The 55,587-nt window shown below is 70.1% G+C and carries 54 protein-coding genes and 2 pseudogenes (1 of these 56 only partly in view); 25 read left to right on the forward strand and 31 right to left on the reverse strand.

The features are described from left to right. The first annotated feature begins 40 nt into the window (after positions 1–40). Positions 41–1,078, forward strand: a complete 1,038-nt coding sequence (locus ITI46_RS00005) for an ABC transporter substrate-binding protein (RefSeq protein WP_209236997.1) — start codon at positions 41–43, stop codon at positions 1,076–1,078. A gap of 172 nt (positions 1,079–1,250) precedes the next feature. On the opposite strand, the gene ITI46_RS00010 is transcribed toward ITI46_RS00005, so the two are convergent. Together ITI46_RS00010 and ITI46_RS00015 are read right to left on the reverse strand one after the other, a co-directional pair. Next, entirely contained in the window at positions 1,251–1,922 is a 672-nt protein-coding gene (locus ITI46_RS00010) for a chitinase (RefSeq protein WP_247745228.1), read from the reverse strand. 313 nt (positions 1,923–2,235) lie between these two features. After that, positions 2,236–2,736 carry an HIT family protein gene (locus ITI46_RS00015; protein ID WP_247745229.1) on the reverse strand — a complete coding sequence of 167 codons (501 nt, stop codon included), beginning with the start codon at positions 2,734–2,736 and terminating at the stop codon, positions 2,236–2,238. A gap of 290 nt (positions 2,737–3,026) precedes the next feature. On the opposite strand from ITI46_RS00015, the gene rox reads away from it, so the two are divergent. From rox to ITI46_RS00035, 4 genes are all read left to right on the forward strand, one after another. Continuing rightward, positions 3,027–4,490, forward strand: coding sequence for a rifampin monooxygenase (gene rox, locus ITI46_RS00020; RefSeq protein ID WP_209237085.1), 1,464 nt, complete (start codon positions 3,027–3,029; stop codon positions 4,488–4,490). Between the two features lie 66 nt (positions 4,491–4,556). Then, complete coding sequence (locus ITI46_RS00025; RefSeq protein WP_209236998.1) at positions 4,557–4,997, forward strand: helix-turn-helix transcriptional regulator; 441 nt, start codon at positions 4,557–4,559, stop codon at positions 4,995–4,997. Positions 4,998–5,007: 10 nt separating this feature from the next. Further along, positions 5,008–5,418: a VOC family protein gene (locus ITI46_RS00030; protein WP_209236999.1), complete on the forward strand. Its 411-nt coding sequence runs from the start codon at positions 5,008–5,010 to the stop codon at positions 5,416–5,418. Between the two features lie 229 nt (positions 5,419–5,647). Then, positions 5,648–8,041 carry an ATP-binding cassette domain-containing protein gene (locus ITI46_RS00035; protein WP_209237000.1) on the forward strand — a complete coding sequence of 798 codons (2,394 nt, stop codon included), beginning with the start codon at positions 5,648–5,650 and terminating at the stop codon, positions 8,039–8,041. Between the two features lie 71 nt (positions 8,042–8,112). Here the strand turns inward: ITI46_RS00035 and ITI46_RS00040 are convergent, their stop codons facing one another. The 3 genes from ITI46_RS00040 to ITI46_RS00050 all read right to left on the reverse strand — a co-directional run bounded on the left by ITI46_RS00040 (position 8,113) and on the right by ITI46_RS00050 (position 11,175). After that, positions 8,113–8,547, reverse strand: coding sequence for a hypothetical protein (locus tag ITI46_RS00040; RefSeq protein WP_209237001.1), 435 nt, complete (start codon positions 8,545–8,547; stop codon positions 8,113–8,115). Between the two features lie 93 nt (positions 8,548–8,640). Then, positions 8,641–9,894, reverse strand: a complete 1,254-nt coding sequence (locus ITI46_RS00045; protein ID WP_247745230.1) for an SLC13 family permease — start codon at positions 9,892–9,894, stop codon at positions 8,641–8,643. A 54-nt stretch (positions 9,895–9,948) separates the two neighbouring features. Then, the gene (locus ITI46_RS00050) at positions 9,949–11,175 is read right to left on the reverse strand and encodes a PrpF domain-containing protein (RefSeq protein WP_209237002.1); all 1,227 of its coding nucleotides are present in this window, start codon (positions 11,173–11,175) and stop codon (positions 9,949–9,951) included. Positions 11,176–11,344: 169 nt separating this feature from the next. Between ITI46_RS00050 and ITI46_RS00055 the strand changes: the two genes are divergently transcribed. After that, complete coding sequence (locus ITI46_RS00055) at positions 11,345–12,313, forward strand: LysR family transcriptional regulator (RefSeq protein ID WP_209237003.1); 969 nt, start codon at positions 11,345–11,347, stop codon at positions 12,311–12,313. Between the two features lie 65 nt (positions 12,314–12,378). On the opposite strand, the gene ITI46_RS00060 is transcribed toward ITI46_RS00055, so the two are convergent. After that, positions 12,379–12,840 carry a MarR family winged helix-turn-helix transcriptional regulator gene (locus ITI46_RS00060; RefSeq protein WP_209237004.1) on the reverse strand — a complete coding sequence of 154 codons (462 nt, stop codon included), beginning with the start codon at positions 12,838–12,840 and terminating at the stop codon, positions 12,379–12,381. Positions 12,841–12,942: 102 nt separating this feature from the next. Here ITI46_RS00060 and ITI46_RS00065 point away from each other — a divergent pair, with 102 nt between their 5' ends. Further along, a complete protein-coding gene (locus ITI46_RS00065; protein ID WP_209237005.1) occupies positions 12,943–13,449 on the forward strand; it encodes a MarR family winged helix-turn-helix transcriptional regulator in 507 nt (168 codons plus the stop codon). 89 nt (positions 13,450–13,538) lie between these two features. Here the strand turns inward: ITI46_RS00065 and ITI46_RS00070 are convergent, their stop codons facing one another. The 6 genes from ITI46_RS00070 to ITI46_RS00095 all read right to left on the reverse strand — a co-directional run bounded on the left by ITI46_RS00070 (position 13,539) and on the right by ITI46_RS00095 (position 17,100). Continuing rightward, entirely contained in the window at positions 13,539–14,003 is a 465-nt protein-coding gene (locus tag ITI46_RS00070; protein WP_209237006.1) for a nucleotidyltransferase domain-containing protein, read from the reverse strand. Further along, the gene (locus ITI46_RS00075; protein WP_209237007.1) at positions 14,003–14,608 is read right to left on the reverse strand and encodes a class I SAM-dependent methyltransferase; all 606 of its coding nucleotides are present in this window, start codon (positions 14,606–14,608) and stop codon (positions 14,003–14,005) included. The genes ITI46_RS00070 and ITI46_RS00075 overlap by 1 nt, the downstream gene beginning before the upstream one ends. Before the next feature lie 342 nt (positions 14,609–14,950). Continuing rightward, positions 14,951–15,808, reverse strand: coding sequence for a class I SAM-dependent methyltransferase (locus tag ITI46_RS00080; RefSeq protein WP_209237008.1), 858 nt, complete (start codon positions 15,806–15,808; stop codon positions 14,951–14,953). Positions 15,809–15,831: 23 nt separating this feature from the next. Further along, entirely contained in the window at positions 15,832–16,176 is a 345-nt protein-coding gene (locus ITI46_RS00085) for a VOC family protein (RefSeq protein WP_209237009.1), read from the reverse strand. 1 nt (position 16,177) lies between these two features. After that, the gene (locus tag ITI46_RS00090) at positions 16,178–16,357 is read right to left on the reverse strand and encodes a ribbon-helix-helix domain-containing protein (protein WP_209237010.1); all 180 of its coding nucleotides are present in this window, start codon (positions 16,355–16,357) and stop codon (positions 16,178–16,180) included. A gap of 26 nt (positions 16,358–16,383) precedes the next feature. Continuing rightward, on the reverse strand, positions 16,384–17,100 hold the full coding sequence (locus tag ITI46_RS00095) for a haloacid dehalogenase type II (protein WP_209237011.1): 717 nt from the start codon (positions 17,098–17,100) through the stop codon (positions 16,384–16,386). Between the two features lie 93 nt (positions 17,101–17,193). On the opposite strand from ITI46_RS00095, the gene ITI46_RS35660 reads away from it, so the two are divergent. Both ITI46_RS35660 and ITI46_RS00105 read left to right on the forward strand, forming a co-directional pair. Further along, a complete protein-coding gene (locus tag ITI46_RS35660; RefSeq protein ID WP_209237012.1) occupies positions 17,194–17,739 on the forward strand; it encodes a CGNR zinc finger domain-containing protein in 546 nt (181 codons plus the stop codon). Between the two features lie 67 nt (positions 17,740–17,806). Further along, positions 17,807–19,093 (forward strand): MFS transporter, encoded by a 1,287-nt coding sequence (locus ITI46_RS00105; protein WP_247745241.1) that lies wholly within the window; start codon positions 17,807–17,809, stop codon positions 19,091–19,093. Positions 19,094–19,221: 128 nt separating this feature from the next. Here ITI46_RS00105 and ITI46_RS00110 read toward each other — a convergent pair. From ITI46_RS00110 to ITI46_RS00125, 4 genes and pseudogenes are all read right to left on the reverse strand, one after another. Further along, a pseudogene (locus tag ITI46_RS00110) lies at positions 19,222–19,968 on the reverse strand (hypothetical protein); the annotation flags it as partial. 177 nt (positions 19,969–20,145) lie between these two features. After that, positions 20,146–20,922 (reverse strand): sulfite exporter TauE/SafE family protein, encoded by a 777-nt coding sequence (locus ITI46_RS00115; protein ID WP_307807994.1) that lies wholly within the window; start codon positions 20,920–20,922, stop codon positions 20,146–20,148. Positions 20,923–21,090: 168 nt separating this feature from the next. Continuing rightward, a complete protein-coding gene (locus ITI46_RS00120; protein WP_209237014.1) occupies positions 21,091–21,315 on the reverse strand; it encodes a hypothetical protein in 225 nt (74 codons plus the stop codon). A 104-nt stretch (positions 21,316–21,419) separates the two neighbouring features. Then, positions 21,420–23,123 (reverse strand): SpoIIE family protein phosphatase, encoded by a 1,704-nt coding sequence (locus ITI46_RS00125; protein ID WP_209237015.1) that lies wholly within the window; start codon positions 23,121–23,123, stop codon positions 21,420–21,422. A gap of 308 nt (positions 23,124–23,431) precedes the next feature. Between ITI46_RS00125 and ITI46_RS00130 the strand changes: the two genes are divergently transcribed. The 5 genes from ITI46_RS00130 to ITI46_RS00150 all read left to right on the forward strand — a co-directional run bounded on the left by ITI46_RS00130 (position 23,432) and on the right by ITI46_RS00150 (position 30,673). Next, complete coding sequence (locus ITI46_RS00130) at positions 23,432–24,619, forward strand: NAD(P)/FAD-dependent oxidoreductase (protein ID WP_209237016.1); 1,188 nt, start codon at positions 23,432–23,434, stop codon at positions 24,617–24,619. A 261-nt stretch (positions 24,620–24,880) separates the two neighbouring features. Continuing rightward, positions 24,881–25,777, forward strand: coding sequence for an alpha/beta hydrolase (locus ITI46_RS00135; RefSeq protein WP_209237088.1), 897 nt, complete (start codon positions 24,881–24,883; stop codon positions 25,775–25,777). Positions 25,778–26,044: 267 nt separating this feature from the next. Beyond that, positions 26,045–27,163, forward strand: a complete 1,119-nt coding sequence (locus ITI46_RS00140) for a serine hydrolase domain-containing protein (RefSeq protein WP_247745243.1) — start codon at positions 26,045–26,047, stop codon at positions 27,161–27,163. 52 nt (positions 27,164–27,215) lie between these two features. Continuing rightward, positions 27,216–27,671: a VOC family protein gene (locus ITI46_RS00145; protein WP_209237018.1), complete on the forward strand. Its 456-nt coding sequence runs from the start codon at positions 27,216–27,218 to the stop codon at positions 27,669–27,671. Positions 27,672–27,868: 197 nt separating this feature from the next. Then, positions 27,869–30,673, forward strand: a complete 2,805-nt coding sequence (locus tag ITI46_RS00150; protein ID WP_209237019.1) for a SpoIIE family protein phosphatase — start codon at positions 27,869–27,871, stop codon at positions 30,671–30,673. Positions 30,674–30,703: 30 nt separating this feature from the next. Here ITI46_RS00150 and ITI46_RS00155 read toward each other — a convergent pair whose 3' ends face one another. Both ITI46_RS00155 and ITI46_RS00160 read right to left on the reverse strand, forming a co-directional pair. Continuing rightward, positions 30,704–31,351 (reverse strand): DUF7691 family protein, encoded by a 648-nt coding sequence (locus ITI46_RS00155; protein WP_209237020.1) that lies wholly within the window; start codon positions 31,349–31,351, stop codon positions 30,704–30,706. 124 nt (positions 31,352–31,475) lie between these two features. After that, positions 31,476–32,603: an ABC transporter substrate-binding protein gene (locus ITI46_RS00160; protein ID WP_209237021.1), complete on the reverse strand. Its 1,128-nt coding sequence runs from the start codon at positions 32,601–32,603 to the stop codon at positions 31,476–31,478. A gap of 303 nt (positions 32,604–32,906) precedes the next feature. Here ITI46_RS00160 and ITI46_RS00165 point away from each other — a divergent pair, with 303 nt between their 5' ends. Then, a complete protein-coding gene (locus ITI46_RS00165) occupies positions 32,907–34,367 on the forward strand; it encodes a hypothetical protein (protein ID WP_209237022.1) in 1,461 nt (486 codons plus the stop codon). Further along, positions 34,364–35,521: an ARPP-2 domain-containing protein gene (locus ITI46_RS00170; RefSeq protein ID WP_209237023.1), complete on the forward strand. Its 1,158-nt coding sequence runs from the start codon at positions 34,364–34,366 to the stop codon at positions 35,519–35,521. The genes ITI46_RS00165 and ITI46_RS00170 overlap by 4 nt, the downstream gene beginning before the upstream one ends. Here the strand turns inward: ITI46_RS00170 and ITI46_RS00175 are convergent. Together ITI46_RS00175 and ITI46_RS00180 are read right to left on the reverse strand one after the other, a co-directional pair. Beyond that, positions 35,508–37,208: an immunity 49 family protein gene (locus ITI46_RS00175; protein WP_307807995.1), complete on the reverse strand. Its 1,701-nt coding sequence runs from the start codon at positions 37,206–37,208 to the stop codon at positions 35,508–35,510. The genes ITI46_RS00170 and ITI46_RS00175 overlap by 14 nt on opposite strands. Before the next feature lie 203 nt (positions 37,209–37,411). After that, positions 37,412–37,701, reverse strand: a pseudogene (locus tag ITI46_RS00180) (xanthine dehydrogenase subunit D); the annotation flags it as partial. Positions 37,702–37,923: 222 nt separating this feature from the next. On the opposite strand from ITI46_RS00180, the gene ITI46_RS00185 reads away from it, so the two are divergent. After that, positions 37,924–38,625: a ribonuclease H family protein gene (locus tag ITI46_RS00185; RefSeq protein ID WP_247745231.1), complete on the forward strand. Its 702-nt coding sequence runs from the start codon at positions 37,924–37,926 to the stop codon at positions 38,623–38,625. Here the strand turns inward: ITI46_RS00185 and ITI46_RS00190 are convergent. Then, positions 38,567–39,055 carry a zinc-binding dehydrogenase gene (locus tag ITI46_RS00190; protein ID WP_307807999.1) on the reverse strand — a complete coding sequence of 163 codons (489 nt, stop codon included), beginning with the start codon at positions 39,053–39,055 and terminating at the stop codon, positions 38,567–38,569. The genes ITI46_RS00185 and ITI46_RS00190 overlap by 59 nt on opposite strands. 127 nt (positions 39,056–39,182) lie before the next feature. Between ITI46_RS00190 and ITI46_RS00195 the strand changes: the two genes are divergently transcribed. Beyond that, positions 39,183–39,848 carry a nitroreductase gene (locus ITI46_RS00195; protein ID WP_209237024.1) on the forward strand — a complete coding sequence of 222 codons (666 nt, stop codon included), beginning with the start codon at positions 39,183–39,185 and terminating at the stop codon, positions 39,846–39,848. Positions 39,849–39,911: 63 nt separating this feature from the next. Here ITI46_RS00195 and ITI46_RS00200 read toward each other — a convergent pair whose 3' ends face one another. The 4 genes from ITI46_RS00200 to dhaM form a co-directional block, all read right to left on the reverse strand. Beyond that, the gene (locus ITI46_RS00200) at positions 39,912–40,298 is read right to left on the reverse strand and encodes a VOC family protein (protein WP_209237025.1); all 387 of its coding nucleotides are present in this window, start codon (positions 40,296–40,298) and stop codon (positions 39,912–39,914) included. Between the two features lie 10 nt (positions 40,299–40,308). Continuing rightward, entirely contained in the window at positions 40,309–41,235 is a 927-nt protein-coding gene (locus ITI46_RS35665) for a helix-turn-helix domain-containing protein (protein WP_307807996.1), read from the reverse strand. A gap of 401 nt (positions 41,236–41,636) precedes the next feature. After that, positions 41,637–41,924, reverse strand: a complete 288-nt coding sequence (locus tag ITI46_RS00210; RefSeq protein ID WP_209237027.1) for an HPr family phosphocarrier protein — start codon at positions 41,922–41,924, stop codon at positions 41,637–41,639. After that, positions 41,908–42,300, reverse strand: coding sequence for a dihydroxyacetone kinase phosphoryl donor subunit DhaM (gene dhaM, locus ITI46_RS00215; protein ID WP_209237028.1), 393 nt, complete (start codon positions 42,298–42,300; stop codon positions 41,908–41,910). The genes ITI46_RS00210 and dhaM overlap by 17 nt, the downstream gene beginning before the upstream one ends. Before the next feature lie 68 nt (positions 42,301–42,368). On the opposite strand from dhaM, the gene ITI46_RS00220 reads away from it, so the two are divergent. The 5 genes from ITI46_RS00220 to ITI46_RS00240 all read left to right on the forward strand — a co-directional run bounded on the left by ITI46_RS00220 (position 42,369) and on the right by ITI46_RS00240 (position 47,832). After that, complete coding sequence (locus tag ITI46_RS00220; protein WP_307807997.1) at positions 42,369–43,133, forward strand: IclR family transcriptional regulator; 765 nt, start codon at positions 42,369–42,371, stop codon at positions 43,131–43,133. 275 nt (positions 43,134–43,408) lie between these two features. Beyond that, positions 43,409–44,167 (forward strand): MIP/aquaporin family protein, encoded by a 759-nt coding sequence (locus tag ITI46_RS00225; protein ID WP_209237030.1) that lies wholly within the window; start codon positions 43,409–43,411, stop codon positions 44,165–44,167. Further along, positions 44,164–45,162 carry a dihydroxyacetone kinase subunit DhaK gene (dhaK, locus tag ITI46_RS00230; RefSeq protein ID WP_209237031.1) on the forward strand — a complete coding sequence of 333 codons (999 nt, stop codon included), beginning with the start codon at positions 44,164–44,166 and terminating at the stop codon, positions 45,160–45,162. Before ITI46_RS00225 ends, dhaK begins: the two co-directional genes overlap by 4 nt. Before the next feature lie 144 nt (positions 45,163–45,306). Next, complete coding sequence (dhaL, locus tag ITI46_RS00235; RefSeq protein WP_209237032.1) at positions 45,307–45,933, forward strand: dihydroxyacetone kinase subunit DhaL; 627 nt, start codon at positions 45,307–45,309, stop codon at positions 45,931–45,933. A 183-nt stretch (positions 45,934–46,116) separates the two neighbouring features. Further along, entirely contained in the window at positions 46,117–47,832 is a 1,716-nt protein-coding gene (locus ITI46_RS00240) for a dihydroxyacetone kinase family protein (RefSeq protein ID WP_209237033.1), read from the forward strand. On the opposite strand, the gene ITI46_RS00245 is transcribed toward ITI46_RS00240, so the two are convergent. Continuing rightward, entirely contained in the window at positions 47,767–48,666 is a 900-nt protein-coding gene (locus ITI46_RS00245; protein WP_209237034.1) for an MBL fold metallo-hydrolase, read from the reverse strand. The genes ITI46_RS00240 and ITI46_RS00245 overlap by 66 nt on opposite strands. A 59-nt stretch (positions 48,667–48,725) precedes the next feature. Here ITI46_RS00245 and ITI46_RS34450 point away from each other — a divergent pair, with 59 nt between their 5' ends. Next, positions 48,726–49,130 carry a winged helix-turn-helix transcriptional regulator gene (locus tag ITI46_RS34450; RefSeq protein ID WP_209237035.1) on the forward strand — a complete coding sequence of 135 codons (405 nt, stop codon included), beginning with the start codon at positions 48,726–48,728 and terminating at the stop codon, positions 49,128–49,130. Between the two features lie 56 nt (positions 49,131–49,186). Here ITI46_RS34450 and ITI46_RS00255 read toward each other — a convergent pair whose 3' ends face one another. The 5 genes from ITI46_RS00255 to ITI46_RS00275 all read right to left on the reverse strand — a co-directional run bounded on the left by ITI46_RS00255 (position 49,187) and on the right by ITI46_RS00275 (position 54,693). Beyond that, entirely contained in the window at positions 49,187–49,801 is a 615-nt protein-coding gene (locus tag ITI46_RS00255) for a dihydrofolate reductase family protein (protein WP_209237036.1), read from the reverse strand. A gap of 133 nt (positions 49,802–49,934) precedes the next feature. After that, positions 49,935–51,827 carry an SMI1/KNR4 family protein gene (locus tag ITI46_RS00260; RefSeq protein ID WP_209237037.1) on the reverse strand — a complete coding sequence of 631 codons (1,893 nt, stop codon included), beginning with the start codon at positions 51,825–51,827 and terminating at the stop codon, positions 49,935–49,937. 233 nt (positions 51,828–52,060) lie between these two features. Beyond that, on the reverse strand, positions 52,061–52,645 hold the full coding sequence (locus ITI46_RS00265; protein ID WP_209237038.1) for a P-loop nucleotide/nucleoside kinase family protein: 585 nt from the start codon (positions 52,643–52,645) through the stop codon (positions 52,061–52,063). After that, positions 52,642–53,952 carry an MFS transporter gene (locus ITI46_RS00270; protein ID WP_209237039.1) on the reverse strand — a complete coding sequence of 437 codons (1,311 nt, stop codon included), beginning with the start codon at positions 53,950–53,952 and terminating at the stop codon, positions 52,642–52,644. Before ITI46_RS00270 ends, ITI46_RS00265 begins: the two co-directional genes overlap by 4 nt. A gap of 93 nt (positions 53,953–54,045) precedes the next feature. Next, positions 54,046–54,693 (reverse strand): bifunctional 4-hydroxy-2-oxoglutarate aldolase/2-dehydro-3-deoxy-phosphogluconate aldolase, encoded by a 648-nt coding sequence (locus ITI46_RS00275; RefSeq protein WP_209237040.1) that lies wholly within the window; start codon positions 54,691–54,693, stop codon positions 54,046–54,048. A gap of 103 nt (positions 54,694–54,796) precedes the next feature. On the opposite strand from ITI46_RS00275, the gene ITI46_RS00280 reads away from it, so the two are divergent. After that, positions 54,797–55,587 carry the 5' portion of a DeoR/GlpR family DNA-binding transcription regulator gene (locus tag ITI46_RS00280; protein WP_209237041.1) on the forward strand. It continues 16 nt past the right edge of the window, so 791 of the gene's 807 nt are visible here — the first part of the coding sequence; it begins with the start codon at positions 54,797–54,799; its stop codon lies beyond the right edge, outside the window.

The raw sequence follows: 55,587 nt of genomic DNA on the forward strand, positions 1-55,587 counted from the left end.
CCCCCCGTCCCTGGTAACCCCCTCCCCTCAAGGACTCGTCATGCGTAAAAGTGCCAAGATCACCGTGGTGTCGGTCGCCGCGACGCTCGCCCTCACCTCCCTGACCGCCTGCGGCAGCAACTCCTCCGCTGCCGACGACGCGAAGAGCGGCGGCAAGGTCAAGATCATGGTCGGCGGTCTCGACAAGGTGATCTACCTGCCCGCGATGCTCACCCAGCGGCTCGGCTACTTCAAGGAAGAGGGCGTCGACGTCCAGCTGCTCACCGAGCCGGCCGGCGTACAGGCCACCACCTCGCTCGTCTCCGGCGATGTGCAGGGCGTCGTCGGCTTCTACGACCACACCCTCGACCTGCAGGCCAAGGGCAAGCAGGCGGAGTCCGTCGTGCAGCTCTCGCACGCACCGGGCGAGGTCGAGGTCGTCTCGAAGCAGGCCGAGGGCGACATCGCCTCGCCCAAGGACTTCAAGGGCAAGAAGCTCGGCGTCACCGGCCTGGGTTCCTCCACCGACTTCCTCACCAAGTACCTCGCGGTCCACAACGGCGTACAGACCAAGGAGTTCACGCCGGTGGCCGTCGGGGCCGGGCAGACCTTCATCTCCGCGCTGAAGAAGGGCTCCATCCAAGGCGGAATGACGACCGAACCGACCGTCAGCCAGGTCCTCGACAAGAAGCTCGGCAAGGTGCTGGTCGACATGCGCACCCCCGAGGGGTCGAGAAAGGCGCTCGGCGGCACCTATCCCTCCTCCAGCCTCTACATGCAGACCGAGTGGGCGAACAGCCACAAGGAGACGGTGCAGAAGCTGGCCAACGCCTTCGTCAAGACTCTCAAGTGGATGTCGGAGCACACCCCCGAGGAGATCGCCGCGAAGATGCCCGCCGACTACGCACAGGGCGGAAAGAAGCTCTACGCCCAGTCGATCAAGAACACCCTGCCGATGTTCACCACGGACGGTGTCATGCCGGCCGACGGCCCCAAGACCGTCGAGCGCGTACTGAAGTCGTTCAACCCGAACCTCAAGAACCGGACCATCGACCTGAAGAAGACCTACACCACCGAGTTCGTGAAGAACGCCAAGTGACACGGTGACGGTGACGGTCACCGGACGGGTGGGCCCGGAACACTCCGGGCCCACCCGCACCTCATGTCACGAGCCGGCGACCTGTCCGTCGGACTACGGACTACGTCGGACTACCTCGGACTACCTCGGACGATGTCGGACGCTTCGGCCCGGCCCAGGCACAACAGCCCGCTCAGCAGCTCAGGTTGTCGCCCGGAGGCACGCCCAGTATCTGGGTGAACTCCTTGTACTTGTCGATCCGGCTCTGGACCTGGCCCGGGTTGCCGCCGTTGCACTCCAGGCTTCCGTTGATCGCGCGGATCGTCTCGCCGAAACCGGCGCCGTTGACCATGGCGTCGTGCGGGGTCATCGTGCCGGGTCCGGTCTGGGTGTTCCAGTACCACAGGCCGGTCTTCCAGGAGACCGCGGCATCCCGCTCGACCTTGTAGGGGTCGTTGAGCAGATCGATGCCCAGCGCGTCGCCCGCGGCCTTGTAGTTGTAGTTCCAGCTGAGCTGGATGGGGCCGCGCCCGTAGTAGGCGGCCTGTCCGGCCGGGCAGCCGTACGGCTGGTTGGCGTCGCAGTAGTGGGGATAGTTGCTCTGGTCCTGCTCCACGACGTGGACCAGGCCGCCGGTTTCGTGGCTGACGTTGGCCAGGAACGCGGCGGCCTCCTGGCGCTTGACGGTGTCGCTGCCCGTGTTGGCGAACGCGGGGTAGGCGTCCAGGGCAGCAGTGAGGCCGCTGTAGGTGTAGAAGGAGTTCCGGTTCGGGAACATCTGGTTGAACTGGGCCTCGCTCACGACGAATTCCGCCGCCGAGCCCTTCGACGACCGCGCCGTGGTCGCCTGTGAGGTCGTGGGCATGACAAACCATAGGACGCATCCGACCGCCAGGGCGGTCAGCAGCGCCATGATGCGTCTCTTCGACACTGGCGCACTCCTCAGTTGTAGGGGGCGGAGGCACTCAATCGCAATGGTCTGTACCAAGTCAAGGTGTGAGCCCCCCGGAACTCCGCCCGACTCCGGGTCAGTTGGGCGCACCGCATCTGACCGCATCTGACCGCATCTGACGCATCTCACCGCATCGCACCGCACCAGCCCGGCAGCGAGCACCGTACGCAGCACCGACTGGCACGGCCGACGCCTTCCGCCGACCGGCCACAGATGGTGCATGCCTTCAGCGGCGAGCCAGGGCCTCCCGGATACGGGCGGCCAGGGTGGTGGCCTCCTCGGGCTCCACCGCCAGCACGCCGTTCTCCGTCATCAGCGCGTGGAACTGCTGCTGTTCGTACGGGACTCCGGGCGGCAGTGCCGCGATGTGCCAGTGCAGGTGCGCGTTGCCCTGCCGGCTGCCGAGCGAGTACAGATACGTCCGCTCGGCCCCACACACCTCCTCAACGGCGAGCGCCACCTCACGCACAACCCGCATCAGCCGCACGTAGGCCACTTCATCGAGTTCGCGTACGACATGCTCGATGTGCGCCTTCGGTGCGACCAGGACCTTGCCGTGCACGGTGGGCCATCGGTCGAGGAAGGCCACATGGCCGTCGTCCTCGTACACCGTCTCGTGCGCGTAGTCCGGGTCCCCGGACAGAAACGCACAGACAAAACACGGCCCGCGCCGGGCGCGGGCCGTGTACGCGTCGAGGTCCATGGGCTTGCGCCGGTCGACGGACATCTGCGCTCCTCCCGTTCCAGGCCCGTGGAGCAACGAGGCAGGCCGCCCGCAGGGGCAACAAAAAGAAAGGCAAGGAGATTGCGAACTCCTTGCCACTATCAACGTATAGCGCACCGGGGGGCTTGCGGCAAGGCCCTGGTCGTGCCGCAGAATCTCCGGCCGGGGCCAGGACCTGCGGAAATCAGTGGTTCGGGAATGTGCGGGGCTTTTCGAAGCGTGCGTCTCGTGTGCGCACGACCGACTGCGCGGCGTGACTGGCCGGAATGCGGCTTCGGATGAACGGGGATTTGATGATCGACGTGATCGTTGTCGGCGGCGGACCGACCGGAATGATGCTGGCCGCCGAACTACGCCTGCACGGGGTGCAGGTGGTCGTGGTGGAGAAGGAGCCGGAGCCGCCCGCTTTCATCCGCGCGCTCGGTCTGCACGTGCGCAGCATCGAGGTGCTGGACCAGCGCGGTCTGCTGGAGCGGTTTCTCGCGCACGGCAAGAAGTATCCAGTTGGCGGATTCTTCGCGGGCATCACCAAGCCTTCGCCTGCCGGGCTGGACACCGCACATGGTTACGTCCTCGGCATCCCGCAGCCCCTCACCGACCGCCTGCTGGCCGAGCGTGCCACCGAGCTCGGCGCCGAGATCCGGCGCGGCTGCGCACTGGTCGGGCTCACCCAGGACGAACACGGGGTGACCGCCGAGCTGGCCGAAGCGGGCACCACCGCCGACGGAGGCGCAGCCGGCGGAGCGAGCACGCTGCGCTCCCGCTATCTCGTCGGCTGTGACGGCGGCCGCAGCACGGTGCGCAAACTGGTCGGCGTCGGCTTCCCAGGTGAGCCCACCAGGGTGGAGACGCTGCTGGGGGAGATGAAGATGGCCGTTGCGCAGGAGACGGTGGCCGGTGTGATGGCCGAGGTCCGCAAGACCCAGCTGCGGTTCGGAGCGGGGCCGGTCGGTGACGGGGTGTACCGCGTCGTGGTGCCCGCGGAGAAGGTGGCCCAGGACCGTACGGTCCCGCCGACCCTCGAGGAGTTCAAGCAGCAGCTGCGGCTGTGCGCCGGCACCGACTTCGGAGCGCACTCACCGCGCTGGCTCTCCCGCTTCGGCGACGCGACCCGGCTGGCCGAGCGCTACCGGACCGGCCGCGTACTGCTGGCCGGCGACGCGGCGCACATCCACCCGCCGGTGGGCGGGCAGGGCCTCAACCTCGGCCTCCAGGACGCGTTCAACCTCGGCTGGAAACTGGCCGCCGAGGTGGGCGGCTGGGCACCGGACGGGCTGCTGGACAGCTACCACGCCGAACGGCACCCGGTGGCCGCCGACGTGCTGGACAACACCCGCGCACAGATGGAGCTGATCTCCACCGAGCCGGGCCCCCGCGCAGTGCGCCGGCTGGTGTCGGAACTGGCGGACTTCGAGGAGGTGAACCGGCACCTGATCGAAAAGATCACCGCGATCAAGGTCCGCTACGACTTCGGCGAGGGTCACGAACTGCTCGGCCGGCGGCTGCGGGACGTGAAGCTGAAGCAGGGCCGCCTCTACGAACTGATGCACGGCGGCCGCGGACTCCTGCTCGACCGGACCGGCCGGCTCTCGGTGAAGGGCTGGGAGGGCCGGGTCGACCACATCGCCGATGCCGGTGGGGAGCCGGACGTCCCCGCGGCGCTGCTGCGGCCGGACGGCCACGTGGCGTGGGTCGGTGAAGATCAGCAGGACCTGCTCGGCGAGCTGCCCAAGTGGTTCGGCGCGCCCGTCGGCTGATGGCTCCTTCACTCTCATTTATGCAGGTCAGCGGGGATTTCAGCGGACGAGTGATAGCGTTGGCCCATGAGCCCGGAAGAGCTTGCGAATCTTGCGCATCTGCGCCGAGCGCGGGATCTGATCGACCGGCAGTACGCACAGCCGCTCGACGTGCCGGCGATGGCCCGCCACGCGCTGATGTCGCCGGCGCACTTCTCCCGCAGGTTCCGGGCCGCCTACGGCGAGACGCCGTACAGCTATCTCATGACCCGCAGGATCGAGCGTGCGATGGCGCTGCTGCGCGGCGGCATGAGCGTGACCGACGCGTGCATGGCGGTCGGCTGTACCTCGCTCGGGTCGTTCAGCTCGCGGTTCACCGAGCTGGTGGGGGAGACACCGAGCGCGTACCGCAGCCGGGAGCACCACGCCGTCGCGGCGATGCCCGCGTGCGTGGCGAAGGTGCACACCCGCCCGACGCGGAACACACCGAGCAGGATCGAAGAAGCGGGCGCCGCCGCCGCGGCCTAACGTCGGTGCCATGACCATCGCACTCAAGTACTGCCACATCACCGTGAACGACGTGGACGAAGCGCTCGCCTTCTACCGTGACGCGCTCGGCCTGGAGGTCCGCAACGACGTCGCTTCGGGGGGATTCCGCTGGGTCACCCTCGGTAGCACGACGCAGCCGCTCCTCGAAATCGTGCTCTCGGAACCGCACGCCGGCCGCCCCCAGGCCGACGGGGACGCCCTGCAGGAGCTGCTCACCAAGGGCGTCCTGCCGATGACCGTCTTCAGCACCGACGACATCGACGCGACCTTCGAGCAGGTGCGTGCCTCCGGCGCCGAGGTGCTGCAGGAGCCCATCGACCAGCCCTGGGGACCGCGCGACTGTGCGTTCCGTGACCCCTCGGGCAATATGGTGCGGATCCAGCAGGAGTCCAAGGCGTAACAGAGACCGCACACCCCCGGTCCGGTCCGACCGACCGACGGACCGAACGCGGCCGAGGCCTCTGAGGCGGTGGTGGGGCACAAGAGTTCGGCCCCTGGTTCCCGTCCGGACCGGGGGCCGAGCGGGCTTTGAGACCGACGCCAGGTCCGGCGACTCCGCCGGACGAGGGCGAGGAGAACTGTGTGTACCGGAGACCGCGAGGGCGGTCCTCCTGACTGATGGAGACATGATGAACATGGCCACGAGCACGGACACGCAGTCGCCTGCGCCGCACGCTGCCGACAGCCACGACATGATCCGCGTGCACGGCGCACGCGGGAACAACCTCAAGGACGTCAGCATCGAGATCCCGAAGCGCAGGCTGACGGTGTTCACCGGCGTCTCCGGCTCGGGCAAGAGCTCACTGGTGTTCGACACGATCGCCGCGGAGTCGCAGCGGCTGATCAACGAGACCTACAGCGCCTTCGTGCAGGGCTTCATGCCCACGCTGGCGAGACCCGAGGTCGACGTGCTCGACGGGCTGACGACGGCGATCACCGTCGACCAGCAGCGGATGGGTGCCGACCCGCGCTCCACCGTCGGCACCGCGACGGACGCCAACGCGATGCTGCGCATCCTCTTCAGCCGCCTCGGGCAGCCGCACATCGGCCCGCCCGGAGCCTTCTCCTTCAACGTCGCCTCGGTCTCGGCCAGCGGCGGGCTCACGGTCGACCGCGGTGCCGACAAGACCAGGACCGAGAAGGTGACCTTCAGCCGCACCGGCGGCATGTGCACACACTGCGAGGGCCGGGGCACGGTCTCCGACATCGACCTCACCCAGCTCTACGACGACTCCAAGTCGCTCGCCGAGGACCCGTTCAGCATCCCCACATACACCGGGGACGGATGGGTGGTGCGGGTGATCAGGGAGTCGGGCTTCTTCGATCCGGACAAGCCGATCCGCGAGTACACCAAGAGGGAGCGGCACGACTTCCTCCACCGCGAGCCGACCAAGGTGAAGATCAACGGTGTGAACCTCACCTACGAGGGGCTGATTCCGAAGATCCAGAAGTCGTTCCTGTCCAAGGACCGCGAGTCGATGCAGCCGCACATCCGGGCGTTCGTGGACCGGGCGGTCACCTTCACCGAGTGCCCCGAGTGCGACGGCACCCGGCTCAGCGAACTGGCCCGGTCGTCGCGGATCGGCGAGGTCAACATCGCCGACGCGTGTGCGATGGAGATCAGAGACCTGGCCGAGTGGGTACGCGGACTCGCGGACCCGTCGGTTGCGCCGCTGCTCACCGCGCTGCAGCAGAGCCTCGACTCGTTCGTGGAGATCGGCCTCGGCTACCTCTCGCTGAACCGCGCCTCGGGCACGCTGTCCGGCGGTGAGGCGCAGCGCGTCAAGATGATCCGCCACCTCGGCTCCAGCCTCACCGACGTCACCTACGTCTTCGACGAGCCCACCATCGGCCTGCACCCGCACGACATCCAGCGGATGAACAACCTGCTGCTGCGGCTGCGGGACAAGGGCAACACGGTGCTCGTCGTGGAGCACAAGCCGGAGACCATAGCGATCGCCGACCACGTCGTGGACCTCGGCCCCGGCGCCGGTACGGCGGGCGGTACCGTCTGCTTCGAGGGGCCGGTCGAGGGGCTGCGGGACAGCGACACCGTCACCGGGCGCCATATCGGCGACCGGGCCCTGCTCAAGGAGACCGTGCGCAAGCCCACCGGCGCACTGGAGATCCGCGGTGCGACGGCGAACAACCTGCGGAACGTCGACGTCGACATCCCGCTCGGCGTACTCACTGTCGTCACCGGCGTCGCCGGCTCCGGCAAGAGCTCGCTCATCCACGGGTCCATCCCGGCTCCGGCGGGCGTGGTTTCGGTCGACCAGGCCCCGATACGCGGCTCCCGGCGCAGCAACCCGGCGACGTACACCGGGCTCCTCGACCCGATCCGCAAGGCGTTCGCGAAGGCCAACGGCGTCAAGCCGGCCCTGTTCAGCGCCAACTCCGAGGGCGCCTGCCCCACCTGCAACGGCGCCGGCGTCGTCTACACCGACCTGGCGATGATGGCGGGCGTCGCCACCACCTGCGAGGAGTGCGAGGGCAAGCGGTTCCAGGCATCGGTGCTGGACCACCTCCTGGCCGGGCGGGACATCAGCGAGGTGCTGGCGATGTCCGTGGCGGAGGCCGAGGAGTTCTTCCGTGCGGGCGAGGCCCGCACGCCGGCAGCGCACCGCATCCTCGACCGGCTCGCCGACGTCGGACTCGGTTACCTCACCCTCGGCCAGCCGCTCACCACGCTGTCCGGCGGCGAGCGGCAGCGGCTCAAGCTGGCCACGCACATGGGCGAGAAGGGCGGCGTCTACGTGCTGGACGAGCCGACCACCGGACTCCACCTCGCCGACATCGAGCAACTGCTCGGGCTGCTCGACCGGCTCGTCGACTCCGGCAAGTCGGTCATCGTCATCGAGCACCACCAGGCGGTCATGGCGCACGCCGACTGGATCATCGACCTCGGCCCCGGGGCCGGCCACGACGGCGGACAGATCGTCTTCGAGGGCACCCCCGCCGAACTGGTCGCCGCCCGCTCCACCCTCACCGGTGAGCACCTCGCGGCCTACGTCGGCGCCTGAGGCGGCGCCCGGGCGCGCCGCCGGCATGCCGGCCGTCTTCTCAGGCATGCCGGCGGTCGTCCCGGTCGTCGTCAGACCCCGAGGACGCTGATCCCCAGGGCCAGCAGGACCAGCACCTTCACGGACTCGGTGGCCACGTAGACCCAGTGGGCGCGGGAGCGTGGCAGCGTCTCGCCTGCGAGCACCCGGTCGGACCTCCGGTTGAGGACGGGCCGTATCGCGAACAGCTGCGCTGCCAGCAGCAGCGCGGTGGCCGCGGTCAGCACGGCGATGTGAACGGGAGGACCGCCGAGGGCCACCGCCCCCACCACGGCGAGGGCGAGCACGGCCTCGATCCGGTTGAGCGCCCGGAAGACGACCCGGCCGATACCGAGCCCGAGCGGCACGGTCACGCCGGGGGCGCGGAACTTCAGCGGTGCCTCGAGAAAGGAGATGGCCAGGACCATGCCGAGCCACACGAAGGTGACCGCGGTGGCGGTGGCGGTGGCGGCTGATGCTGCGTTCATGGTCGGAATTCTCCTTTCCGCCGGACCGGGCGCGGCGCGGAGGGCCGTTGAGCGTGCTCAACGGCCCTCCGGTGCAGCGCTGTCGCCCCTGCGCTATGACCAGGGCAGAACCAGCGCACCCCAGGCGACGACGGGGCCGAGGGCGACGATGCCGCCGGTGTAGCCGATGACCTGGCGGTAGAAGCGGCGGGTGTCGACGCCGCGTACGTTGGCCAGCACCAGGGCGCCGTTGGTGGAGAACGGCGAGGTGTCGACGATGGTGGTGGACACCGCGAGAGCGGCGATCAGGCCGGCGGCGCTGAGGTGGCTGGAGAGCAGCAGCGGCACGGCGAGCGGGATGATCGCGGTGAGGATCGCGGTGGACGAGGCGAAGGCCGAGGTGACGGCCACCGTGAAGCACAGCAGCAGGGCGACGAGAAGCGGAGCCCCCAGGTTGGCCGTGTGCTCGGAGATCTCCTCGATGATCCCGGCCTTCTCCAGCATCGCGATGTACGTCATCATGCCGCCCACCAGCAGCAGGGTGGACCAGCTGATGCCGTCGACGGCCTTCTCCTGCCGCTTCATGTCCACCAGTGCCAGCAGGGCGCCCGCCACCAGGGCCAGGAAGCCGATCTCCAGCTGGAAGCCGAGCGCGCCGACGACGAGGGCGACCAGGCAGCCGAGAGTGAGCCACTGCCGCCAGTCGGGCCTGCCCGCGACGGTGAGGCCGGCGTCGTCGGGCGCCGCTTCGTCGCCTTCGACCGACGGGGCGGAGCGCCTGGCCAGCAGCAGGTAGGTGAGCAGCGACAGCGCCAGGTTGATCACGAAGCTGGCGGTGAACAGCGACACGGGAGAGATGTGCAGCGCTGTCTTGTCGACCAGGCCGAGCACCAGCGCGCCGGAGACGGCGAGCGGCGAGAACGCCCCCGCGTGACCGCCGCTGATCACCATCATGCCGACGACGAGCGGGTTGAGTTTGTACCTGTAGGCGAAGTTCATGCCGATCGGTACGAGGAGTGCGACAGCGGCCGGGGTGAAGGTGCCGAACGCCGTCAGCAGGGCGGCTATCAGGAACAGCACCCAGGGGATGAGCGCCACCTTCCCACGGACCATGCGCACCCCCGCAGCGACGAGCAGGTCGATCGTGCCGTTGCGGCGGGCGACGGAGAACAGATACGTGACCCCCACGATCGTCACGAACAGGTCCACCGGAAAGCCCTCGAAGATCTCGTCCTCCGTGAGGCCGAGCGAGGCGGTGCCGACCGCGAAGGTCGCGACGAAGGCGAGAATGCCCAGGTTGATCGGGAGCACGGTGCCGACCACGAACATCACCAGCAGCGCGCCTATGGAGATCACTTCAGGAGACATCTTTGTCCTCGGTGCAGGAGGGGACAGGAGACCGCGCCCCAAGGGGGCGCGAGGTTACCCCGGAACGGACGGCTGGAGACCGGCCGTACGAGGTGAGATGCGTCCCGGCTCAGGAGCCTTGCGTACTCCTGGTTCCGGTACGTAGATCCGCGCGTCGGCGAGCAGCCGGGCCGCACGCTGGACGGTGACCCGGTCCGGGACGCCGTCGTGGACGTCCGAGCAGCGGACCGCCACGACTCCGGCGGGGGTGCCCAGCCGCAGCCACCCGCCGTCGGATGCGCCCGGCCCGTCCACGGCCCGGGAGACCACGGAGCCCTTCAGCAGGCTTGCGGTGGCGACGGCGACGGCGGAGGTGAGGCCGATCGCCGGGTGCGGGGCGTTCATGGAGAGCATGCGGACCGACACGTCGTAGTCCTCGGCGGCGACCGGCTCGCCCAGCGTCGTGGTGTAGGGCACGGCGGGGCCGACCAGGCCCACCTTCGGTACCGCGTCGCCGGGTGCTGCGCCCGGTTCGAGCAGTCCCATCAGCGGTGCGGCGGTGTGGCGGACTACGCGCAGCCAGGGCACGTCGGCCCGCAGCTGGTCCGGCGTCCCGGCACCGGTACGGCCGGCGCTGTGCGCGTCCACGAGAACCACGGGGGCGCCCGCGTCCACCATGGTCACCCGCTGCTGCTCGGGGGTGCCGAGCGGCAACTCTTCGGCGCCGGCCCGCAACGTGCCGGCGCCGGCCCGCAACTCCTCGGCCGCTCGTCCGGTGGGCAGCAGCGAGCCGGTGGTGCCTCCGGCCGGGCTGAGGAAGGTGAGGCCGACCGCCACGCCGCCGGCCCTGGTGCCGGGAACCGTCTGGTCGCCGAACTCGTGCACCACGCCGCCGACGGTGTCCACGGTGCCTTCCAGCACTGCTCCGGTATTGCGGTTCCGCATCACCACGCGTGTGTGGTCACCGGTGATGGGCACCAGTCCCTTTGCTACCGCGTACAGAGCGATACCGGTGGCGCAGTTGCCGCAGTTGCTGGTCCACTCCACCGTGCCGGTGCCGATACCGACCTGCGCGAACAGGTAGTCGACATCGACGCCCGGCTCGGGCGAGGCTCCGACGACGGCCGCCTTCGAGGTGGTCGGTGTCGCTCCGCCCACCCCGTCCAGCACCACTGGATCGGTGGAGCCGTACGCGGCGACCAGTAGTTTCTCCAACTCGCTGCGGTCGGTGGGTACATGGACCTGGCTGAACAACCAGCACTTGCTGGTGCCGCCACGTACCAGAGTCGCGGGAGTGTGCACAGCTGAGGCTCTTCCTGGGTCACGTGGGGAAGGAGAGCGCCGCGCGTACCGTCACGAACGTGTTGCGCCCGCTGGATCGCGTCGGCGAATGCGAAGACCTTCGCAGACGCGCAACTTGGGCACAATGGCAGATTCCTTCACCATGGTTTAGCTCAGCTAAACTCTGTCCATGCTGAACGTGCGCCGGCTGCTGCTGCTCACCGAGGCCGCCGAGCGCGGCTCGCTCACCGCGGCCGCCGAAGCGATGGGCATGACCACTTCCGCCGCGTCCCAGCAGATGTCCCTGCTGGAGCGGGAGGCCGGACAGCCCCTGATCGAACGACTGCCGCGGGGCATCCGCACCACCCCCGCGGGTGCAGCGCTGGCAGAGCGCGGCCGGGCCGTCCGCCGCGAACTGCGCGCCGCCGAGGCCGATCTGGAGTCCTTCGCCGACCTCGACCAGGGCACGCTGCGGCTCGGTTCCTTCCCCACGGCCAGCGCCTCGCTGCTGCCGCTGGCACTCACCCGGTTCAGCCACCGCCATCCCGGCGTACGGACCGTCGTACACGCCGGAGTCCTCGATCAGCTGCGGGAGATGCTGCACACGGGGGAGGTCGAGCAAGCGCTGCTGTGGGACTACGAGTGGAACCGCGTCGACGACGCGGCGCTCACCCTCACCCACCTCCTCGACGACCCCACCGTGCTGGTCGTCGCCGCCGACTCCCCGTTGCGCGCCCTGCCCTCACTGCGCCTCGGCGACCTCGCCGAACAGGAGTGGATCATCCGCGCCGACAACCACCCCGTCGCCGACGTGCTGCGCCGCAGCTGCCGCCGGGCCGGATTCGAACCGCGCATCGCCTACGCGTCGCACGACTACCAGGAGGCCCAGGCCATGGTGGCCGCGGGCCTCGGTATCGCGCTCGCGCCCCGGCTCGCGCTCACCAGCCGCCGCAGCGACGTCCGCCTGCTGCCCTTCGGGTCCGACGTGCCCGCCCCCACCCGGCGCATCCTCCTCGCCCGCGCGGCGTCCCGCGCCGCCACCCCGCCGGCGCAGGCCATGGCCCGTGTCCTGCGCGACGTGGCACAGAAGTTCACCAGCGCGGGGCTGGACCGCACGCAGCTCGGCGCGGTGCCCAGGGTCCCGCCGCGGCGCACCTGACCTGGGCCCCGCGCCGGCGGGCCCGGACACCGGACACCGGGCGCCCGGACGCCGGGCGCCTGGGGTCAGGCCGTCGTGTGATCGGCGAGTGCCGTCTCCAGGTTCGCGGCCATCGCGGACAGGACCCGGATCGTCTCCGCATACTGCTCCGTGGTCAGCCCTCGCAGGACGGTCCCACGTATGTCGCGCACGTGAGCCGCGACGGCAGCGTGCTGGGCCTGCCCTTCTGCCGTCAGCGCGAGGCGGTCCGCCTCCGCGTTGTACCGCACCCAGCCCCGGGTGGTCAGACCCGTGGGTCCCTCGAGCACGGTGGCGAGGTACGCGGGCTCGCCTGTCGTGTTCTGCCAGAACGGGGCCAATGCCTCCTCGGCTTCGGTGCCGCTCTTGGGCCCGCTGCTCAGCAGGTTCAGCACCTGCCATTGGCGACGGTTCACGGCGAAGTCCGCGAGAACCGCGTCGAACTGCGCCTCGAGCAGGTTGTGTAGGTGTTTGAGCCAGTAGCCGATCGGCTTTTCGGGCGCGTTCACATCGTTCCCCGTTCTGCTGCAGATCCCTCGAAGGAGGGCGATGCATGGTGGTGTGTATGTAGAATTACATGCACTTGCTGGAAACTATGGAACGGGACCGGGATGGAAAGCAACCCCCCACGCCAGAGCGTCCAGAGCGGTGAAGTGGCCGCGATCGAACGGGCAGTGGTGGCGCTCCGCCGTCAGCAGCGGAGCCATGCCCTTGCCCGGCTCTCGGCCCGTCGCGGCATGCGCCAAGGCCGGTACGGAGCACTGCCCGACGCGGTGTTCCAGCTGCTCGACGCCGTGGACGCCGCCGCTGAGCGCGGTCACGCCCCCACGGTCACCGAGGCGGCGACGGCGCTGGCTGTGGACCAGCCGCGTGCCAGCCGCCTGGCGGCGCAGGCCCTGGACGCCGGACTGCTGCACCGCGAAGCGGATCAGTCCGACGGCCGCCGCTCACTTCTGAGGCTCACCCCGGACGGACGCGCCGCCCTCGACCGGATCCGCACCCTCCGCCGACAAGTGATCGCCGAAGCCCTCACCCACTGGCCCCCCGAGGACCGCGCCGCCCTTGCCCGGCTGCTCGCCCGCTTCGTCTCCGACGTCACGGCAATCACCGACCGGTGAACCCCGCGCTGCACGCAGAACGCACCCACAGCCCGCAACGGACGGTCAGAGGCGCTCCCCTCACCGGGGCAAGATCTCCAGGCCGAGCACTAGCTCTCCCCGCCATCACAGGCGCGTATCAGCGAGGCCAGGATGCCTGTCGGGTCATGCAGTGGGCGGGCACCGTCTCGAACGACCCGGCGCGTTCCCGGATCCACCGGCTGGGTGCTTGCCCATGCGGGCGCCCCGATGTTGATCTCCACGTCCAGCCCGGACCCGGTGCGGAACCGCCATTCCGAAACGGCCCCCCACGCCCTCCTCCTGACCGGTTCGCCCAGCTCGACCTCGTCGATCCAGGAGCTGTCGGAGTAGCGGCCTGGATCAGTCGTCACGATGACGAGGTCGACGTCCGATTCCGGGCGCGGAGCCCTCCGGGCCCATGACCCGACGAGCAGCAGCCCGATGACATCGGGGTGGTCCGAAGCCCAGCCCGCGATGTGCTCGAGGAGTCCTTCGACCTCGGCCTCCCGCTCGGGCGAGACTCCGGTCGGTTCGGTATCGCCGTATTCGACCATCACGACTCCCGCGGTTTGCGCCAGATGATGCTGTAGCGCAGCAGGAGGTGGCGGCGGTAGTGGGAGCCGGGGAGGGTTTCGGCGGCCAGGGACTGCATCTCGGTGTATGTCACGGGTGGCGGCCAGACGATGGGGGACGGGTGCTGCCAGTGGCCTTTCACGGTGCGGAGGGCGGTGCCGGCGGTCACACCCGCGAGGACGCGTAGCAGGTCGTTGGGCATGGTGCTGCGGGCGATCCCGACGAGGGCGAGTACGCCGCCGGGCCGCAGCAGCTCACGCATGCGGGCCAGCCCGGTGGCGGCGTCCATGTGGTGCAGGGTGGCCACCGATGTGACGACGTCGAAAGAGGCCGGCTCGAACGGGTGGGTGAGTAAGTCACCGAGGATGTAGTCGACATCGTCCGAGTACGCGCGTGCTTGCTCGATGCTGGGCGCGTCGCGGTCGAGGCCGGTGACGTGCGGCACGGTCCGCCGGAGTGCGCGGGCGAGCATGCCCTCGCCGCAGCCGACATCGAGGGCCCGCTGGGCGCCGTCGGGGACCGCGCGGAGGATGCGGGGGTGGTAGTGGATGTTGTGGTTCCACCGCCTGCCGTTCTGCACTGCCATGCGAGCATCCTGCCGGACGCGGCTCGATCGTGCGGGCACCACCGGCCAACCGCCCTCCCGCCGCCGGGCCGGCCGAGCGTCCTCAACTCCGGTCAGCACTGGCTGGGTTGGCGGCATGAAGCTCCCCCAGTCCGGCGGCCGGCAGGACAAGCCCCGCGACCAGGCGGGCGCGTGGGCCGAGCCGCCGCAGCAGTAGGAATATCACCGTTGCCTACGGCCGGCCGACCTGGAGCCGACATCCTGCTATGCCCCGGGAGTGGTGGGTCCAGCCCCACCCGTACCCGTCCGGCACGGCGCGCGGATCCCCACACCCCGGGCAGCTGAGCTGCCCGGGGTGTGGGGTCAGACGGTGGCAAGTAGCACGTCTTCTCCGCTCGTCGGGCGGAGGCCGTCGGCGCGGTCGGCGAAGTAGCGCTCGCCGAGCGAGGCTCCCGGCACGTGCCGGACTTCCCGGAATCCGGCTTCGCGGGCCAGTGCCAGCATCTCGGACGGGGTGTAGAAGCTGCGGAACGGCGTGCCGGACGCTCGTGCGCCTGCCGTGCTCGCGGCCAGGCCGGGGCGGTCGGCGGGGTCGAGGAGTTCGGCCGGCAGCAGGAAGGTCATGGCGAGCGTCGAGCCGGGGGCGAGTCCGGCGATCTGGCGCAGGGTGGCGGTCGTGGCGTCCGTGGTGAGGTACATGGTGACGCCCGTGGAGACGATGACCGCGGGCCGGTCCGTCTCGAATCCGGCGGCGGCCAGCTGCTCGGTCCAGGAGGTGTCGGCTTCGAAGTCGACGGGGACCAGATGCAGCCGGTCGGGAATTCCGTAGCCGAGTTCGGTCAGGCGACGGCGCTTCCAGGACTGGGGGCCGGGCTGGTCGACCTCGAAGACGTGCAGGCGGGCCGCGGTCTCCGGGCTGCGCTGGGCGAAGGTGTCCAGACCGGCTCCCAGGATGACGTACTGGGTGACGCCGCGGCCGGCCTGCTCGGCGACCAGGTCCTCGATGAAACGGGAGCGGGCCACCACGGCTCCCCGGAAGCCGCTGGTGGTGTGCGGGTCCATGTCGGGGCGGTGGCGCCAGTCCTCGCCGGGGGCCGCCAGTTGCAGGCCGATCTCGTCCTCGAGCACGTACGGGGGCTGGTCGACCTGGACGTGCATCGCCCGCCAGAGTGCGGTTCGTACTGCGGTGCTGTCGGGCGCCCCGGTCTGTGTCTCGGTCATGGTGGCGCTCCCTTCGCTCCTGGTCAGTTCTTGGCCGGGGCCTGCAGGGTCCAGAGGCGTCCGTCGGGGTCGCGGACGGTCATCTCCCTGGTCCCGTAGTGGGTGTCCTCGAACGGCGTGACCACTTCGACGGCGGGGTCGGGCTGGAACGCGTCCGCGTCCGGCACCTTCAGCACGATCCGCGACTGCGGCTTCCGGTCCTCCGGGATCTCGGCGATGAAGATGTAGGGGCCGTCGCCGTTGCGCAGCTGACCGGAGTTGTGGTCGGTCGAGAACTCCAGCTCGTAGCCCAGCGTCTGGAAGAACTTCGCCGCCCTGCCCCAGTTGTGCGTCTCCAGGAACACGGCCTCGATTCCTTCGGTTGCCATGTCAGCTCTCCTTGCGGCTCGACTGCTGCTGTTGTCCGTCTCCGTGGTCGAGGTAGGCGCGCAACGCCTCAGCGGTCAGCGCCGACAACGACATGCCCGACTCGATGGCGCGGTACTTGATCTGCTTGATCAGCCCAACCGGCAGATACACGTTGAACTGTTTGACTTCCTCATCGCCCACGGAGTCGATGCTAGCATCCTAGCAAGCTAATGAGACAGGGCCGCCTCACGCGGCTTCGCCGTCAGCGCGGTGGCCAGCTCCTCCAGTCCGTTGAACCGCCCGTCGAAGACATCGGAGTGGGCCGGCGGGTCACCCACCGGTCGCTGGACGTAGGCGGTACGCATGCCCTGTGCCTGGGCCCCGCGCAGGTCCCAGGCGTGGGCGGCCACCATGAGGACGCGTTCGGGCGGGCATCCGGCGGTGTCGATGGCGAACTGGTAGACCCCCGGCGCCGGTTTGTAGGCCTGGACGGCTTCGGCGGACAGCGCTTGATGCCAGCGCAGCCCCGCATGCGCGTTGAGCTGCAGCAGAGCGGTGCGGCTCGCGTTCGAGAGGCCGAGCACGGGGAACTGCTGCGCGAGCCCATCGAGACCGGCGACGGAGTCGTCCCAAGGGGGCAGGCGCCGGCCCGCGGTGGCCAGCCGGGCCACGGCCTCCGGGTCGGTGAGTCCGGCATGGCCGGCCACCCGTCGAGCGGCCTCACCGTCGATGATCTCGGTGCTGACGTAGGCGCGGTGCCCTTCCGCGATGCGCTGCTGCTCGCGCTCGACGTACTGCTGCCACAAGGCGAGCAGCTCCTCGGCAGACCCCTCGTCCAGCGCGGGTATCGCCTCGCGAAGTGCCGCTCGAAGCCCGCCGGGTTCGTCGACCAGCGTTCCGAGGATGTCGAAGACGACGACGTCGATATCGCGGCTGTCGACCATGGCGTTCCCCCCGTTCCTTGGGTTCCGGCGTGCGTCACCGGTTCAACAGGTGACGATGTTGCCGTTGGCGCCGTCACCGGTCAAGATGGTGACGTGATTTTCGCGTTCGTGAGCGGCAACCCGGCCCTCGATCTGGCCGGCACCGTGACATCCCGTCGAGGCGACCCCGTCGATTCCCTGGCCTCGCCGGCGGATCTGGAGCGGTGGGTGGCCGAATGTGACGAGCTCCCCGACCGCGTGACCGCCGACTCGGCGACCTTCCGGGCCGCGCTGTCACTGCGAGAAGCGCTCTACCGGCTTGCTCTCGACCGCGTCCTCGGCCGTCCCTTCGCCCCGTCCTGTCTCAAGGTCGTCAACGAGGCAGCCGCGGGGCCGGTCCCCGCGGTCGCGCTCAGCGACGCAGGGCTGCACATGTCGGGAGACCTGCGCGCAGTGCTCTCGTACATAGCCAGAAGCGGTATCGCCGTACTGGCCGACCCGCACGCCTGTCTCAAGGAGTGCGGTGGCGCCGGCTGCACCCGTATCTATCTCGACCGCTCGCGCGGTGCCCGGCGCACCTGGTGCGGTATGGAAGAGTGCGGCAACCGCGTCAAGGCCGCCGCCTACCGGGCGCGCAAACAAGCGTCGTCCCGGAACTAGGGCCCGGCACCGTATGGCCCCGACGCAACCGCCCCCGTGGCACAGATCGGCCGTGCTCGGGGCCCTGATGCTGTCCGCCTTCACTTTCAACACGGCGGAGAATCTGCCGGTCGGCCTCCTGGAGCTCATCTCCCAGAGTCTGGACGTGTCGGTCCCCGCGGTCGGCCTCCTGGTCACCGGTTACGGCGTGACGGTCGCCGTGTCGTCGCTGCCGCTCGCCCATCTGGTGCGGAACGTGCCCCGGCGCCATGTGCTCGCCGGGCTGCTGGCCGCGCTGGTCGTCTCGAGCCTGGTTGCGGCGCTGTCCACCGCTTACTGGCTGCTCCTGGCGGCGCGGCTGCTGACCGCGCTGGCTCAGGCACTGTTCTGGGCCGTCATGGGGCCGGTCGCGGTGGGCCTGTTCGCACCCGAGATCCGCGGGCGGGTGATCGGGGCGCTGTCCGTCGCCGGTTCACTCGCCCTCGTGCTCGGTGTACCCGCCGGGACCTGGCTGGGGCAGCAGAGCGACTGGCCGGTGCCGATGGCCGCCCTGGCGGGCCTGGGGCTCGTTCCCCTGGTGACGATCGCCGTGTTGCTGCCGACCTCGCGCCCGGAACAGGAGCGTGCGGCGTACGGAAGCAGTCCCGATGCCCGCCGGTTCGCCACCGTGCTGGCGGCCGGAGTCCTGTCCGCCACCGGGGCGTTCGCGGGATACACCTACATCGTGAAGTTCCTGGGGGATGTGAGCGGATTCTCCCCTGGCACCGTCAGTGCCCTGCTGGTGGCCTTCGGCGCCGCGTGTCTGGCCGGTGTGAGCATCACCGGGGCGCTGCTGGACCGCTTTCCGCGCTCCGCGCTGCCCACTGCCGTGGCCACCCAAGCGGTGGGCATGCTCGGCATGTACGCGGCGGGCACCGATCCGGTGGCGGCCGTGGTCTTCCTTGCGCTGGTGGGTGGTGCACTGGGGCCGGTGTTCATGATCACCCAGAACGAGATGCTGCACTGCGCACCGGGACGCACAGACCTCGCGCTCGCGGCCAACTCCGGTGCGTACAACGCCGGTATCGCGGCGGGGGCCGCCCTCGGCGCACTGGTCCTTCCGCTCGCCGGAGTACGGGGCACCTTCCTGGTCGGCGGGCTGCTGACCGCCGCTGCCTGCGCCGTACTGCTCGGCCGGCAGCTGCTGCCGCCGCGGGGTCACAGGGCGACTGTCCTGCCGCGGCCTGCCTCTCTCGCGAGAGACTCGGACCACTGCGCCAACGCGACATCGAGATCGGGGCGCCCCACACAGTTCACATGCCAGGGACGGTCGAGCCGGCTCCGGTCGGCGGCGGCGAAGTCTTGGATACGGTCGGTGGCCGGCGGAGTGTCCTGACCGGCCCACCAGAGCGACAGGGACTGGCCTCCGCGGTGCAGCGTTCCCTCGAGGGTGTCCACGATCACGGACCCGCTGTGGAAACACCGGTCCACGAAGTCGAGGGGAGCCTCATAACCACCGAAATTCACCTGCACGGCATCTGGCGCGACCCAGGAGCTGCTGAACACCGGGCGCGTTGCGGTGGTCGCGGTTACGAGCATGTCGGCGCCGGTCACCGCTTCCCGCGCCGAATGCGCATCGAGCAGGGGGTAGGGGGTCGGCCCGACGGCGGCCCGCAGTTTCTCCGCGTCCAGATGCGGCGAATAGATCCGCACTTCCTGGAGCTCGGAGCGGTCCTGCATCGCCCACAGCCGCACCAAGGTGGAGGCGATGTGCCCGCTTCCCAGCACTCCCACGACCCGCGCCTCGCACAGATCTCGTACGACGCAGGCACAAGCCGCGGTGCGCAGTGCGGAGAGAAGCGTGGAGCGAATAATGGTGCGCGGACGGGCAGTCAGCCGGTCGTAGAGCACGTAAAGAGCGCATGCGCGCGGCAAGCCTTGCTGATGATTGAGGGTATTGGCGCCGATCGCCTTGAAGCCCGCGCCGTTGCGGCTCAGAGCGGTCAGCACGTTGAGCTTGTAGTCGAAGGTGACGCCCTCGTACAGGCTCCGCGTCTCGTCGGGGATCCGGAGAAATTCCGCGGCTTCTTCATTCGTAGGCGCCACGGCTGCCTTGCTGTACCAGCCTTCTTGCGGCGAACACAGTATACGTCCGACCAGGTCGGTGATTTCAGCTGTTCTGTTCCACAAACCGCTCGCAACAAGGTCGTCCTCGGAGAGCAGAAGAAGCGGGACCTGATCACAAGCTGCTGTTGACCGGGAACCCGTCATCGCTGCAACTCCAAGGGACTCATGCGCTTCTGTGCGGTGTGCCGCCGCTGGAGAATTTATCCCGGATCAGCGCATTTCCGGGGCTGCGCTGCTGCTGATACGGAGCTGAAAGAGTGACGGCCACGGTCGGGGCGAGGTGACGGTACGCAGGCGCAGCCGGATACCCGGACCTGCGTGCTAGCTCCACCATTGGTCGTACGCGAGTTTGGTGACCAGCCCGGTGACGGTGACCAGCAGGACGGCGCGTACGAAAGCGCTGCCCCGTTTGAGGGCCATGTGAGCGCCGATGAGGCCGCCTGACATGTTGAAGAGCGCCATCAGCGGGGCGAGCTTCCACAGCACCGTGTTCTGCCAGGCGAACATGGCCAGCGCGCCGATGTTGGTGCAGACGTTGATGACTTTGGTGGTGGCTGAGGCGGTGACCATGTCCATGTTGAGGATGGCCACCAGGGCGATCACCAGGAACGCGCCCGTGCCGGGGCCGAGGAGCCCGTCGTAGAAGCCGATGCCGACGCCCGCGACCCCGAAGGTGGTCAGTAGGCGCCGCCGGGTGGCCTGCCCGCCAGGGGCCTGTCCGAACTGCGGGCGCAGCACCATGAAAGCGGCGACGCCGAGCAGCAGCACCATGATCAGCGGGCGCAGTACGGCGCTGTTCACCCCCGCGGCGAAGAACGCGCCGCCGACCGAGGAGAGCGCCGCCACCCCGCCCAGTCGGCAGGCCAGCCGTACGTCAACCGGCGCCTTGCGCACGTACGTTGCCGCGGCAGCCGCGGTGCCCACGACGCTCACCGCCTTGTTGGTGCCCAGTGCGTAGGCCGGGGGCAGGTGGGGGAGGCCGATCAGCAGCGCCGGCAGCTGGAGCAGACCGCCTCCGCCGACGACCGCGTCGATCCAGCCGGCCAGCGCTGCGGCGACGCACAGCATCGCCACGGCGGTGAACGATATGTCATACACGGATGGCGCGGTCCTCGCTGGTAGTGCGGCGGCGCGGCGTGCCCCCCCCCTCAGCGGGCGGGCGTCGCGCCAGGGCCGCTCCAGCATTCCAGACGATCACCGGCGCCTTTCCGCCAGGTAGGTCCGGAGGCGTCCACCCGCAATCCGCTGCGCGCAGGAGTGCGTGTCTCAGAGCTCGTAGCTCGCGAAAAGCTCCAAGTGGCCGCACTCAAGGCAACGGTAGGCGTCGATCTGCCGGGCCGGCCGGCCCATGCGTTTGGCACCGCCGAATATCCCCCGCTCCAGGGGACCCGCGATCCAGCGCGAGTAGCCGCGCGCGTTCTGGCCGGAGTCCTCCACGAAGCCCTGCTCCAGGCCGCCCGCTCCGCAGTGAGTGCATGTGATGTTCTGCATCCGCTGATCGTAATGACGACCCGCGGACCGCCGCTTGCCCGTCGGCTCCGTCTCGGCGCGGCAGCCGTCGGCGGCCGAGTCGGTCGACGGCCGGGTCAGTGGTGTCAGCCGTCCCGGTCGGGTCGGCGCAGGGCGAGCAAGGCGACATCGTCGTCGTTGTCGGGGGGCCGGACGCGGCTGAGCAGCAGGTCGCAGAAGGCGTCGAGTGGACGGTGAGCCAGGGCGGCAGCGTGCTGGCGGAGCCGGTCGAGTCCTTCGCTCAGGGACCGGCCGCGCGACTCGATCAGGCCGTCGGTGTAGAAGATCAAGGTGGACAGGGGCGGCAGCGCTGCCGTGGCGTCCTGGCGCGGGGCGGTGAGTTCCGCGCCGATCATGGTGTCCATGGTGCTGTCCAGGAAGCCGGCCTGCCCGTCGTAGGTGACCAGGAGCGGCGGCGGGTGCCCGGCGTTGGTCCACCGCAGCTGGACTCCCGCTTCGCCCTCCCCGCCGCTTTCGACACGGGCGAAGACCAGCGTGGCCAGTGACGCTTCGGTCATGTGCTGCACGGCCTGGTCGAGCCTGCCGACGATGGCGCCGGGCGGTTCCTGGTAGGACCAGGCGTAGGCGCGCAGCATATTGCGGACCTGGGCCATGGCAGCTGCGGCGTCCGCGTCATGGCCCACGACGTCACCGACGGCCACGGCCAGCGCGCCGTCCTGAAGGCGGAAGGCGTCGTACCAGTCGCCTCCCACCTCGGACCCCTCCGGCGCGGCCGCATACCGTGCTGCCATCTCCAGCCCCGGCTCCAGCGGCAGTTGCGGCAGCAGGTGCCGCTGCATGGTCTCGGTGACCCGCTGCTGCCGCTGGTACAAACGCGCGTTCTCCAGTGCCAGCCCTGCCCGGCGCGCGATGTCCTCCAGCAGGGACAAGTCGGAGAACTCTTCCGGACGTTCGCCCTGACCGAGGGTCAGGGCGCCCAGAACCTCGCGGACCCCGCGGATCGGGGCGATGGCCGCCGAGTGCATCCCCGTCTCCTCGAACAGCTTCCGCTGCGCGACCGCGATGCCCGCATCCGGCGGGCCCTGATAGTTCTCGGGCCCCGCCAGCGTCGAAGCGGCGCCGCGCAGCGCACGCGACAGCGGCATCACGGACTCCTGCGGAATGGGCGGCATCGGCCCTTGCAGGTCCTCACGGTCGACCAGGCCGCCGTCCTCGTAATGGACGACAGAGGTACGCCACACCTCGTCGCCGTCAGTGATCAGATCGACGACAGCCCAGTCCGCCAGACGAGGTACCACCAGACGCGTGAGCCGGCGCACCGCTTCCTGGGCGTCGAGCGTGGACGTGAGGGTGGTGGTGGTCTCGGCCAGCAGGGCCAGCCGGTCCAGCTCCGACAACGGCGCCTCGGGCCGGCCCTCGCTCTCCTCGGGGGCCGTACCGGGTTCCTGCTCGAAGAAGATCACCATCGCGCCCGCGGCGTCCTCGGAGATCCGGCACGGAGTGATCGTCCAACAGGTCGGCAACAGGGTGCCGTCTCCGCGCTCGTACCACTCATGTTGCCCCTGAGCCGCCTGACCGCTGAGGAAGGCCCGGCTCATGGGGCACCTGCTTCGCGGCGTCGTCTGCCCATGGCGGTTGCGGTGCAGGCTGTCGTGGGCGTCCTGGTCCAGCAGATCCGCCGCCGGCCGGGCGAGCAGCACCTCGGCCTGACGATTCACATGGACGATCCGCGCCTGGTGATCCAGCACCAGCACGCCTGCGCCCTGCACCTCGGGCAACATCCGCATATCGCGCTGACCGGCGCCACGCTCCTTCCCGGTGACCTCCATGGCCGACTCCTCGATTCCGGTCTCCTCCGATCACCTTCGCACGCCTGTCCGCCTCCGGCGAGAAGACGACCGTCCATACCGCCGCGCCGGCCGACCGACACCCTCACGCCGCCAGCTTCCTCCCACCGGCCCCGGAGCGCATCCGGAGCCGCCCGCGGTGCGGCACACCGTGCGTGAACGGCCGGAACGCCGGAACAAGATCTCCACCTCGCCAGTGACCTGACTCACACACATCTGTCTCACACACCCGTCACAACGACCGGCCCCGCGGTGTCTCGTGCCCGAACCCCTGAAACGGAGGAGACACCATGACCGGGAACACCGATGTGGTCGTGATCGGCGGCGGATACGCCGGCGCCCTGGCGGCCAACCGTCTCACGCAGCGCACCGACGTGACCGTCACCCTGATCAACCCGCGCCCCGACTTCGTCGAGCGGGTCCGGCTGCACCAGCTGGTGGGCGGCTCCCACGACGCGGTGGTCGGCTACCGGGAGGTTCTGGCCGACAGCATCCGGCTAGTGGTCGACACCGTGACGCTGATCGACGCAGCCGAGCGCAGCGTGAGTCTGGAGACGGGCGACCGCCTCGCATACGACTACCTCGTCTACGCGGTCGGCAGTGGCAGCGCCGACCCGACCGTGCCGGGGGCGGCCGAGTTCGCCCATCCGACCGCCAGTCTGGAGGAGGCGCAGCGGCTGCGTTCCGTCATCGACGGCGCACCCGCGACGGCCCCGATGACGGTTGTCGGCGGCGGTCCGCTCGGCATCGAGACGGCTGCCGAGCTCGCTGAGCTGGGCCGCACCGTGACCCTGGCCTGCGGCGAGCAGCTGGGCCCGTATCTGCACCCGTCGGGCCGGCGCTCGGTGGCCAAGGCGCTGTCCGAGCTCGGGGTGACCGTGCTCGACGGCCCCGGTGCGCGGGTGACCGCCGTGACAGGCGGCGCCGTGCAGCTCAGTGACGGCCGCGAGCTCCCGAGTGCGGTGACGATCTGGACAGCCGGTTTCGGCGTGCCGGACCTGGCCGTCCGCAGCGGGCTGAGCACCGACGCCCTCGGCCGCCTGCTCACCGACGAGACGCTGACCAGCGTGGACGACGAACGCATTGTCGCGACCGGGGACGCGGCGGCCCCTTCGGGCCTGCCGCTGCGGATGAGCTGCCAGGCCGCGCTCCCTCTGGGCTCGCATGCCGCCGACACAGTCCTCAGCCGGATCGCAGGTGAACAACCCGCGGACTTCACCAAGGGCATCGCCGCCATGTGCGTCAGCCTGGGGCGTCGTGCCGGAGTCTTCCAGTTCGCCCACAGGAACGACACCGCGATGAGGCTCCACCTGAGCGGCCGCCTCGGCGCCAAGCTCAAGGAAGCCGCGTGCGCGAGCCCCATCAAGCAACTGGCGGACGAGGCGCGCAAACCCGGTTCGCACACCTGGCTGGTCAAGGACGCCAAGCGCCGGGAGCTGGTGCTGGCCAGGCGCGGCGAGGCCCTGGCCGGCCGCTGAACGGCAGCCTCACGTCGGGTATCTGACGGCCGGCCGCCGCCGTCGCTCCACGACTGCCCCGGCTTCCCCGCCTCCGCGACTCCCGCCGCCCCGCCCGTCTCGCCAACGGACTCGTTGCCCGCAGGCCGCACGCCACACGCCGTACGGGAAGGCCAAAGGTCAGAGGGCGGAGAGCGGAGGCGACGAGCGGTGGGGAAGCCGGGCGGGATACCCGACGACCGGCGGATGAGACCGGAAGCGGCGGCCGCAAAGATGGCCGGCATGGACCCCGAACTCGAAGCATTCGTCCCGCTGTTCCCCCGCGCCGACCTGACCGACCCGGTTGCCGCGCGCGACAGCTTCGCCGAGCTGGCCGCCGCGGTACCGGCGCCGGAGACCGCGGACATGGCTGTCGAGGACCGCACCGTGCCCGCAGACCCGGACGTGCCGGTGCGGATCTACCGTCCACGCCAGGCGCGGGGCGCTCTCGTCTGGCTGCACGGTGGCGGGTTCGTGATGGGGAACCTGGACACCGAGCACCCGTGGGCCGCCCGTATCGCGGACGGTTCGGGCGCGGTGGTGATCTCGGTGGGCTACCGGCTGGCCCCGGAACACCGCTTCCCGGCCGCCCTCGACGACGCATACGCCGTTCTCCGCTGGACGGCCGAACACGCGGCCGAGCTCGGTATCGACCCGGAACGGATCGCGGTCGGAGGCCACAGCGCCGGTGCGGGGATCGCGGCCGCGGTGGCCCTGCGGGCGCGTGACCACCAGGGCCCACCGATCCGCTTCCAGCTTCTCAACCAGCCCGGACTGGACGACCGGCAGGAGACCTGGTCGGCGCGGAACTTCACCGACACGCCCTGGTTCAACCGCGGCAAGGCCGCCACGGCGTGGCGGCACTACCTGGGCTCCCAGCCCGCCACACCGTACGCGGCCCCCGCGCGGGCGGCAGACCTGTCCGGCCTGCCGCCGGCCTATATCGCCACCGCGGAACTCTGCCCGAACCGCGACGAGGACCTCGCCTACGCCCTCCGGCTGCTCCAGGCAGGCGTCTCGGTCGAGCTGCACCAGTGGCCCGGCACCTTCCACGGGTCACAGGCGATTCTCTCCGCCGAGGTCTCGCAGCGGCAGAACGCCGAACTGGGCGCCGCTCTACGCCGTGCGCTGGCCGACTGAGCCCGTCCGTCCCGGCGCGCTCACCGAGCCCACCAAGCTCACCAACCCACCGAGCTCACCGACTTCATCGATCTCACCGATCTCACCAATCACGAAAGGACGGACGCCATGAAGGCCCGAATTGTCTTGTGTGCGAGTGTCGCCGCGCTGAGTGTGGGCGCGGGTCCGGCGACGGCAGCTCCCGTACCCGACGAGACCTGGCCCGCGCCCGGGAGCCGTGGCAAGGCCGCGTCAGGGGGCCTTGACCCCGCCGAGCTGCAGTCCGCCATGGACGGTGTCCACCGCGCGGGGATGCCGGGGGTGTACGCCGAGGTACGCGATGCCGGCCGGACATGGCGCGGCGCCTCCGGGGTCGCCGATCTCAGCACCGGCCGGCCCGTGAAGCCCGGCATGCGGCAGCGCGTCGGCAGCGTCACCAAGACCTTCACCGCCGTCGCGGTCATGCAGCAGGTCGAGCGGGGGCGGATCCGGCTCGACGCGCCGATCGGCGACTATCTGCCGCAGCTCGTACCGGGGGAGCGCGGCGAGAAGATCACGGTCCGGATGCTGCTCAACCACACCAGCGGGCTCAGCGACTTCATTCCCTACGCTTTCCCGTCGCTGAGGAAGTCCCCGCCGGGGCCCGAGAGCCTGGACGACAACCGGTTCAGGCAGTTCCACCCGGCCGAGCTGATCGAGCTGGGGCTCGCGGCGCCTCCCGCCGGTGAGCCAGGCGGCGCCAAAGGCGTGTACTCCAACACCAATTACCTGCTCCTCGGCCAACTCTTGGAGAAGGTGACCGGCACCCCGGCCGAGCAGTACATCACCCGGCACGTCATCGAGCGCGCTGGGCTCCGGCACACCGAGTTCCCGTCCGAACCGCGTATCAGGGGACCGCACTCGCGGATGTACGAGGCGCTGCACGGCTTCATCGACCCGCCGCGCGACTACAGCGTCTACAACATGTCCTGGGTGGGGACGGGGGCCGGTCTGGTGTCGACCATGGAAGATCTCAACCGCTTCTACGGCAAGCTGCTGGACGGCGAGCTCGTCAACCGGTCGTCGCTGGCGCAGATGCAGCGCACGGTCCCGGTCCGCGCCCTGGACGGGACGACGATCGAGTACGGCCTGGGTCTGCACAAGGTCAGTGTCCCGGGCTGCGGCACCTTCTGGGGCCATGACGGCACAGTCTGGGGGGCCGGAACGACGTCCCTGACCCGGGCCGACGGAAAGCGTCAGATGTCCGTCGCGATCAACCTCATCAGGTGGAACCGGCTGGACTCCGCCGGGAAGCCGCAGCCCCACCCCATCGACGACGCGCTGTCGAAGCTGTACGGGCAGGCGCTGTGCGGCAACGGCAGCCCCAAGGCCCGGTCCGCCGTGCGGCTGCGGGAACTCGTCCCGTAGGGCCTGTTGCGGAAGTGGCTCGGCTGTCAGAGCGGCCTGGGATGCTCCGGGCATGGAGATGACAGTGCAGCTGACGATCGACTGCGCCGATCCGCAGAGAATGGTGACCTTCTGGGCCGAGGCCCTGGGCTATGTGCCTGAGCCTCCGCCGGGCGGGCACGCCACATGGCGTTCCTACTGGGCGGCGGTGGGGGTGCCCGAGGCGGAGTTGCCGGCCGGCGCCGGGGATGTTCCGGAGTCGATCATCGACCCCACGGGACGTGGACCGAGGGTGTGGTTCCAGCAGGTTCCTGAGCCGAAGGCCGCCAAGAACCGGTGGCACTTCGACCTGAAGGTCGGTGGGGGCCGTGACGTCCCGCTGGATGTCCGCACCCAGCGGGTCGAGGCTACGGTGGAACGGCTGGTCAAAGCTGGTGCCACCGTGCTGCGGATCAAGGACGAGCCGGACACGGGGCTCTACGCCACGGCCATGCAGGACCCCGAGGGCAACGAATTCGACGTCGTCTGAGGGCCGTTGTGAGGGCGCTGGCCGATCCGCGGCGTGTGCCGTGGTGACCCCACCCGCGCCTGCTCCGGCTACGCCCCGGAATCGTCTCGCTACGCCCAGGAACAAGCATCTGACCAGCAGGAACAGCGAACCGCAACTGGAGTACCGACTAGCGCATAGCTTGGGTCCGGAGGGGAGCAAGGTGTTAGGAATGACTCATGAAGCTGCCTTTCCGCCGTCCCCGGAACCGGACGGAGCACCCGTCCGCCAGCTCCGGAGAGAAGGGGCGTCGGCGGCTGCGCCTGCGTACGGCGGCCGGTCAGGTGTTCGTGCTGCAGGTCGGGCTGGTGCTGCTGCTGGTCGCGGCCGCTGTGACCGCACAGCTGGTGCAGGCGCAGCGGGACGGCCAGGGCCGGGCCCGGGAGAAGTCGGTCGCGGTGGCCCAGGCATTCGCGCATTCCCCGGGCGTGGCCGAGGCGATACAGGGCCCGAATCCGCCGAAGGTGCTCCAGCCACGCACCGAGGCGGCCCGCAAGGACGCGGGCGTCGACTTCATCGTGCTGATGGACCGGAAGGGCATCAGGTTCACCCAGCCCAACCCGTCACTGATCGGCAAGAAGTTCGTCGGGACGATTGAGCCCTCGCTGCACGGCCGTACCACCGTGGAGACCGTCACAGGGCCTCGCACCGGCGGCGACACCGAGGTCGTCCAGGCAGTGGTGCCCGTGCGGGACTCGAGCGGCAGGATCGTCGGCATAGCGTCGGCGGGCCTCGCCGTCCGCAACGTCACCGGCATGATCAACCAGCAGCTTCCGATCATTCTCGGCGCCGGTGCCGCAGCGCTCCTGGCCGCCACCGCCGGAACGGCCCTGGTCTCCAGACGGCTGCTGCGCCAGACGCACGGACTCGGGCCGGCGGAGATGACGCGGATGTACGAGCACCACGACGCGGTCCTGCACGCGGTGCGGGAAGGCGTGCTCATCCTCGGCCCCGAGGGGCGTCTCGTACTGGCCAACGACGAGGCCCGGCGCCTGCTGGATCTGCCCGCCGCCGGCACCGAGCCCCGCTACGTGAGCGAGCTGGGCCTGGACGAGCGGATGACGCAGCTGCTGGCCTCGGGGGACGCCGTCACCGACGAGGTACGGCTGTCCGGCGACCGGCTGCTGGCGGTGAACATCCGCCCCACGGCCCCGCACGGCGGGGAGCCGGGCAGCGTGGTGACGCTCCGCGACACCACCGAGCTGTCGGCCGTCTCGGGCCGCGCGCAGGTGGCACGGGAACGGCTCAAACTGCTGTACGAGTCGGGTGTGCGGATCGGCACGACGCTGGACGTGGCACATACGGCCGCTGAGCTGGCCGAGGTGGCGGTGCCCGGATTCGCCGACCTGGCAGCCGTCGACCTGCTGGACGAGGTCGTACGCGGCCAGGAGCCCGCTCCGCAGACCCAGCGCCGGCTGCGCCGCATGGCGGTCAGCGACACACCTGCGGGGCTGCCGCTGTACGAGGTCGGGGAAGCGATCACCTTCCGGACCGGTTCGCCGCAGGAGCGGGCTCTCGACGCCGAGCAGGCGGTGCTGGAACCTGATCTGCACAGCGCGGAGGAGTGGCTGCGCCACGACCCGGACCGCGCACGGCGGACCCTGGAGTACGGCGTGCATTCGCTGATCACCGTCCCGCTGCGGGCCAGGGGAGTGGTCCTGGGCATCGCGCACTTCTGGCGCAGCGGCGACTCGCCGGCCTTCGACGAGGACGACGTGTCCTTCTCCGAGGAGCTGGCTGCGCGGGCCGCCGTCGCCATCGACAACGCGCGCCGCTACACCCGCGAGCACGCGATGGCCGTGACCCTGCAGCGCAGCCTGCTGCCCCGCGGGCTGCCCGAGCACGCCGCGCTGGAGGCGGCCTGGCGCTATGTGCCGGCCGAGGCGGGCGTGGGCGGCGACTGGTTCGACGTCATCCCCCTCTCCGGCACCCGCGTCGCCCTCGTCGTCGGCGACGTGGTCGGGCACGGACTGCACGCGGCCGCGACGATGGGCCGCCTGCGCACCGCCGTACACAACTTCTCCGCCCTCGACCTGCAGCCCGACGAGGTGCTCGCCCGCCTGGACGAGCTCGTCGTCCGCATCGACGACGAAGACAGCCGCACCGGCCTCGCGGGCGGGCGGCAGTACGAGGAAGTGGCCGGGGCGACCTGCCTGTACGCCATCTACGACCCGGTCACCGGCTCCTGCACCCTGGCACGCGCCGGGCACCACTGCCCCGCCGTCGTGTACCCGGACGGCACCGTCGGCTATGCGGACGTACCCGCGTCCCCGCCGCTTGGCCTGGGCGGTCACCCCTTCGAGACCACGGAGCTGCACCTCCCCGAGGGCGCCCGCCTCGTCCTGTACACCGACGGCCTGATCGAGAGCCGGGACCGCGACATCGACACCGGCCTGGAAATCCTCCGCACGGTGCTGGAGCGGACGGCGGGCAGCACTCCGGAAGAGACCGCCCGCACGGTCGCGGACTCCGTCATGCCCGCACACCCGTCCGACGACGTCGCGCTGCTGGTCGCCCGCATCCGGCGGCTCGATCCGACGCAGGTCGCCGAGTGGCAAGTGGAGCCGGACCCCGCGGCCGTCGCACCGGTACGCGCCGAATGCGCCGCGCGGCTGCGCGAGTGGGGCATGGAGGAGCTCGGCCACACCACCGAACTGATCCTCAGCGAGCTGATCACCAACGCCATCCGCTACGGCAGGCCGCCGATCCAGGTCCGGCTCCTGCACGACGACGACAGCCTCATCTGCGAGGTCGCCGACGGCAGTGGGACCTCACCGCATCTGCGCCGCGCGTCCACCACGGACGAGGGCGGCCGCGGCCTCTTCCTCGTCGCCCAGTTCGCCCAGCACTGGGGCACCCGCTACACGCCGGGCGGCAAGGTCATCTGGACCGAACAGCACCTCCACGGCGGCGCGTCCGCCCGCCCCGCCGAGGATCTGCCGGCCGACGCGCTGCTGGAGCAGTTCGGCGACGGGGGCTGGTGAGCCCCCGCGCCCGGCCCGGCCAGGAGCCGGTCAGCCCTGGAGGGCGAAGAACAGCGTGTCCATGGTGTATCCGTACTTGAGCGAGGTCTGCCATTCGTCGTGCTCGTTCTGCATCATCTCGATGAGCCGCTTCGCCTCTTGGCTGAAGGCGCTGTCCATGCGGTCCAGCACTTCGGCGTAGGCGTCGGCCAGCGGCTTGGCCTGGGCCAGCGGCAGCCGGCCGATGGCCGGATACCCGTCCATGGGCGTCGGAATGTGGAACGGGATCTCGTCGGGCGGCCCGGCGAACAGGAAGTCGAGCGGCAGCAGACCGGCGGGGACGCCGAGGCGCTGCAGCTCCTCGCCCATGCTCCCGAAGAACGTGGAGGGCTTGGAGTACACGCCGAAATCCATCGGGTCGGACCCGCTCCAGTCGATGATGTGCTGGAGCGCCTTGTAGTACGCCTGGCCCACGTGGTCGCCTTCCGCGTCGGCATACCCCGCCAGGAGATGGTCGAGCGCCTCGGGGATGGTCAGGCCCAGATCGATGCCCTGGCGTTCCAGGCTGAGCTGGTCCCTCTGGGCGGCCGGGCGTATGTGCTCGGTGAGCACGCTCTGCTGGGTCTCGTCGAGTTCGCCCTGGAGGTAGGAGACGACGCGGCTCTGCTCAGCGGTGCTCATCGTGATGATGTGGCTCATGGGCCACATCATGGCAGCGGGTACTGACAGAACACCGTGCGGGGCGGAGCCTCTCGCGGCTCCGGAATCGGCACGCCCTGAGGGGAGTTCGAGGGGCGGACCGGGGGCGGTGCGACCTCGGGGCTCAGCCGCTGCGACGAATCCGGAAGCGATCGGGTTCGGCCGGATCCCGGTCGACGACTTGGACCGGCGCCCAGGCCCACTGCCGAACGCTGATGCCTGGCGTACGGGAGAACCGGATCTTCCCGCGAGTGCCTTCGACCGCGACGTGCGACCAGGATTCCGCGATGCGCGCCCGGTCCGAGCCGTGCGAACGCAGCACTTCGGCGAGGACCGCGACCGTGTCGTAGCCCTCGAACGCGACGAAGGAGGGCGCTTCGCCGAGCCGCTCATGGAGGGCCGCCCCGACTCGTGCACCGAGTGGACCGAGGCGCTCGGGCAGGTAGCGCAGGAACGGGATCCCGGCGCCGTCGCCGCCCAGCAAAGCCGCCCATTCGGCGAACTCCGGCTGCCCGGCCGGGGCACCGATCATGACCTCGGCGAGTCGGTGATCGCCGCGGACGGACCGGACGATCGGCACTGCGGGGTCCGGGTGGCCGACCAGAAGCAGGAGAGCTGTGGCGGCACTGCCGACGAGTTCGCCGCACACGTCCCCGGGAGCGAGCGCACCCATGTCCAGTTCGACGACGCTGCCACCGTGAGCGGCGAGGTGGTCCCGCAGGATCCGGGTCCCCGAGGCCCAGTAGACACTCGACTGGGTTGCAACGGCGATGCGGCTGTGCCCCTCACTCAGGAGGAAGTCCGCGTAGATCCGCCAGCCGTGGGACTGCGCCGGACAAAGGCGCGCGACCCAGTCCGTCGGCTGCTCGGTCAGCGCGTCGAGAACGGCTGACGAGCAGAGGAACGGCAGGCCGAGCGCGTCGGCCCGGGCGGCAGCGGCCCGAGCGACCACACTGTGATACTCCCCGGCCACGGCGGCCACACCCAGGTGGGCCAGTTCCTCCACGGCCGCCGCTGCTCTCCGCGGATCGGCCGCGGTGTCCCGTACCACCAGTTCGAGGGGGCATCCGGCGATCCCGCCGGCGTCATTGACTTCGGCAACGGCCAGTTCGAGCCCAGCGAGCAGGTGCCGGCCCGCCTCGGTCCAGCCGGGCCGGGACAGCGGAGCGAGAGCACCGATCCGAACGGAGGCTCCGTCAGTCCGCCCCGTCCCGGGCGTCGACGCTGATGACGGCGACGGCGGCGTATTCATGCGTTGGCGCTCCCATGCGACCTTCGGTGGCAGGCTGCCTGCCCGGACCGCAGAGTGCCAGGTCCCGGTCGTAGGCGTCCATCTCATTGCGCCGGTAGCGGGCGGGGAACCACGGCCCCCAACGGCCGCCCCCGGCTCTCGCGGGGCTGTGGATAACCCGTAGTCGGTCGTGGCCTGCTCTGTTACGGTCCTGTGGCCGGCCGCGGGACTCCGGTGCGACTTCCGGAACGTGCCTATGAAGCAATGATTCGCAGCTCGTGCCCCCATTCCCCGGCCGGCATCCGCACGCATGGGGGAAAGCCGATGGATTCGTACGGGGATGTCGTCGCGGCGGAAGATGTGCTGCTCTTCGTCAACGCCGCGATCACCTCCACCGGCCAGCGTGAATTCCACACCGACGCGGGCGAGCAGCGACTGTCCCTGGACTTTCTCCATGCGTACATGCTGGGGAACTACCGTGACCTGTACGCCGGAATCCTCGCGCTCGACATCAACGACCACAACGCGGCGCTCGTCATCCGGCGTCTGCTGGAGACCACGGGCGAGGCCACTGCCGACCAGCGCCGCAGCGAGGGCCGGCTGATCGCGTGCCGGCTGGCGACACTTCCGCCGCAGCGCGTCTACCGCCTGTTCGGCGCGCTGGGCCGGGCCGGGGTCAACAACCGCCGCACCCGCGCGATCATGCGTGACTGGCTGTCCGCCCGCCCGGACCTGGCATTCGATGCCGTGAAATACCGCAGCGGCCTCAAGCGAGCTCTCCGGCACGCACACCTGGCCCCCGGGCGCGCACATCTGACCCCCGCAGGTGAAGAGTTGGGGGCATTTCTGTTCGCACCGCTGTCCCGCCCGCGCTATACGACACCCCTCTTCGAGACGTGGCGCCGCGCGCATTACGAAAAGGCCGCCCTGTACGAGCTGCCCTATACCGCTGCCGAGGGTTTCGCCGCCAAGCACGGCATCGCCCGGGATGTGTTCCTGGAGCGCATCGCCCCGCGGATGACCCGCCTGGAGACCCTGCGCGTGCAGGAGGCCGCGCGCAGGCGCGGGACCACAGCTGTGCCGGCGGACCTGACCAGGATGCCGCTGACCCGGTTGGCGACCTACGTTCTGTCGCTGCCGGTCGAGGACCGGCTGCGCCGGCGCACCGAGCTCACCCACGCCCTGGAATCCGCCGCCGACCGGGTTGCCGGAGCCCACCGGGGGAGCTGGGGCAAGGTCACCGCCGTACTGGACGACAGCTTCTCAGCGTCCGGTTCGGGCCAAAAGCGCCGCCGACCGCTTGCCGTGGCTCTGGCCTGCCACTATCTGCTCGCGGCCCTGGCGAGCGACTACACCGCGCTGTGGACATCCGGACGGACCGACGCGCTGCTGGGCCACCCGTACGGGCCGACGCCGCTGGGCCGCCGGGTGCTCGACGCGCTCGGCACCAGCCCGTCCAGGCTGTTGATCGTCTCCGACGGATGGGACAACGCACCACCCGGCCTGGCCGCCGAAGTACTGCGCGTCTGGCGGGTCAGGCTCGACCCCCGGCGCGGCACCAGCATCGTGCACCTCAACCCCGTCTACGACGCGGCCGACTTCGACGTGCGCCGGCTCTCCCCGTCCGTGCCCACAGCGGGCATCCGTGACGCCGAAGACCTTCCCGCACTGGTGGAAGTCGCCCAGTTCGCGGAAGGCCGGACGGGCCTGGCCGAACTGACCGCCTACATGTATGCCCGCGCCGCCCGGATGCTGAGCGAACACCACCGGGAGCAGCCGAGATGACGACCCTGGACCTGACCGGCCTGGCCACCCGCCCCTCCCAGGTCTGGGGCGCGGTCCGTCTGGTACCGCTCGTGCGCGCCGACCCTGTCGACGATCTCCGTCTGCGCTCGCAGCTCTACGGCGATGCGACAGGTCTGGTCGAGGCCGGCCCCCGCCATGCCTACATCTCCTACATCCCGCACGGATTCGTCGCCACATGGACGGGCGACGGCACACCCGCAGCCGCCTACGGCACTCACATGTCGGCAAACGGCACCTCCGCTCCCGCCACGATGGGCCTGCGCTTCCACCGAGGAATGGCCCGCCGCCAGGCCAAGGACCGGCTGCGCTTCCTCCCGCTGCACCTGGCACTGGAGGGCTACCTGGCACTGCACTTCGGCGGCCCCTCGACCGCCTGGGAGGAGTGGTCGCAGCGCGCGATCCGCCAAGGGCTCTCCCCACGTGTCGAGGAGGCGTATGTGGGCGCGGAAGTACGCGGACTCGCCGAAGCCCTGCGTATCTTCGAGATCCACCCCGGCCAGTGCGGGGTGCTGGTTTACGTCGCTGATGCACTCGCGGCCGCGTTCGTGGTCCCGCACCCCGACGATTACCGCGCGCTCCATCCGACTCTTCTGCAGGACCTGTACGGCGAACTCATCCACCACTACGCCACCCTGATGCCGCCGGTGCCGGACTTCCGGGCCCGCATCCCCGACGAGCGGGTCCGCTCCCTGGCCGATCTGCGTGGGGCAGTCGCCGAGCAGGAGCACGCCTGGACGCACTTTCACGACTCGGCCATGGCCGCCGGTCTGCTGGACCACGAGTACGCCTGGCAGACGGTCCATCGCCTGGGCCGCTTCACCCTCTCCCGCTTTCTGCCGCCGTTCCGGCCCAAGGAGGAGAACCACATCGGCGAGGCCATCACCGACGACAGGGGCAGGATCGCCTACCTCAAGACGTTCCGGCTGTCGGAGAACCAGGTCCGCCGCGGCCATCTCCTCAGCCGCCTGGCCGCCAACGACTGGCATCTGGCGCACACCGCAGCCGATCTCGGCGTCGACGAGGCACAACTGGGCCTGCGGCTGGAATCCGCCGGCTTCGCCTCTCTGCTCCGCCAGGACGTCCTGGACGGCTACCGCAAGCAGGCGCGAAACCGCGGAGTCAGCCGGGGATGACCTCGATCCGTTCGCGGTTGAGCAGATACGTGGGCAGACAGGGCTGCTTGAGCTCGACGGGGAAACCGTAGTCGTACGCCAGGCTCGCCATCGCCAGCGGACCGAGCGCCACCTGGGCGCGCGGTGCCGCCGAGTCGCCCCAGTACGCGCCGTGGTGTGCGAGGGCTTCGCCGAGGGCTTCGGCGAAGGCGTCGTGGTCGCGGGTGATCAAGCGGTGGAAGAGGGCGACCGGCTGGTAGTCGATCCGGTTCACGAAGTCCTTGGGTGTGCTGGTCGCGGTGTCGGGTGCGGACGTCTCCATCGTGGTGATCAGCTTCTGTGCGACGTCGTCCATGGGGCGCTGGGCCCAGTACGTCTGCAGGGTGTCGATCCAGTGCAGGACGTACTCGTCCACGGACTCGTCCTGCCGCAGCACCTCCAACGGCACCTGGCACAGCCGGTCGAGCCGTTCCCGCTGACGGCAGACGACGCAGACGTAGAAGGCGTCGAGCCAGGCACGGGCATCCGCCGGCGGGTCCGCCGGGGTGGCGGGTATCTGCCATGCGTGGTCCTCGCCCAGCCTGCACTCCTGCGGGTCCGCACCGGTGAACAGCGCCGCACCGAGCTGAACGGCGACGGCCCACGGGTCCCAGGTGTCGATCCGGGCCGCGTCGGGGTCCGTGGCGCAGCGGGCGTGGGCGAGGGCCAGAGCCGAGCGGAAGGCGTCGCGGAGCCCGGCCGGGTCCCCCATGAGGCAGGTGAGGGATTCTCCCGCGGTGCGCGAGAGTTCGGCGGCGTCCGGGGGCTCAGCCGCTGCGCGGGTGGCCAGCCGGCCGGCACTGTCGAGGCCGACCAGGCTCTTCATGGCGCCGAGCAGCTTTGGCGGCGGCTGGACGGAGAACGTGCGGGCGTCGTCGTCGATGACGGTGAGGGAGGTCAGACTGCCCTGGTGCCACCAGTAGAGCCGCGGCGACAGCGAGCCGGGCCCGTCCTCGTACGCGCCGAAGGCGTACGCCGCAAGGCCGTTGACGGCGTCGACCACGGTGCCGTCGGCTATCGGGTGGTACGCCAGCAGATGCCGGGTCGGCACGACGACCAGGGCGCCGGCATCCGGCAGCTGCTCCCCGGTCAGCTGCCGGGCCAGTTCGGACAGGAACAGCGCCTTGCTCGCGACGAACGGGGAATCGCCGTACACCGAGTGCAGCAGCGCCCCGCCGTCCAGGGGCACCTCAGCATGCTCGACGGGCAGCTGCGTCAGGTTCGCGTACGCCGCCCGGCCGAGCTCCTGCAGTCCGGCGCGCGCGACATCCTGGTCGGTGAGCACCCGTACGCTGGTGGCGCCGTCCAGTGCGTAGCCGAAGACGAGCCCGTCGGCCACCACCCGCGCGTAGCTCATGGCGCCCGCGAGGTCGGGCGTGAGGGCCTCGGCGGGCAGCAGCCTCGGGTACGCGGCCCGCAGCAGTTCACCGGCGTCCTCGCCGCCCGCGCTCGCGTCCGCGAGGTTGGCGAAGTGTGCCGCGACCAGCTCGGGCCAGCGCTCCTGCGGGGTGTGCCTGCACTGCTGCGCCAGGCTGCGCAGGGAGTACTCGTGGTCCTGCTGCATGTGTGGCGCGGCCAGAGTCCGCAGCTGAGCGGCTTGGGCGACGGTCAGCATCGGGAGTTCGGCGTCGGGGGTGGCCATGCCGTCGGTGGCGTCGTGTCCGTTCACCCCCGTGACCCTACGAGACCTGTCTCCGGTTGCCTGCGGCCGGTGCCATGTCCAACGCTTTTGTGAGGATGCTTTTTGCCATGGCGTTGCCGGGTTGTCAGCAGGCGTTGCCGGGTTCTCAGTGGTCGACGCGGTCGGATTTGGCGAGCCACGCGTCGAACGGTGCCGTACGGTTCGTTCGAAACCGGCCACCGCGGCATCGTGCCGATCGGCGGCTCGCCGGGTACGTCCTCATGAGTCAGCACCGCGCATACGCCGGGGCGCTTGAGCGCGGGACCGACGTCGATCGAATTGATCCGCGCATACGGGTGCGGGCTGCGCAGTGTCGCGCCCCCACAGCATGTCCTACGCCCACAGATCCGAGGAATAGGCGTACTCGCCGCGCACTTTGAGCGTTCCGTCCGGCCGCAGCGGGCTGTCGCCGATCCCACCGGTGATCAACTCATTGAGGTAGGTCCTGAGGAGTGCGGGCGGGAGAGATCCGATCGGTCATTCAAGAGCCTCCATTGTCGGGGGATCTGGCGCCGGGGTTCGGGCAGGATTCGGGCGGTAGCCGGGCAGGGCGTACATCGGGTTCGAGCCGGATGCGAATCCGATTCGAGTCGGGTCCGCTCGCGATGCCACCTGTGGTTGCTGCTCCTGCATGCGGGAGCAGCTGGGAAGCCGGGAGGGGTCAGGGACCTGTGAGGCCTGTGGGACCTGGCATGATCGGGGGATGCCAGAACGTATGGTCGCGGCGTGTGACGGCGCCGCCAAGATCAACCCCGGACCCGCGGGCTGGGCCTGGGTGCTCGCCGACCCCGCGGGCTCCCCGCAGCGCTGGGAGGCGGGTCCGCTCGGCCGCACGACGAACAATGTCGCCGAGCTGACCGCGCTGGCCGAGCTGTTGGAGGCCACCGATCCGGCCGTGCCGCTGGAGGTCCGGATGGACTCGCAGTACGCCATGAACGCGGTCACCAAGTGGATCGCCGGCTGGAAGCGCAACGGCTGGCAGACCGCGTCGAAGAAGCCCGTGGCCAACAAGGACCTGGTCGTCCGTATCGACGCCCTCCTCGAAGGCCGCGACGTGGTCTTCCAGCACGTACTCGCCCACCAGGTGAACGGCGACCCCCTCAACGCCATCGCCGACGCAGCCGCCAGCACCGCAGCCACCGAGCAGGCCCCCGCAGGCACGGCGCACGGCGCCACCGACGTCCCGCGCCCGAGCCCCGCGACCGAGGACAAACCGCCGCGCCCGGCCCGCTCCCGCAAGGCCCGCACGCGCCGTGCGTCGGGCGGTGGCCCTGGCCCGGTCATCAAGGCCAAGTTCCCCGGCCGCTGCGGTCACTGCAACTCCCGCTACGAAGCGGGGGCGGACATCACCAAGATCGCCTCAGGCTGGGGCCACCGAGCCTGCCGCGACGCCGCCACCCCGTAGGGGCCGGGGCGCAGACTGCCCAAGCGGGCGGGCTGGAGCCCCCCCCGCCTCCAACGGGCCGGCAGCGGGGCATTGGGTGGGTCTCAGGTGGGCGTGGTGGGTGGAGATCAGGGCGTGCGTGGTCAGCCGGGGTCGCCGGATGCGGCGCCGAAGACGACGATGCGTCCGGTGAAGGGTTTGGTGACCGCCAGGCTGGTCCGAACGTCTCCTTGCCCACCGATTCCAGGGCCAGGTCGACCCCGCCGGGCAAGCGGGTGATCTCCGCAGCCAGATCGGGGCGCCGGCTGTCCAGGACCTCGTCGGCGCCAAGTGCTTTGACGGTGACGTGCTTGGCCGGTGACGCCGTAGCGATCACGTGGGCACCGTAGTGGCGGGCGAGACGGACAGCGCCCTGCCCCACGCCGCCGGCCGCGGCATGAACAAGCACCACATCACCGGCCTTGAGCTCGCCCAGCGGCTTCAGCGCAGCCAAGGCCGAGCGGCTGTCGTGAATCGGGGCCGACGCTGACCGCCGAATAGGGTAAGGGAGTTGCGGTTGAGCGGGAGGACGACCAGGCGTGGATGTGTATGAGGCCGTGGACAGCCGCCGGGCCGTGCGGGCGTTCAGCGATGAGCCGGTTTCCAGAGAAATACTCGAACGAGTGCTGACGGCAGCGACGCGGGCTCCGTCGAGCGGAAATCTCCAGCCGTGGCACGTGTATGTCGTGACCGGCGAGCCCCTGGCCGCGCTGAAGAGACGCGCGACGGCCAGAGCACTCGCCGGGGACCCGGGTGATGAGCGGGAGTATCCGATGTACCCGGCCGAACTCACCTCCCCGTATCTGGACCGCTTTTCCGCCGCGGCCGCCCAGCGGTACGAAGCGCTGGGAATCGAGCGCGACGACCCCGACCGGCCCAAGAAGATCGCCGCCTTGAACTCGGCGGCGTTCGGGGCACCAGTGGTCCTGTTCTGCTACCTCGACCGGACGATGGGGCCTGGTCAGTGGGGGGACGCGGGGATGTACTTGCAGACGGTCATGTTGTTGCTGAGGGCGGAAGGACTGCACAGCTGCCCCCAGGTGATGTGGACCATGTACCGCAAGACGGTCAACCAGACAGTCGGAGCCGATGACAGGCTCGTACTGTTCTGCGGCATCTCGGTGGGATTCGAGAAGGAAGACGCCTCACGGCTGCGTACCGGACGGGCGGAGATGGCGGAAACCGTAACCTTCATCGGAGCCTGACCCGGTCTGTGGAGCTGTCCGGCGCCCGAAGAGCTCGGGGGAGGAGGTCGAAGGACCCGTGACCTATCGAAGCTCTCCGCTGATCACCCAGAGGTGGCCGAACGGGTCCTTCACTCTGCCTTGCCGTTTGCCGTAGGGGCGGTTGTCGACCGGGATGACGAGCTGCGCCCCGTGCTGCACCATACGGTCCGCCGTCCCATCGGGGTCGGGCACTGTGAGCATGATCAGGACAGGCGAGCCACCCACTGATCCAGGATCGTTCCAACCCCACTCCTCAACGCTCTGTGCCAGCGCGAAGCCGACGGAACCGAGCGTGAGATCGGCGTGGTTCACGACACCGTGGTCGTCGGCGACGCGGAGGTTCACCTCGGCTCCGAGCGCCTGGGTGTAGAAGGTGATCGCTGCGTCGGCATCGGAGACCAGCAGTTTGGGGATCAGTTGACTGTTCATGCTCCGATGGTCATGGGGCAGGGCGTCGCCACCCTTGTAGATTTCGGCCCTCTTCATCGAGCCACGCGGCTGGAGTCGTGTTCATGAGGTCGCGGAAGTCATGCACAAGGTGACTCTGGTCGTGATAGCCCGACTCGGCGGCCACTTGAGCCCATGAGTCCGCGCCTGCGCCGGCGCGGCTGACGGCGGACGCCAAGCGTGCGACGCGGGAGGCGAATTTCGGGGTGATCCCCAGCGAGCGCCCCATGACGTATCGCAAGCGCCGAGGGCTGAGGTGCGCGTATCGCGCCAGTTCCGCAACCGACGCCGTCCCTCTGCTGGCTCCGATCATGCCCAGAGTTCGGAGGGCGTCTTCGGGCCCACTGCCGTGACCAGCCCGGTCCAGGTACTCAAGGAGCCGGACGCGCATGACGGTCTCGCGCTGACCGACCGGTCGGTCTGCCAGCTCCTCGCACAGTGCGGCCACCCACGGCAGGACGGCATCAGCGCTGACGCCGCCCGCGTCCATCTCGCTCAGCGGCACCCCGGTCAGCCGTTGCAACGCCGATGGCGACAACTCGGCGTATGCCACAGGCTGCTGCGACCGCAGAATCGTGGCCGGAGTCGCTACCCCTGGCCGCATCAACCCGGCCACAACCGCCTGGGCATTCCGGGTCCGCCCGTCGTAGCGAACCTCGATCGGGTCACTCAGACTGACAACCAACCGAGCGGACAGTGCCGGGACGGCCCGATGCACACGAGGCCGACCGTCGTGTCCGCTGACGGCCACCACCCCGATGCCCGCAGCACGACACGCCTGACGTAGCTCCACCCCCGCATTGTCACATCCCCTGACCCTTCGAGGCCGAGACGGCCGCACCCGGACGGACCCCGTAGGCTCCAGTCCTCTTCCTTTCCTGACTCCGATTTCCGACTGGTGAGGTGGGTGAGCCGGCATCAAACAGCGGTTGCGGAAGCTGTCTGCAGGCGGACGGGAGTTCGCATGGACAGGGCAGATCCATCACCTGGCGGGAGAACGTGCCTGTCACCGGTGCGTTCGCGTACGCGTTTGGGGTGCCGGGAAGAACAGCCGCCTGCTCCAGGCGGATCTGTTGTCAAAGGCGGTCCTGCCGTGGGGCTGTGCGAGCGACAGCAGCTACCCGACCCCAAGGGACGTACGAACGGTCATCGACTACGCCCTTACGCACGGCTGGGATCTCAGCCCCAGCGGTGGGACGTTCTTCCTGAGTGAGCGTGAGCACGGCTCTGCGTTCGAACTGCCCGACTTCCTGCTCACTGATCGCCTCCTGACGCCTCCTGGTACCGAACCCGCGCCCGGCGCCGGCCGGCAGGCAGCGGTCATTCGGCGTTCGCCAGGATCTCCGTCAGTGCCGTGACGGCCTCGTGGGCGTCGGGTCCGGTGGCCCGGATGGTGACGGTGCTGCCGGCGGTGGCGCCGAGCCCCATGAGGCCGAGTACGCCGGTGGGGTTGACCGTCCTGCCGTTGTAGTCCAGTTCGAGGGCGCTGCGGAATCCGCCCGCGGCGCGGGCGAGCTGTCCCGCGGGGCGGGCGTGCAGGTGGGCCGGGAGCACCACCTGGGCCTCGCGGCGGGTGCTGGGGGATGTGGTGTCAGAGTTTGCGGACATGGCGGGCCTCTTCTGCTGAGTTGGCGACGGTTTGCAGGTCGGCACCGGACGCGGCGGTGACCACGGCGGCGACGGCTCCCTCGACGAAGGGGGCGTCGGCGATCACGACGTCGGCGCGCGGATGGTCGTCCAGCACGGTCCGGGTGGTCAGTACGGAGCTGCCGAGGTCGGCGAGGACCAGGACGCCGCCGCCTCGGTCGGCGTCCTCGACGGCGGCGCGGACGAGTTCGTAGCTGGTGCCGATCCTTCCGTCGCCGGTCCCGGCCGCGGTGACGACGGGAACGGCGTCGGAGCCGATCTGCTGCACCAGCAGGTGGAGACCTGCAGCGAGCTCGGCGCTGTGTGACACGAGTACGATGCCGACGGGTGCGCTCATGAACAGTCACAGTAAATCTCGGAACACTGTTCAGCAATACTGAATCGGAGATCTCTATGGTCCAGGCCGTGCATAGAGCAGTGCAGATTCTTCGGGAGCTTGCTTCCGGCGGACCCCGCCTGGGCGTGACCGACCTCGCCGACCGGCTGGGCGTCGCAAAGCCCACGGTGCACGCACTGCTGCGCACGCTGGAGACCGAAGGGCTGGTCTCGCAGGACAAGGACAGCGCGAAGTACCAGCTGGGCCCTGGTCTGGTGCAGTTGGGCAATTCCTACCTGGATACGCACGAACTCCGGACGCGCTCGCTGACCTGGGCGGACGCACTGGCCAAGCGGGCCGGGGAAGCCGTGTGGGTGGGGGTCCTCACGGGTGACCACGTGCTGGTCGTGCACCACGCGTTCCGTCCCGAGGGCGCGGTGCAGATCCTCGAAGTAGGCGCGAGCATCCCGTGGAACACCTGCGCCCTGGGCAAGGCCATCGCCGCGTCGCTTCCGGCGGCCGAGCGGGAGCGCCTGCTGACGGGGGAGCGCGCAGTGCTCACCGGCGCCAGCGTCACCGCCCGCAACGAACTGGAGCACCAGCTGACGGATGTCGCCGGGGCGGGCTACGCGGTCGAGGACCAGGAGTCGGCGATCGGGGACGCGGGCATCGCCTCGCCGGTCTTCGACCGCTCCGGAGAGGTGGTGGGCGCCATCGGCATCGTCGGGCCGGTGGAACGCATGCTGGGCGAGCCGGCGCGCCAGGAGCTTGCCGTGGCCGTACGGGAGACGGCCCGCAACCTCTCCCGGGATCTGGGGGCTCCACGCCGGGCGGCGTACACCCCGGGGCCGTGAGGGAGCGAGGTTCCGCCGGGCATTCATCCCGGTTCCTGCAGGTCGCCGTCCCTGCCCGGTGCCGAACCTCTTGACACGCGTGAAACCCGGGCTTAATTTCCCGAACAACGTTCATCCATGATGAACGTAAGCCGGTCCGGACGTTCATCTTCCGGCTCCGCTCCTGCCCGGGTGCCACCCGCGAAGGACGTGTCCGGCGGCCCCTCCCCATCCCAGCCCGCGTCACGCGGAGGAGGTGAAGCGTCCGTACCAGTGCCGGTACCGGACGCCGTCATATGGAAGTCAACTCCTGCCCACAGAAGCTCCTCGCCGAGATGCTGGGCACCGCCGTGCTGGTGTTCATAGGCGTCGGGTCCGTACCCGCGACCGCCATCGTCGGCGGCGACGCCCCGTTCACCATGGCGCAGCTGGGCATGATCTCACTGGCCTTCGCCACCGCCGTCATCGCGATGGTCCACGCCATCGGCCACGTCTCGGGCTGCCACATCAACCCAGCCGTCACCCTGGCACTCGCAGCCACGAGGAACCTGCCCTGGCGGGAGGTCCCCGGCTACATCGCCGCCCAGTTCGCCGGAGCAGTGATCGGCGCACTCGCGATCGTGGGCGTGCTGGGACACCAGGCGGTCGACGCCGGCCTCGGTATCGCCGCCTACGGGCCGGGAGTCGGCGCCGGGCAGGCGTTCCTCGCCGAGGCGGTGGGGACGTTCATCCTCGTCCTGGTGGTCCTCGGTGCCGTCGGCCGGCGCGCGGACGGGGGCTTCGCGGGCCTGGCCATCGGATTCGCGGTGTTCGCCGTCATCATTCCGGTGGCCCCCGTCACCGGAAGCGCCATCAACCCGGCCAGGGCGCTCGGCCCGATGATCACCGGCGAGCTGTTCGGCGGCACGGTGCACTGGGCGCAGCTGCCCGTCTATCTGCTCGCGGAGGGAGTGGGCGCTGTCGCTGCCGGCGCCGTCCACGCCGTCTTGAAGGCCCGTCCGTCGGCGGCCGCGGTACGGATGCCCGAGCCCGTTTCCGAAGGAGCGGCATCGTGAAGAAGCTCATCAACGCCCCTGAGCGGGTCCTCGACGATGCCCTCGCGGGGATCGCGGCCGCGCATCCGGACCTGTCGGTCGACGTCGAGGGCCGGGTGATCACCCGGGCGGGAGGTGCGGGACAGGGCAAGGTGGCCCTCGTCTCCGGCGGCGGCTCGGGACACGAGCCGTTGCACGGCGGGTTCGTCGGGACCGGGATGCTGGACGCCGCGTGTCCCGGCGAGGTGTTCACCTCACCCGTGCCCGACCAGATGCTGACCGCGGCCAAGGCAGTCGACAGCGGCGCGGGCGTGCTGTTCGTCGTGAAGAACTACACGGGTGACCGCCTCAACTTCCGGATGGCAGCGGAACTCGCCGAGGACGAGGGCATCACGGTGGAATCCGTGACGGTCGACGACGATGTCGCGGTGCAGGATTCCACCGGGACGGCGGGGCGGCGCGGCACGGGCGCCACGGTCTTCGTCGAGAAGATCGCCGGTGCCCTGGCCGAGCAGGGCGGTGACCTTCCGTCCGTAGCCGCGATGGCCAACCGGGTGAACGCGGCGACCAGGTCGTTCGCTGTGGCGCTGAGCGCGTGCACCACCCCCGAAGCGGGCAGGCCCGGGTTCGAGCTCGGCGCGGACGAGATCGAGATCGGCGTCGGCATTCACGGCGAACCGGGCCGTCGGCGCGAGACGATCCGCTCCGCACGGGACACCGTGGCCGTCTGCCTGGACGCCATCCTCGCCGACCAGCCACTGGCCGCAGGCGAGGAGACGATCGTCATGGTCAACGGTCTGGGCGCGACGCCGCTCCTCGAGCTGTACGTGGTCTTCAACGAGGTGGTAGCCGCGCTCGCGGCGCAGAACGTGACCATCGCCCGGAACCTGGTCGGCAACTACGTCACCAGCCTGGACATGGCAGGCGTCTCCATCACGGTGTGCAGGGCCGATGCCGAGATGCTCGCCCTGTGGGACGCACCTGTGAACACCCCGGCGCTGCGCTGGGGGAGCTGAGCCGGGCCGGAGGCGGGATGCGCACAGCACAACGGCTCGGAAAGAGGCGCCGGTACCGACGCCCGACGGCCGTGCTCACGCCGCCCCGCCTCCGGCTCATCCAACCACCGCCCAGTCCACACCGATCACCGAACGGAGACCCCCATGGATATCGACCTCGCCCGCGCGTGGGTGCAGGCCATCGCCGTTGCCGTGGGCCGGCACAAGGACCACCTCACCCAGCTCGACTCGGCGATCGGCGACGCCGACCACGGGACCAACCTGGACCGCGGCTTCTCCGCCGCCGCCGCTGTCGTGGCCGACCTCGACGCGGAAACGGTCGGAGCGGTGCTCACCAGGACCGGCACGGCGCTCATCTCCAGCACCGGAGGCGCCTCCGGCCCGCTGTACGGCGCTGCCTTCCGAGCCCTGGGCAAGTCGCTCGACGTTCCGGTCGCCGACCAGCGGGCGTTCGCCGCCGCATTGGCCGCCGGGCTGGAGAGCATCCGGAAACTGGGCACGGCAGCCCCCGGGGACAAGACGATGATCGACGCCTACGCTCCGGCCGTCGCCGCCTTCGAGGAGCGCTCCCGCCAGGGAGACGGCTTCGCCGCGGCAGCGCAGGCTGCCGCGGACGCCGCGGAGGAAGGCATGCGTGCGACGACCCCGTTGCAGGCACGCAAAGGCCGCGCCTCCTACCTCGGGGCCCGCAGCGTGGGCCACCAGGACCCCGGCGCCACCTCGACTGCCCTGATCTTCCGCGCTCTGGCCGACGTGGCGGCGGCACCGTGAGCTCATCACCAACAGCCTTGCAACCGCCTGCCCCGCACCCGTTCCAGCCGGGCCGGCTGAGCGGCTGACCGGCTGACCGGTCCGACTGAACCGGCCGAGCCGACTGAACCGGCCGAGCCGAACCCCCCGAACGTCAACGACCCACCAGACCCACCAGTGCGCACAACCCACGGAGCACCACCGATGACGTATTTCCTCCCGCCCACCGACACTGTTGCCGGCGCCGCGCGCGGGCTCGCCCTGGCCCACCCGGGGCTGATCGAGGTGCACCGCGATCCCCTCTACCTACGTGCGCGGTCGAGCAGCCCGGACCGTACCGTCGCCCTGGTCTCGGGCGGTGGCTCCGGACATGAACCGCTGCACACCGGGCTGCTCGGCCCAGGCGGCCTGGACGCCGTCTGCCCCGGCGAGATCTTCGCCTCCCCGCACAACCGGCAGATCTACGAGGCCGGTTCGGCCGCCGCCAAGAGCAACGGCGTCCTGTTCATCGTCAAGAACTACACCGGCGACGTGATCAACTTCCAGATCGCCGCGGAACGCCTGCGCCACGACGGTATTCCCGTGGCCACCGTGCTGGTGGACGAGGACCTGGCGACCGACAACAAGGACACCGCGACCGGCCGCCGCGGCACCGCAGCAACCGTCATCGTGGAAAAGCTGCTCGGAGCCTTCGCCGACCAGGGCGCCAAGCTCGAGGAACTCGCCACCCTGGGCGCGGCGATCGTGGCGCACTCGCGAAGCCTGGCTGTCGCCGCCCGGGCCCAGACCTCCCCGGCGACCGCAGAACCGGCCTTCCCCCTGAAGCCCGGAACCCTCGAATACGGAGTCGGGATCCACGGCGAGCGCGGCACAGGCACCATCGAGCACCGCCCCGTCGACGCACTGGTAGAGCAGATGACCGACGACCTGCTCGCGGCTCTGCCCGGCGGACAGGACCAGGTGCTGGCCGTCGTCAACGGCCTGGGCGCCACGACCGGTCTGGAACTGCACGCCATCGGCTCCCTCCTGCACGAGGCACTCACGGCACGCGGCGTCCAGCCACTGGCCATCGTGCCCGGCACCTTCACCGCGGCCCTGGACATGGCCGGCTTCTCCCTCACCCTCACCCGTATGAAGCCGGAATGGGCCGAGCTGTGGACGGCACCCACCGACACGCCGCTCGTGCTCCCCTCCCGCACCCTGACGGCCGACACCGCCGCGTCCGCCGTCGCCGGCCCTGCCGCCGCCGTCCAGGAGCCCACCGGTACCCCCACCCCGTCCAGCCGGGCCGTTCTCGACGGCTTCGCGGAGGTCGTCTCCCTGGTCCGCGACAATCTCACCGCGCTCGACCAGCTCGTCGGTGACGGCGACTTCGGCGACAACCTCCTCGGCGGCGTGCGACAGGCACAGACGCTGACTTCGACGGGGACCGACGGCATGACTGCTCTGGCCGAGGCGTTCCTCAACGACGTGGGCGGCACCAGCGGCCCCCTCTTCGGGCTCTTCTTCCAGCAGCTCGCGGCCGTCTCCTGGCCGGACGACCAAGCCCCTGACACTCGCGCGGTCGCCGACGCGGCCGCCGCCGGTCTGGCGGCCATCCACCGCGTGGGCGGCGCCGAGATCGGCGACTGCACCCTCGTGGACGCGCTCGGGCCCGCCGTCGACGCCCTGGGCAGTGCCGCCGGGAACTTGGCCGACAGCCCCTTCACCGCTGCCGCCGAAGCAGCCGTCAAGGGCGCCTTGAACACGGCGTCCCTCACCCCTCGGCGCGGCCGCGCCAGTTACGTGGGCGAGCACGCCATCGGAGTCCCCGACCCAGGGGCCCTGGGCGTGGCCCTGCTGTTCATGGTGGTCTCACGCGTCTACGAACCGGACGCGGCCACCCGGCTGCCCGCCCCCCAGCACCTCACCGCCCGCTGACCGGGCCAGCTCCCACGGGTCGTGCGCGCTGAAGACGGTGACCTCTTCCGCGTGGTCGCGGCGGAGGCCGCGCAGCCGGTCACGGGCCGCGACGCGAGCCGCGGAGTCGGTCTGTGCTCCCTGCTGGACCGGCTCGAGGGCGGGGTGGGGAAGCGGCGGGGTGCACTCGATCTCGCCGTGGTACATGTACGCGTCACCCGCGTGCAGAAGCCACCGTCCGTCGCCGTAGCGCACGGCGACGCCCGCGTGGCCGGCCGAGTGGCCGGGCAGCGGCACCAGCAGCAGCTCGCACGCCAGGCCCTGCGGGCGCGCCACGCCGGAGAAGCCGAACCACTCCGTACGCTCGTCTACGAGCGCAGGCGTCAGCAGCGGTGCGTGCGCCCGGTGTGCCCGCATGAAGCGGTCGAGGCTGTGCCGGTGGTACGGCGCCGCAGGGTCGGTGACGGCCCGGTACTCGTCGGGGTGCACATGCACCCGTGCGTACGGGAAATCGGGCAACCCTCCCGTGTGGTCGCGATGCAGGTGGGTGAGGACGATGTGCCGCACCTCCTGCGGCGCGTACCCGAGGCGGCCGACGTGGCGCAGCGCGGTCTCCGCAGGGTCGAGCGCGGGCTGGGCGTATGCCACCCAGTCCGCGCCCAGCGACTGTTCGGGGAGTTGCAGGTCGGTGGTGCCCAGGCCGGTGTCCACCAGGACGAGCCCGTCCGAGTCCGTCTCGATGAGCAGGCAATGGCAGACGGCGGCCAGATCGCGAGGCGCGGCACCTGCCTCGGGTTCTTCGCCGAGCAGTGGAACTTTCCGAAGCGAGCCGCAGTTGAGGTGGTGGATACGCACAAGGCCCCCTTGGCGGGAAACGGGCGGGCGGTTCGCGACGGACGTTAGAAGGGGGCATCGTGACTCACCAAACGGTTGGACAGGCACCGGCGAGCGACCGGGACGGCCCGCTGGCGGACTGTCCGGACAGCGCTCTGCTCCCACCGGGCCGCGAACCACGCTGCCCCGTCGACATCACCCTCGCCACGCTGGCCGGCCGCTGGACGCCGCTGGTGGTCCGCGAGTTCCTGCGCCGTGGTCAGGCCACATACTCCGAGCTCTCCGCCGCCCTGCCCACCCTCTCGGACAAGGTCCTTTCCGACCGGCTGACCCGGTTGACCAGCGCGGGAGTCATCGAACGCCACCGCATCCCCGGCTGGCCTCCCCGGGTCCGCTACGTACTGACCAGCCAGGGCCGGGCGCTGGAGCCGGTGGTGCGCAGCATGTGGGAGTGGGGTTCGGCGCGGCGCGACGCCCTCAACTGATCAACACCCGGCCCCGGCAGGGAAACCGGCACAGGCCCGCCACCCGTCCCCGCCGATCACAGGACGTCGTAGCACAGGTGCGTCGCGGTCGACGTCGAGATCACGCTCCGCTGCACCAGCGTGCGCGGGACCGCACCGGTGAACAGTGGCGTCCCGGCGCCCAGCACGACGGGTGCGAGGTGGAGCATCAGCGTATCGACCAGCCCGGCGTCGAGCGCCGAGCGGATCGTGGCGCCGCCGCCCATGAGGACGACGTCGAGATCCTTGCCGCTGTCCGCCGACGCCGCCTCGGCGCGTTCGCGCGCCGCGGTGACGGCGTCGGGCAGACCCGTGGTGACGAACGTCCAGTCGAGATCGGTGAGCCGCACCGACTCCGGCGGCGAGCTCGTCACGACGACGAACGGGGGCTTGCCGACCTCACCGGCGCCGTAGCCGATCTCGTCGTTCCAGCCGTTCGGCCCGTCGACCAGGTCGAAGAGCCGGCGGCCGAGAACGACCGCGCCCGAGCGTGCCGTCGCCTCCCGCACGAGCCGTCGTTCCTCGGGATCGTCGGAGAAGGCCCACGTGTGCAGGGCGTCGCCGCCGGTGCCCAGACCGCTGTCCGGCCCGGGGTCGGGCCCGGTGACGAAGCCGTCGAGGGATACGGAGATGTCAGCGATGATGCGAGTCATACCAGGGTAGACCCGCCCCGCCGCCCGAATTCATCGCTCTGCCCCGCCCGACATCTCCCGCTCTCCCGTCCCGCCCGCTCGCCGTCCGTTGAAAGCGCGGTCCTCGGGGTGCACCCGGATCAGTTCATTCGGATCAGTTCATACGGATCACCAGGTATCTCTCTCCCTCCCTGGGCGGCCGCGTCCAGGAGCGCGTGGTGAAGGTGTGCAGCCGCCCGTTGACGAGGGCATGGCGCGGCAGGCAGGCACCGAACTCCTCGCCCACTGCTTCCAGCAGTCGCCGTTCCGCCCCGGCGCCGTCTTCCGGATCACCGAAGAACCGGCTCGGGTCCAGCGCACGCGGTATCTTCCCGCTTTGCCGGATCTCTCCGTCCGCGTAGGTGAAGGCGTACTGCTCGGCACCGTCTCGCGCCACCGAAAGGTGGAAGAACGGCTCCCCGTCCCAACCCCTCAGGCCGCTCCACACCACCACCGCGCGGGTGCCGGCGCCGGCGGCCGCGGCAGGGGAGACGAACCGCTGCCGGTCGAACGGGGCAGGGTCGCCGTCGAAGGCGAAGCTCCAGTTGATGCCGGCTCGCCCGACGGCCATGAGAGCTCTGTCGTCGTAGGACGAGGACTCCTTCTCGTTCTCCCGCGCTCTGTCGTGTGCCTCCCAGAGCGTCATGGGTTGGCTCAGTACGGCTTCGTCCCCGTCCGCGAGACGTCCGGGCAACTCCTCCGGCTCCGCCCCCTCTACCAGGACGAACCGGTAGGACATGCGGTTGTTACCAGGGTCCGGCTCCGCGAGCCACGCCAGGTTGCCCGGGTCGAGCGGGGCCGTCGGCCGCGGTTCCGCACCCGCCATCCCGCCCCTTGGCGTGGCCAGCAGTTCGCGGCCCCGGTCCGGGGTCAGCAGCGGCCCGAGTACGGGATCGGCCACCCAGCCCAGCGGCGCGAGGTGATACGGGCCGAGCGGTTCCCACAGCGGCAGAGCACCCCTCAACGTCCGCCACGCTCCGTCGGTGTCTCCCCACCGCGCCAGCTCCCGCGCCCGCTCGACGGCCTCCCCGAACGGTCCGGTCGCCGTATACCGATATGTGCCGTTCCGCACCTGGTCCAGCGTCGCGTAGGCCAGCGACACCAACTCCTCGTCGGCGCCCTGCAAATTGAACTCCAGCGTGGAGTCGTCCCGGTACGAGTGCTCCGCATGCTCGGCCACCAGCGGCGGCAGCAGCTCCGGCGCGTACCGCGGGTCCGTCACCAACTCCTTGAAGTACACCATGTACGTCTCTCCGAGCAGGCGGCGTATCTGGTCGCCCAGCCCGGTGGCCCGCGGTCTGCCGTACTCGGCGGCTTCCTTCAGCGCCTGCGCGGCCGGCTCCCAGGCACCGCGCAGCGCCTCCAGCCGAGCTTCCTCCACCAGCGAGTCCAGCTCCCGCGTCGTGTCGTTGGCGAACACCGGGTCGTCCTCGCCCCGGTTCGCCCGCAGGCTGTGGAACTCCCGGTACATGTGACGCATGAACTCGACGAAGTTCGAGTGCCGCTCGGGCGCCTCGCCCCGCCAACTCGCCCATGTGTACACGGCCCACTCGCCGTCCTCATCCACCTCCTCGGGGTCCATGAGGACATGGGTGACGTCGGACTCGACATCGAGTTGCAGCCCGCGCCGCCAGATGTCGACCTCCGCCCGCTCCTCGGGGCCGGCATCCTCGTCCAGATACTCCTCGAATATCTCCGCGAGCCCCGACTCGTCGTTGTGCCAGCGTGCGTCCGCGGTACCCGCAAGCAGCCACACGAACTCGCCCGCGTGCCGCCACCCGTCGCTGACCTTGAGGAACTCCCGGTACGACGGGGGCATCCGGCGGCCAAGGCGCTCCTCCATGGCCGCGATCCGCTCCTCGGACGCGGGCGGGAACCCCAGCCACCGCGCCCGCCGGGCGGCCTCGTCGTCCTCACTCTGCGCCTCACCGTCCGGCGGGCAATCCGCCCACTCACCGCTCCAACGGAGCAGAAAGGGCCGCCAGTCGAATCCCGCGATGTCCATCATGCGTCCGATGCTGCCACCCGCCACTGACAGTGCTCCGCTGCTGACGGTCCTCGGTCTTCCTTGACGCCCCGTCAGGAGCAAGTCGCCGAACGATGCCCCGGCCTGCCGATCAGAGGCGCGACGGCCGGACCGGGGACCGGGCCCCAGAGCCAGGGACCGGGGCCAGGGTCCCGGGGACGGGGCCGGGGACGATCGGTCCCGTCCCCGGCGGCTCGGCCCGTACGGGCCCCTCGTCAGGTCAGACCCTCCAGGGCGTGTGCTACCGCCGTCGCTGTCACGGCGCCGTCGGCGCGGTTGTCCAACACCAGCCGGCGCCCGCCCCTCCAGTGGCACTCGTTCTCCTGGGCCTTCTTCCAGAAGGCGTCCCAGTCGGCGAGCTTGGACAGGTCCCGGGCATAGCCGCGGGCCCTGACCCGCTCGCGGGCGGTCTCCGAATCCACGTGGACCTGTACGACCACGGGCTCGACATGCTGGGGCCAGGAGTGCCGTTCGGCCACCTCCTCCAGGTATCCGGGCCGGGAGACATAGCGGCCGAACGGGGCGTCCAGTACCACTGGCCGGCCCACGGCCAGGTTGTCCCGGGCCAGGTCCAGGAGGGTCGGATATTCGAGGTCCATCACCTGGGACTGGTAGTACGGGTTGAGGTCGCGCTGGGCCGGGTCCGTGCCGGCGAGTTCGAGCAGCGCCTCGGTGAGCCTCGTACAGACGGTGTCCTTGTCGAGGTAGGCGGCACCGGACTGTTGGGCCAGCAGCCTGGCCACGCTGGTCTTCCCGGAGCCTGCCGGTCCTATCACGAAGAAGGCACGGAGGGTGTTCATGCCCGGCGCTCCTTGACGAAGAACTGGTAGGAGAGGGCGCCGACGAGCAGCAACGCGCCGCCGACCAGAAAGACCAGGGTGTAGTTGTTGCCCGTGGCGTCGAGGATGGCGCCGGTGACCATAGGGGCCAGTGCGGCGCCGAGGAAGCCGCCGAAGTTCTGGATGGCGCCCAGCGAAGCCACCTGGTGCGGTTCTGCGATGTCGGAGGCGAGGGTCCACAGGCAGCCCGTGGGTACCTGCGCGGCGAAGTAGCCGAGGGAGAGCAGGGCGATGGCGAGCGGGGTGCTCTCGACGTACGCCACGGGCAGCACCGCCGCAGCCGCCAGCACCGCACCCCCGACGATGGGCACCTTGCGCGAGGAAACCGCGGAGAAACCCCGGCGGATCAGGCGCCCGGACAGCAGACCGCCGAACAGGACGCCGAGGATGCCGCAGAGGTAGGGCAGGGAGGACAGCCAGCCGGTCTGGGAGAGGCTGAAGCCGCGAGAGGTCTCCAGATAGCTCGGCAGCCAGGTCAGGTAGACCCAGACGGTGTAGAAGATCCCGAACGCGCCGAGCATCATGAAGTAGGTGTTGCGCTGCCGGAACAGCGCTCCCCAGCCCGCCTGCTGCCCCGCGGACGTCGCGCGCGCCTCGGCTGCCGCCTGCGCCGCCTCCTCGCCCTTGATCAGCGCCTGCTCGCGCAGGGTCGGGTCCCGGTAGATCCGCAGCCACACCAGCATGACGACGATGCCCAGCGCGCCCACGGTGACGAACATGCCGCGCCATCCGGACGTCAGCAGCAGGGCGGTGAGCAGGGGCGGGGCGATGGCGTTGGCTATCTGGGACCCCGTGTTGACGATCGAGACCGGCAGGGCGCGCTCGTTCTTGGCGAACCACCGCTCGTTGACCTTCAGGCTGGCGGTGAAGAACGGGGACTCGGTGATACCGAGGGCGACCCGGCCCGCGTAGAGCAGTCCGAAGCTGTGCGCGGCTGCCGTGACCATCGTCATCAGCGACCAGAGCCCGGCCGCCCAGGCGTACATGCGCTTGGGCCCGAACCGGTCGACGAGGTAGCCGGCCGGAAGGTTGGCGATGGCGTACGGCCAGGAGAAGGCCGCGAGCAGCAGCCCCATCTCGGTGGCGCTCAGGCCGAACTCGTCGGTGATGGTCGTGTTGGCGACGCTCAGGGTGGCGCGGTCGAGGTAGTTGACCACACCGCCGATCACCAGGAGGGCCACCAGGACCCAGCGGATGCGGATCGACTTCCGTGCGGCGAGGCCGTCGGCGGAGTCGAGTGAGGGGGACGTGAGGGACTGCTGGGCCATGGGGTGCTCCTTGAAATGACCAGCGTGTGCGTTGGGGAGGGCGAGCGGCGTGGGGGGTGAGCGGCGTGGGGGAGAGGTGGTGCGGCCGGACCGTCAGGCCCGTGCCCCTTCGATGGCGCGCAGCATGTCGGCGGCGGCCTCGGTGACCCGGCCATGGTCGCCGTCGACCCGGGCTGCCTTCGTCACGAAGCTGCCTGCACCGACGGCGACGACGCCCGCGTCGAACCACTCCTTGACGTTGTCGGGGGTGACACCCCCCGTCGGCATCAGCGGCGCCTGGGGGAGCGGGGCCCGGACCGTGCGGACATAGTCGGGCCCGACGAACTCCGCCGGGAAGAGCTTCACGATGTCGGCGCCCGCCTGCATCGTGTCGACGATCTCCGAGGGAGTGAAGGCCCCGCTGACGGTGACAGCCTGGTAGCGGTTGGCCGTCTCGATCATCGCCGGGTTGAGGTTGGGGCTTACCAGCAACCGTGCGCCCGCCGAGACACAGGTCCGGGCGGTCGGCCCGTCCAGTACCGTGCCGGCGCCGACGACGACCCCGTCGTCGCCGTAGCGCTCGGCGAGCGTCGAGATCACCCCCAGCGCACCCGGCACCGAGAGGGTGATTTCCAGCGCCCGGATACCGCCCTCGATCGCCGCTTCCGAGACGGCCAGCGCCTCCTCGGCGCTGTCCAGCCGGACGATCAGCAGGGCGCCAGTACGGGTGATCGTATCCAGCGCATTAAACTTTGTTACCATAGCGGCACACGCTAGAACATCGATTCACATCTTGTCACGCCCCGCGTCATACGAAGTTAGGCTGGCGCCGATCCGCACCCAGGCTTCGAGGAGACGAGACGCAGTGAGCAGGGCCGACCGGGCACCCTTGATCCCCGAGCAACGCCACCAGGAACTGCTGCGCCTGCTGCGGAGCAGCGGAGTGCTCAGCATCCGCGATCTGACCACCGCGCTGAACGTCTCCCACATGACCGTGCGCCGGGACATCGCAGCGCTGGAGAAGAGTGGCCGGGTGGTCTCGGTGCAGGGCGGGGTACGGCTCGCCGACGGGACCGGGCACGCACCGCCCCGCGAGCGGGCTTCACGGGCGGCGCTGGAGATGCCGCGCAAGCGCGCGATCGCCGAGACCGCCGCCGGGCTCGTCGAAGACGGCATGGTCGTCTTTCTCGATGCGGGGACGACCTGTCAGTCGGTGGTGCCGTTCCTCGCCGCCCGCCAGGACCTCACCGTCGTCACCAACGACTTCCACGCGGCGCTGGCGCTGTGCGATCTGCCGTCCGTGCACGCCATCCACACCGGTGGTGAGGTGGACGCGGCAAGCGGTTCGAGCAGCGGGCCGCTCGCCGCCAGGACGATCGGCACGCTCAACATCGACCTGTGCTTCCTCAGCGCCGGCTCCTGGGACCTGACCCACGGCGTCACCAGCCACTCCACCGAGAAGGTGCTGCTCAAACAGACCGTGATGGAGGCCGCCTCCTCCCTCGCGCTGCTCGCCGACAGCACGAAGTGGGGCACCGTGGAGCGGTTCCGGGTCACCGCCCTCGACCGGCTCGACACCGTCGTGACCGATGCGGGCCTGCCCACCGAGGTAGTCGACCGGATCATGGAAGAGGGCCCGTCAGTGCTGCGGCCGGA

Source organism: Streptomyces oryzae (genome assembly GCF_017676365.1).
Taxonomy (GTDB): Bacteria; Actinomycetota; Actinomycetes; order Streptomycetales; family Streptomycetaceae; genus Streptomyces; species Streptomyces oryzae.

Excerpts from the sequence above, each read along its gene's own strand:
- ITI46_RS00005 (WP_209236997.1), top strand. The coding sequence starts at position 41 with ATGCGTAAAAGTGCCAAGATCACCGTGGTGTCGGTCGCCGCGACGCTC.
- ITI46_RS00010 (WP_247745228.1), bottom strand. The coding sequence starts at position 1,922 with ATGCCCACGACCTCACAGGCGACCACGGCGCGGTCGTCGAAGGGCTCG.
- ITI46_RS00015 (WP_247745229.1), bottom strand. The coding sequence starts at position 2,736 with ATGTCCGTCGACCGGCGCAAGCCCATGGACCTCGACGCGTACACGGCC.
- rox (WP_209237085.1), top strand. The coding sequence starts at position 3,027 with ATGATCGACGTGATCGTTGTCGGCGGCGGACCGACCGGAATGATGCTG.
- ITI46_RS00025 (WP_209236998.1), top strand. The coding sequence starts at position 4,557 with ATGAGCCCGGAAGAGCTTGCGAATCTTGCGCATCTGCGCCGAGCGCGG.
- ITI46_RS00030 (WP_209236999.1), top strand. The coding sequence starts at position 5,008 with ATGACCATCGCACTCAAGTACTGCCACATCACCGTGAACGACGTGGAC.
- ITI46_RS00035 (WP_209237000.1), top strand. The coding sequence starts at position 5,648 with ATGAACATGGCCACGAGCACGGACACGCAGTCGCCTGCGCCGCACGCT.
- ITI46_RS00040 (WP_209237001.1), bottom strand. The coding sequence starts at position 8,547 with ATGAACGCAGCATCAGCCGCCACCGCCACCGCCACCGCGGTCACCTTC.
- ITI46_RS00045 (WP_247745230.1), bottom strand. The coding sequence starts at position 9,894 with ATGTCTCCTGAAGTGATCTCCATAGGCGCGCTGCTGGTGATGTTCGTG.
- ITI46_RS00055 (WP_209237003.1), top strand. The coding sequence starts at position 11,345 with ATGCTGAACGTGCGCCGGCTGCTGCTGCTCACCGAGGCCGCCGAGCGC.
- ITI46_RS00065 (WP_209237005.1), top strand. The coding sequence starts at position 12,943 with ATGGAAAGCAACCCCCCACGCCAGAGCGTCCAGAGCGGTGAAGTGGCC.
- ITI46_RS00070 (WP_209237006.1), bottom strand. The coding sequence starts at position 14,003 with ATGGTCGAATACGGCGATACCGAACCGACCGGAGTCTCGCCCGAGCGG.
- ITI46_RS00075 (WP_209237007.1), bottom strand. The coding sequence starts at position 14,608 with ATGGCAGTGCAGAACGGCAGGCGGTGGAACCACAACATCCACTACCAC.
- ITI46_RS00080 (WP_209237008.1), bottom strand. The coding sequence starts at position 15,808 with ATGACCGAGACACAGACCGGGGCGCCCGACAGCACCGCAGTACGAACC.
- ITI46_RS00085 (WP_209237009.1), bottom strand. The coding sequence starts at position 16,176 with ATGGCAACCGAAGGAATCGAGGCCGTGTTCCTGGAGACGCACAACTGG.
- ITI46_RS00095 (WP_209237011.1), bottom strand. The coding sequence starts at position 17,100 with ATGGTCGACAGCCGCGATATCGACGTCGTCGTCTTCGACATCCTCGGA.
- ITI46_RS00105 (WP_247745241.1), top strand. The coding sequence starts at position 17,807 with ATGCTGTCCGCCTTCACTTTCAACACGGCGGAGAATCTGCCGGTCGGC.
- ITI46_RS00120 (WP_209237014.1), bottom strand. The coding sequence starts at position 21,315 with ATGCAGAACATCACATGCACTCACTGCGGAGCGGGCGGCCTGGAGCAG.
- ITI46_RS00125 (WP_209237015.1), bottom strand. The coding sequence starts at position 23,123 with ATGGAGGTCACCGGGAAGGAGCGTGGCGCCGGTCAGCGCGATATGCGG.
- ITI46_RS00130 (WP_209237016.1), top strand. The coding sequence starts at position 23,432 with ATGACCGGGAACACCGATGTGGTCGTGATCGGCGGCGGATACGCCGGC.
- ITI46_RS00135 (WP_209237088.1), top strand. The coding sequence starts at position 24,881 with ATGGACCCCGAACTCGAAGCATTCGTCCCGCTGTTCCCCCGCGCCGAC.
- ITI46_RS00140 (WP_247745243.1), top strand. The coding sequence starts at position 26,045 with ATGGACGGTGTCCACCGCGCGGGGATGCCGGGGGTGTACGCCGAGGTA.
- ITI46_RS00145 (WP_209237018.1), top strand. The coding sequence starts at position 27,216 with ATGGAGATGACAGTGCAGCTGACGATCGACTGCGCCGATCCGCAGAGA.
- ITI46_RS00150 (WP_209237019.1), top strand. The coding sequence starts at position 27,869 with ATGAAGCTGCCTTTCCGCCGTCCCCGGAACCGGACGGAGCACCCGTCC.
- ITI46_RS00155 (WP_209237020.1), bottom strand. The coding sequence starts at position 31,351 with ATGAGCCACATCATCACGATGAGCACCGCTGAGCAGAGCCGCGTCGTC.
- ITI46_RS00160 (WP_209237021.1), bottom strand. The coding sequence starts at position 32,603 with ATGAATACGCCGCCGTCGCCGTCATCAGCGTCGACGCCCGGGACGGGG.
- ITI46_RS00165 (WP_209237022.1), top strand. The coding sequence starts at position 32,907 with ATGGATTCGTACGGGGATGTCGTCGCGGCGGAAGATGTGCTGCTCTTC.
- ITI46_RS00170 (WP_209237023.1), top strand. The coding sequence starts at position 34,364 with ATGACGACCCTGGACCTGACCGGCCTGGCCACCCGCCCCTCCCAGGTC.
- ITI46_RS00185 (WP_247745231.1), top strand. The coding sequence starts at position 37,924 with ATGCCAGAACGTATGGTCGCGGCGTGTGACGGCGCCGCCAAGATCAAC.
- ITI46_RS00200 (WP_209237025.1), bottom strand. The coding sequence starts at position 40,298 with ATGAACAGTCAACTGATCCCCAAACTGCTGGTCTCCGATGCCGACGCA.
- ITI46_RS35665 (WP_307807996.1), bottom strand. The coding sequence starts at position 41,235 with ATGCCGGCTCACCCACCTCACCAGTCGGAAATCGGAGTCAGGAAAGGA.
- ITI46_RS00210 (WP_209237027.1), bottom strand. The coding sequence starts at position 41,924 with ATGTCCGCAAACTCTGACACCACATCCCCCAGCACCCGCCGCGAGGCC.
- dhaM (WP_209237028.1), bottom strand. The coding sequence starts at position 42,300 with ATGAGCGCACCCGTCGGCATCGTACTCGTGTCACACAGCGCCGAGCTC.
- ITI46_RS00225 (WP_209237030.1), top strand. The coding sequence starts at position 43,409 with ATGGAAGTCAACTCCTGCCCACAGAAGCTCCTCGCCGAGATGCTGGGC.
- dhaL (WP_209237032.1), top strand. The coding sequence starts at position 45,307 with ATGGATATCGACCTCGCCCGCGCGTGGGTGCAGGCCATCGCCGTTGCC.
- ITI46_RS00240 (WP_209237033.1), top strand. The coding sequence starts at position 46,117 with ATGACGTATTTCCTCCCGCCCACCGACACTGTTGCCGGCGCCGCGCGC.
- ITI46_RS00255 (WP_209237036.1), bottom strand. The coding sequence starts at position 49,801 with ATGACTCGCATCATCGCTGACATCTCCGTATCCCTCGACGGCTTCGTC.
- ITI46_RS00260 (WP_209237037.1), bottom strand. The coding sequence starts at position 51,827 with ATGATGGACATCGCGGGATTCGACTGGCGGCCCTTTCTGCTCCGTTGG.
- ITI46_RS00265 (WP_209237038.1), bottom strand. The coding sequence starts at position 52,645 with ATGAACACCCTCCGTGCCTTCTTCGTGATAGGACCGGCAGGCTCCGGG.
- ITI46_RS00270 (WP_209237039.1), bottom strand. The coding sequence starts at position 53,952 with ATGGCCCAGCAGTCCCTCACGTCCCCCTCACTCGACTCCGCCGACGGC.
- ITI46_RS00275 (WP_209237040.1), bottom strand. The coding sequence starts at position 54,693 with ATGGTAACAAAGTTTAATGCGCTGGATACGATCACCCGTACTGGCGCC.